The 57,671-nt window shown below is 34.8% G+C and carries 55 protein-coding genes (2 of these 55 cut by a window edge); 35 read left to right on the top strand and 20 right to left on the bottom strand.

All coding sequences use genetic code 11. The features are described 5' to 3' along the window. From ACIQ2J_RS04885 to ACIQ2J_RS04865, 5 genes are all read right to left on the bottom strand, one after another. On the bottom strand, positions 1-125 hold the beginning of the coding sequence (locus tag ACIQ2J_RS04885; RefSeq protein ID WP_396167253.1) for an ATP-dependent Clp protease proteolytic subunit. 436 nt of this gene lie to the left of the window's left edge; 125 of the gene's 561 nt are visible here — the first part of the coding sequence; it begins with the start codon at positions 123-125; its stop codon lies beyond the left edge, outside the window. Between the two features lie 92 nt (positions 126-217). Then, the gene (tpiA, locus tag ACIQ2J_RS04880) at positions 218-970 is read right to left on the bottom strand and encodes a triose-phosphate isomerase (protein ID WP_396167252.1); all 753 of its coding nucleotides are present in this window, start codon (positions 968-970) and stop codon (positions 218-220) included. Between the two features lie 2 nt (positions 971-972). Continuing rightward, on the bottom strand, positions 973-1,473 hold the full coding sequence (locus ACIQ2J_RS04875; protein WP_396167251.1) for a TlpA family protein disulfide reductase: 501 nt from the start codon (positions 1,471-1,473) through the stop codon (positions 973-975). Positions 1,474-1,726: 253 nt separating this feature from the next. Continuing rightward, on the bottom strand, positions 1,727-2,830 hold the full coding sequence (locus ACIQ2J_RS04870; RefSeq protein WP_396167250.1) for a MauE/DoxX family redox-associated membrane protein: 1,104 nt from the start codon (positions 2,828-2,830) through the stop codon (positions 1,727-1,729). Between the two features lie 56 nt (positions 2,831-2,886). Continuing rightward, complete coding sequence (locus ACIQ2J_RS04865; protein ID WP_396167249.1) at positions 2,887-3,429, bottom strand: DUF1599 domain-containing protein; 543 nt, start codon at positions 3,427-3,429, stop codon at positions 2,887-2,889. A gap of 279 nt (positions 3,430-3,708) precedes the next feature. Between ACIQ2J_RS04865 and folP the strand changes: the two genes are divergently transcribed. Together folP and ACIQ2J_RS04855 are read left to right on the top strand one after the other, a co-directional pair. Continuing rightward, the gene (gene folP, locus ACIQ2J_RS04860) at positions 3,709-4,533 is read left to right on the top strand and encodes a dihydropteroate synthase (RefSeq protein WP_396167248.1); all 825 of its coding nucleotides are present in this window, start codon (positions 3,709-3,711) and stop codon (positions 4,531-4,533) included. A gap of 1 nt (position 4,534) precedes the next feature. Continuing rightward, a complete protein-coding gene (locus tag ACIQ2J_RS04855) occupies positions 4,535-5,164 on the top strand; it encodes a hypothetical protein (RefSeq protein ID WP_396167247.1) in 630 nt (209 codons plus the stop codon). A gap of 91 nt (positions 5,165-5,255) precedes the next feature. Here the strand turns inward: ACIQ2J_RS04855 and rlmH are convergent, their stop codons facing one another. Then, positions 5,256-5,729 (bottom strand): 23S rRNA (pseudouridine(1915)-N(3))-methyltransferase RlmH, encoded by a 474-nt coding sequence (rlmH, locus tag ACIQ2J_RS04850; protein WP_396167246.1) that lies wholly within the window; start codon positions 5,727-5,729, stop codon positions 5,256-5,258. Positions 5,730-5,839: 110 nt separating this feature from the next. Between rlmH and ACIQ2J_RS04845 the strand changes: the two genes are divergently transcribed. Continuing rightward, complete coding sequence (locus ACIQ2J_RS04845) at positions 5,840-6,862, top strand: quinone-dependent dihydroorotate dehydrogenase (RefSeq protein WP_396167306.1); 1,023 nt, start codon at positions 5,840-5,842, stop codon at positions 6,860-6,862. Here the strand turns inward: ACIQ2J_RS04845 and ACIQ2J_RS04840 are convergent. Further along, positions 6,845-7,555: a DUF3307 domain-containing protein gene (locus tag ACIQ2J_RS04840; protein ID WP_396167245.1), complete on the bottom strand. Its 711-nt coding sequence runs from the start codon at positions 7,553-7,555 to the stop codon at positions 6,845-6,847. The genes ACIQ2J_RS04845 and ACIQ2J_RS04840 overlap by 18 nt on opposite strands. Further along, the gene (locus ACIQ2J_RS04835; protein ID WP_396167244.1) at positions 7,552-8,163 is read right to left on the bottom strand and encodes a SatD family protein; all 612 of its coding nucleotides are present in this window, start codon (positions 8,161-8,163) and stop codon (positions 7,552-7,554) included. The genes ACIQ2J_RS04840 and ACIQ2J_RS04835 overlap by 4 nt, the downstream gene beginning before the upstream one ends. Positions 8,164-8,384: 221 nt before the next feature. On the opposite strand from ACIQ2J_RS04835, the gene ACIQ2J_RS04830 reads away from it, so the two are divergent. Beyond that, positions 8,385-9,248, top strand: a complete 864-nt coding sequence (locus tag ACIQ2J_RS04830) for a hydroxymethylglutaryl-CoA lyase (RefSeq protein ID WP_396167243.1) — start codon at positions 8,385-8,387, stop codon at positions 9,246-9,248. 256 nt (positions 9,249-9,504) lie between these two features. Here the strand turns inward: ACIQ2J_RS04830 and ACIQ2J_RS04825 are convergent, their stop codons facing one another. Then, positions 9,505-11,994: a cation-translocating P-type ATPase gene (locus ACIQ2J_RS04825; protein WP_396167242.1), complete on the bottom strand. Its 2,490-nt coding sequence runs from the start codon at positions 11,992-11,994 to the stop codon at positions 9,505-9,507. 169 nt (positions 11,995-12,163) lie between these two features. On the opposite strand from ACIQ2J_RS04825, the gene guaB reads away from it, so the two are divergent. Beyond that, positions 12,164-13,636, top strand: a complete 1,473-nt coding sequence (gene guaB, locus ACIQ2J_RS04820; RefSeq protein WP_396167241.1) for an IMP dehydrogenase — start codon at positions 12,164-12,166, stop codon at positions 13,634-13,636. Positions 13,637-13,737: 101 nt separating this feature from the next. Here the strand turns inward: guaB and purB are convergent, their stop codons facing one another. Further along, on the bottom strand, positions 13,738-15,081 hold the full coding sequence (gene purB, locus ACIQ2J_RS04815; protein WP_396167240.1) for an adenylosuccinate lyase: 1,344 nt from the start codon (positions 15,079-15,081) through the stop codon (positions 13,738-13,740). 74 nt (positions 15,082-15,155) lie between these two features. After that, positions 15,156-15,845: an SIR2 family NAD-dependent protein deacylase gene (locus ACIQ2J_RS04810; protein WP_396167239.1), complete on the bottom strand. Its 690-nt coding sequence runs from the start codon at positions 15,843-15,845 to the stop codon at positions 15,156-15,158. 61 nt (positions 15,846-15,906) lie between these two features. On the opposite strand from ACIQ2J_RS04810, the gene ACIQ2J_RS04805 reads away from it, so the two are divergent. Both ACIQ2J_RS04805 and ACIQ2J_RS04800 read left to right on the top strand, forming a co-directional pair. Then, on the top strand, positions 15,907-16,569 hold the full coding sequence (locus tag ACIQ2J_RS04805) for a TrmH family RNA methyltransferase (protein ID WP_396167305.1): 663 nt from the start codon (positions 15,907-15,909) through the stop codon (positions 16,567-16,569). Between the two features lie 11 nt (positions 16,570-16,580). Then, the gene (locus tag ACIQ2J_RS04800) at positions 16,581-17,528 is read left to right on the top strand and encodes a GSCFA domain-containing protein (RefSeq protein WP_396167238.1); all 948 of its coding nucleotides are present in this window, start codon (positions 16,581-16,583) and stop codon (positions 17,526-17,528) included. Between the two features lie 11 nt (positions 17,529-17,539). On the opposite strand, the gene ACIQ2J_RS04795 is transcribed toward ACIQ2J_RS04800, so the two are convergent. Then, positions 17,540-17,848 (bottom strand): rhodanese-like domain-containing protein, encoded by a 309-nt coding sequence (locus ACIQ2J_RS04795; RefSeq protein WP_396167237.1) that lies wholly within the window; start codon positions 17,846-17,848, stop codon positions 17,540-17,542. 143 nt (positions 17,849-17,991) lie between these two features. Here ACIQ2J_RS04795 and ACIQ2J_RS04790 point away from each other — a divergent pair, with 143 nt between their 5' ends. The 23 genes from ACIQ2J_RS04790 to ACIQ2J_RS04680 all read left to right on the top strand — a co-directional run bounded on the left by ACIQ2J_RS04790 (position 17,992) and on the right by ACIQ2J_RS04680 (position 41,778). Next, positions 17,992-18,561 (top strand): TetR/AcrR family transcriptional regulator, encoded by a 570-nt coding sequence (locus ACIQ2J_RS04790; protein ID WP_396167236.1) that lies wholly within the window; start codon positions 17,992-17,994, stop codon positions 18,559-18,561. A 216-nt stretch (positions 18,562-18,777) separates the two neighbouring features. Further along, the gene (paaE, locus tag ACIQ2J_RS04785) at positions 18,778-19,851 is read left to right on the top strand and encodes a 1,2-phenylacetyl-CoA epoxidase subunit PaaE (RefSeq protein WP_396167235.1); all 1,074 of its coding nucleotides are present in this window, start codon (positions 18,778-18,780) and stop codon (positions 19,849-19,851) included. A gap of 350 nt (positions 19,852-20,201) precedes the next feature. Then, complete coding sequence (gene paaA, locus ACIQ2J_RS04780; RefSeq protein ID WP_396167234.1) at positions 20,202-21,158, top strand: 1,2-phenylacetyl-CoA epoxidase subunit PaaA; 957 nt, start codon at positions 20,202-20,204, stop codon at positions 21,156-21,158. A gap of 69 nt (positions 21,159-21,227) precedes the next feature. Next, complete coding sequence (gene paaB, locus ACIQ2J_RS04775; protein WP_396167233.1) at positions 21,228-21,509, top strand: 1,2-phenylacetyl-CoA epoxidase subunit PaaB; 282 nt, start codon at positions 21,228-21,230, stop codon at positions 21,507-21,509. A gap of 110 nt (positions 21,510-21,619) precedes the next feature. Then, positions 21,620-21,982: a four helix bundle protein gene (locus ACIQ2J_RS04770; protein ID WP_396167232.1), complete on the top strand. Its 363-nt coding sequence runs from the start codon at positions 21,620-21,622 to the stop codon at positions 21,980-21,982. 28 nt (positions 21,983-22,010) lie between these two features. After that, the gene (paaC, locus tag ACIQ2J_RS04765; protein ID WP_396167231.1) at positions 22,011-22,763 is read left to right on the top strand and encodes a 1,2-phenylacetyl-CoA epoxidase subunit PaaC; all 753 of its coding nucleotides are present in this window, start codon (positions 22,011-22,013) and stop codon (positions 22,761-22,763) included. 109 nt (positions 22,764-22,872) lie between these two features. Beyond that, positions 22,873-23,373, top strand: coding sequence for a 1,2-phenylacetyl-CoA epoxidase subunit PaaD (gene paaD, locus ACIQ2J_RS04760; protein ID WP_396167230.1), 501 nt, complete (start codon positions 22,873-22,875; stop codon positions 23,371-23,373). Positions 23,374-23,479: 106 nt separating this feature from the next. Further along, positions 23,480-24,265, top strand: a complete 786-nt coding sequence (locus ACIQ2J_RS04755) for an enoyl-CoA hydratase-related protein (RefSeq protein WP_396167229.1) — start codon at positions 23,480-23,482, stop codon at positions 24,263-24,265. Between the two features lie 6 nt (positions 24,266-24,271). Continuing rightward, positions 24,272-25,321, top strand: a complete 1,050-nt coding sequence (locus ACIQ2J_RS04750; protein ID WP_396167227.1) for a YhcG family protein — start codon at positions 24,272-24,274, stop codon at positions 25,319-25,321. Position 25,322: 1 nt separating this feature from the next. Next, on the top strand, positions 25,323-26,480 hold the full coding sequence (locus ACIQ2J_RS04745; protein ID WP_396167304.1) for a 3-hydroxyacyl-CoA dehydrogenase NAD-binding domain-containing protein: 1,158 nt from the start codon (positions 25,323-25,325) through the stop codon (positions 26,478-26,480). 56 nt (positions 26,481-26,536) lie between these two features. Beyond that, positions 26,537-26,941 carry a PaaI family thioesterase gene (locus ACIQ2J_RS04740; RefSeq protein ID WP_396167225.1) on the top strand — a complete coding sequence of 135 codons (405 nt, stop codon included), beginning with the start codon at positions 26,537-26,539 and terminating at the stop codon, positions 26,939-26,941. Positions 26,942-27,133: 192 nt separating this feature from the next. Continuing rightward, complete coding sequence (locus tag ACIQ2J_RS04735) at positions 27,134-29,143, top strand: hybrid sensor histidine kinase/response regulator (RefSeq protein WP_396167223.1); 2,010 nt, start codon at positions 27,134-27,136, stop codon at positions 29,141-29,143. A gap of 252 nt (positions 29,144-29,395) precedes the next feature. Further along, a complete protein-coding gene (gene pcaF, locus ACIQ2J_RS04730; RefSeq protein WP_396167221.1) occupies positions 29,396-30,598 on the top strand; it encodes a 3-oxoadipyl-CoA thiolase in 1,203 nt (400 codons plus the stop codon). 56 nt (positions 30,599-30,654) lie between these two features. Continuing rightward, a complete protein-coding gene (locus ACIQ2J_RS04725; protein ID WP_396167220.1) occupies positions 30,655-31,044 on the top strand; it encodes a DUF1016 N-terminal domain-containing protein in 390 nt (129 codons plus the stop codon). A gap of 340 nt (positions 31,045-31,384) precedes the next feature. After that, positions 31,385-33,880, top strand: coding sequence for a phenylacetic acid degradation bifunctional protein PaaZ (gene paaZ / locus ACIQ2J_RS04720; RefSeq protein ID WP_396167219.1), 2,496 nt, complete (start codon positions 31,385-31,387; stop codon positions 33,878-33,880). A 155-nt stretch (positions 33,881-34,035) separates the two neighbouring features. After that, a complete protein-coding gene (locus ACIQ2J_RS04715) occupies positions 34,036-35,025 on the top strand; it encodes a virulence RhuM family protein (protein WP_396167218.1) in 990 nt (329 codons plus the stop codon). Continuing rightward, the gene (locus tag ACIQ2J_RS04710) at positions 35,022-35,774 is read left to right on the top strand and encodes an enoyl-CoA hydratase/isomerase family protein (protein ID WP_396167217.1); all 753 of its coding nucleotides are present in this window, start codon (positions 35,022-35,024) and stop codon (positions 35,772-35,774) included. The genes ACIQ2J_RS04715 and ACIQ2J_RS04710 overlap by 4 nt, the downstream gene beginning before the upstream one ends. 71 nt (positions 35,775-35,845) lie before the next feature. Next, positions 35,846-36,442 (top strand): transferase hexapeptide repeat family protein, encoded by a 597-nt coding sequence (locus tag ACIQ2J_RS04705; protein ID WP_396167216.1) that lies wholly within the window; start codon positions 35,846-35,848, stop codon positions 36,440-36,442. A gap of 61 nt (positions 36,443-36,503) precedes the next feature. Further along, complete coding sequence (locus ACIQ2J_RS04700; RefSeq protein ID WP_396167215.1) at positions 36,504-37,796, top strand: dihydrolipoamide acetyltransferase family protein; 1,293 nt, start codon at positions 36,504-36,506, stop codon at positions 37,794-37,796. 17 nt (positions 37,797-37,813) lie between these two features. Further along, entirely contained in the window at positions 37,814-38,881 is a 1,068-nt protein-coding gene (locus ACIQ2J_RS04695; protein ID WP_396167214.1) for a branched-chain amino acid aminotransferase, read from the top strand. 92 nt (positions 38,882-38,973) lie between these two features. After that, a complete protein-coding gene (locus ACIQ2J_RS04690) occupies positions 38,974-41,052 on the top strand; it encodes a thiamine pyrophosphate-dependent enzyme (RefSeq protein WP_396167213.1) in 2,079 nt (692 codons plus the stop codon). 265 nt (positions 41,053-41,317) lie between these two features. Then, positions 41,318-41,563 carry a hypothetical protein gene (locus ACIQ2J_RS04685; RefSeq protein ID WP_396167212.1) on the top strand — a complete coding sequence of 82 codons (246 nt, stop codon included), beginning with the start codon at positions 41,318-41,320 and terminating at the stop codon, positions 41,561-41,563. Further along, positions 41,563-41,778, top strand: a complete 216-nt coding sequence (locus ACIQ2J_RS04680) for a type II toxin-antitoxin system RelE/ParE family toxin (RefSeq protein ID WP_396167211.1) — start codon at positions 41,563-41,565, stop codon at positions 41,776-41,778. Before ACIQ2J_RS04685 ends, ACIQ2J_RS04680 begins: the two co-directional genes overlap by 1 nt. Before the next feature lie 355 nt (positions 41,779-42,133). Here the strand turns inward: ACIQ2J_RS04680 and ACIQ2J_RS04675 are convergent, their stop codons facing one another. From ACIQ2J_RS04675 to ACIQ2J_RS04665, 3 genes are read right to left on the bottom strand one after another with little or no spacing between them, the layout of a single operon-like run. After that, complete coding sequence (locus ACIQ2J_RS04675) at positions 42,134-42,394, bottom strand: hypothetical protein (RefSeq protein ID WP_396167209.1); 261 nt, start codon at positions 42,392-42,394, stop codon at positions 42,134-42,136. An 8-nt stretch (positions 42,395-42,402) separates the two neighbouring features. Next, positions 42,403-45,888 (bottom strand): T9SS type A sorting domain-containing protein, encoded by a 3,486-nt coding sequence (locus ACIQ2J_RS04670; protein WP_396167208.1) that lies wholly within the window; start codon positions 45,886-45,888, stop codon positions 42,403-42,405. Between the two features lie 9 nt (positions 45,889-45,897). Then, positions 45,898-46,143 carry a hypothetical protein gene (locus tag ACIQ2J_RS04665; protein WP_396167207.1) on the bottom strand — a complete coding sequence of 82 codons (246 nt, stop codon included), beginning with the start codon at positions 46,141-46,143 and terminating at the stop codon, positions 45,898-45,900. Positions 46,144-46,262: 119 nt separating this feature from the next. On the opposite strand from ACIQ2J_RS04665, the gene ACIQ2J_RS04660 reads away from it, so the two are divergent. Further along, positions 46,263-46,490 carry a hypothetical protein gene (locus ACIQ2J_RS04660; RefSeq protein ID WP_396167206.1) on the top strand — a complete coding sequence of 76 codons (228 nt, stop codon included), beginning with the start codon at positions 46,263-46,265 and terminating at the stop codon, positions 46,488-46,490. A gap of 429 nt (positions 46,491-46,919) precedes the next feature. On the opposite strand, the gene ACIQ2J_RS04655 is transcribed toward ACIQ2J_RS04660, so the two are convergent. The 3 genes from ACIQ2J_RS04655 to ACIQ2J_RS04645 form a co-directional block, all read right to left on the bottom strand. Further along, positions 46,920-47,450 (bottom strand): DUF4136 domain-containing protein, encoded by a 531-nt coding sequence (locus tag ACIQ2J_RS04655; RefSeq protein WP_396167205.1) that lies wholly within the window; start codon positions 47,448-47,450, stop codon positions 46,920-46,922. Positions 47,451-47,549: 99 nt separating this feature from the next. Continuing rightward, entirely contained in the window at positions 47,550-49,526 is a 1,977-nt protein-coding gene (locus tag ACIQ2J_RS04650) for a urocanate hydratase (RefSeq protein ID WP_396167204.1), read from the bottom strand. Between the two features lie 45 nt (positions 49,527-49,571). Next, entirely contained in the window at positions 49,572-49,751 is a 180-nt protein-coding gene (locus tag ACIQ2J_RS04645) for a DUF5522 domain-containing protein (RefSeq protein ID WP_396167203.1), read from the bottom strand. A 450-nt stretch (positions 49,752-50,201) separates the two neighbouring features. Between ACIQ2J_RS04645 and ACIQ2J_RS04640 the strand changes: the two genes are divergently transcribed. From ACIQ2J_RS04640 to hemL, 3 genes are read left to right on the top strand one after another with little or no spacing between them, the layout of a single operon-like run. Continuing rightward, the gene (locus ACIQ2J_RS04640; protein WP_396167202.1) at positions 50,202-51,104 is read left to right on the top strand and encodes a 1-aminocyclopropane-1-carboxylate deaminase/D-cysteine desulfhydrase; all 903 of its coding nucleotides are present in this window, start codon (positions 50,202-50,204) and stop codon (positions 51,102-51,104) included. After that, positions 51,097-51,996, top strand: a complete 900-nt coding sequence (locus ACIQ2J_RS04635; protein WP_396167201.1) for a glucosaminidase domain-containing protein — start codon at positions 51,097-51,099, stop codon at positions 51,994-51,996. Before ACIQ2J_RS04640 ends, ACIQ2J_RS04635 begins: the two co-directional genes overlap by 8 nt. A 26-nt stretch (positions 51,997-52,022) precedes the next feature. Further along, entirely contained in the window at positions 52,023-53,309 is a 1,287-nt protein-coding gene (gene hemL / locus ACIQ2J_RS04630; RefSeq protein ID WP_396167200.1) for a glutamate-1-semialdehyde 2,1-aminomutase, read from the top strand. 35 nt (positions 53,310-53,344) lie between these two features. Here the strand turns inward: hemL and murF are convergent, their stop codons facing one another. Both murF and gldJ read right to left on the bottom strand, forming a co-directional pair. Then, positions 53,345-54,628, bottom strand: coding sequence for a UDP-N-acetylmuramoyl-tripeptide--D-alanyl-D-alanine ligase (murF, locus tag ACIQ2J_RS04625; RefSeq protein ID WP_396167199.1), 1,284 nt, complete (start codon positions 54,626-54,628; stop codon positions 53,345-53,347). Between the two features lie 66 nt (positions 54,629-54,694). Beyond that, a complete protein-coding gene (gldJ, locus tag ACIQ2J_RS04620) occupies positions 54,695-56,416 on the bottom strand; it encodes a gliding motility lipoprotein GldJ (RefSeq protein WP_396167198.1) in 1,722 nt (573 codons plus the stop codon). Between the two features lie 196 nt (positions 56,417-56,612). Between gldJ and porU the strand changes: the two genes are divergently transcribed. Continuing rightward, a protein-coding gene (porU, locus tag ACIQ2J_RS04615) for a type IX secretion system sortase PorU (RefSeq protein ID WP_396167197.1) crosses the window boundary here: on the top strand, positions 56,613-57,671 show its 5' portion. Its footprint extends 2,775 nt past the window's final position; only the first 1,059 of its 3,834 coding nucleotides appear in the window; it begins with the start codon at positions 56,613-56,615; the stop codon falls past the right edge of the window.

Below are 57,671 nucleotides of genomic sequence, written 5' to 3'. Positions count from 1 at the left end.
ATAAAGAAATAAAGTTCTGTGGGATTGTGTTGCTGAATAACATCCGAAGTAAATTGAATAAACTTAGATACTTTTATTGGGTCAATTGCATCAAAAAAATTAAGGTATATAGTTTTGTTTTCCATCCGGAATAGTTTTTAGAATTTAAATTCCTATAAATATAAAAAAATTCCCCAACTGTTTTCACAATTGAGGAATAAGAATATTTTTTTTGTTTTTAAATTGCGTTTACAATTGCCACAAAATCATCGGCTTTCAAGGCAGCACCACCAATTAATCCACCGTCAACATCTGGTTTTCCAAAAATTTCTTTGGCATTGTCTGGTTTTACACTTCCACCATAAAGAATAGAAACGTCTTCGGCAATAGCACTTCCGTAAGTATGTCGCACAGTTTCTCTTATAAATGCGTGCATTTCTTGTGCTTGTTCTGGGCTAGCAGTTTCTCCTGTGCCAATTGCCCAAACGGGTTCGTAAGCAAGGATAATATCTTCCCAAGCGTCTTTCTCTAAATGGAATAAACCATCACGCAATTGGTTTTCAACCACATTAAAATGTTGGTTATTTTGACGGTCTTTCAACTCTTCTCCAAAGCAAAAAATCACGGTCATGTCATGTTTTAAAGCAGTATCTACTTTGTTAGCAATCATTGCATCCGTTTCATGAAAAATTGCCCGACGTTCCGAATGTCCAAGAATTACAGTGTTTACTCCAACACTTTTTAACATATCTGCAGATATTTCTCCAGTATAGGCTCCGTTTTCTGCTTGGTGCATGTTTTGTGCAGCAACGCTGATATTTGTAAATTCCAAATGATCTACAGCAGATGCTAGGTTAACAAATGTAGGGGCAACTACAATTTGAACTTCTTTATCCAACGGTAATTTTTCAATTAATTCGTTCAATAAATCTTCCGTTTCTTCACTGTTTTTATTCATTTTCCAGTTCCCAGCAACAATCTTTGTTCTCATTTTTATAAAGTTTTTAGAGTAGTATTTATTTTATCAAAATCGGTTTCGATGGCACGATAAATCGCAATCGATCCATTTTTATTTATAACCATATATCTCGGAATCCAATCTAAATCAATTGATTTTCCAAATGCGCCTTTCATTCCATCCACATCATTCACCCAATAGTGATCGCCTTTTATTTGGTGTTTTTCAATACCATCTTGCCATTTGTCAAATGTTTTATCCATAGAAATAAACACATAAGCCACATCAGGATTATTGGCTTGCAATTCTTTTACTTTAGGCATTGCGCCAACACAATCTCCGCACCACGAAGCCCAAACTTCTACCACCACGGTTTTGCCTTTGTATTTTTTTAAAACCTCTTTAAAAGTAACTTCTTTATTGTCGGAATCTGTTAATGTTCCTTTAAGAGCATCTTTAGAAAATTCTTTTTTTTGTGCATTGCTGCAAGAAATAGAAGCCATAGTTATAACGAATAATAAGAATATTTTTTTCATGATTATTTTTTAAACAAAGTTAGATTTAATTATTTTTTGGTTTGTGAAAACGGTCAATCCATTTTATTAATAATACTGAATTTACTACCACCGCCAAAATTCCTATTGTTGGATATAATGGTAAATCCAGTATTTTCAAATTGCTTTTGGTAATTATTAAAAAGATGCCAATCTTAATAAATACAATACAAATGATTATATTGTAAATTGCTTTGGCTTTTCCTTTAACTACTATTTTAAATCGATTAATCAATTATTTCTTTAAATCTGCAAATGATTTATGAAGATACACATTTAAATCGGCACCGTTAAATTTATCATCCGATATTCCCCAATAGTATTTAATCTCGTTTCCATTCCAAAGGTATTTTACTCCAGGAGTGTCTTTTCCTTTTCCTAAAATATTCCAAAAAGGGATAACTTCAATAATGGTATATGGATAGGTTGCACCTGCTTCTTTAAAGAAATCCGGAATCAAATCGGCTTCTTCATTCATGAAAATGACAGAAAGTGGAGGCAGGGTAGCGTCTTTTTTTCTCATTTCGGTTAATTCTTTTGCTGCAGTACGGCAATGATCGCAACCTGGAACAAAATAACAAAGTATCTTTTTGCCTTTATCAATGCTTGGAAAAAACTTGGCATTCCCCGATTTTACTTTCTTAGGTTCCTTTATATTTTCAACTTCTATCTTCTTGATGGTATCTTTTTTTGTTTCAGCAATAGTATTTTCTGTTTTAATTGTATCTACTGAAACAACAGCCTCCGAAATAGTGTCTTGTGGCATTTCCACCATTGGAGAAACTGTAAAATTCGTTGCTGGTGGCTGAATTGGTGCCAACATATAAATTCCTAAAATAGTTGCGAAAAGAACCGTTGTTAAAATCCAGAAGTTTCCGTTATTGGAAACTTTTGGCAGCAATTTGTATAAATAAACAAGCATTCCAATTGCAACAATATTTTTAATAATAGCCTCAATTGGAGTCATTGGCAATAATTCGCCAAAGCAACCGCAATTACCTGAATTTCCACCGCTTAAAAAAGTTACATATGTTAAATGTCCTATAAATACAGATAACATTGCAATGGTAACCGGAATTAAAAATTTTCGTAACCAATTATTTTGCAACAGCAATAATCCCAAAGCGAGTTCAATTCCGATAAGGGTTCGTGAAAAATAAGGTGCAAAACCTTCCGAAAATCCAATGGTATAAAGTTGTTTTACTTCAAATGTTGAAATAGCAAAATAAGGAGAATCCAATAAATGTCCCTTAGAAAGTTTTGCCAATGCCGAAAGAATGAAAAGTGTCGAAACAATAATTCGGAGACTCCAAGCGATGTAGGTTTTTTTAGTTGCCATAAAATAGGTTTTTACAAAGATAAAAAGGCTTTCAATAGTAAGTTGTTAATGAATTGTTATTGTCCGAATTTCATCAAAATCAAAGCAAAAACAGAATAATTAATCATATCCTGATAGTTGGCATCAATGCCTTCCGAAACTATTGTTTTTCCTTGGTTGTCTTCAATTTGTTTCACGCGAAGTAATTTTTGCAAAATCAAATCCGTCAACGAACTTACTCGCATTTCGCGCCAAGCCTCGCCATAATCGTGGTTTTTATCTTCCATCAATTGCTTGGTTACCGCAACTTTCACATCGTATAATTCTACTGCTTTTTCAACGCCTAAATCGGGTTGTTCTACAACGCCCAATTCCAGTTGAATTAACGCCATTATGCAGTAATTGATGATGCCAATGAATTCTCCAGTTTCGTCTTCATCAACTTTTCGAATATCATTTTGTTGCAAACTTCTTATGCGTTGCGCTTTGATGAAAATTTGATCTGTTAAAGAAGGTAAACGTAAAATGCGCCAAGCACTTCCATAATCGGTCATTTTTTTTACAAATAAATCCCGGCAAATGCCAATAACTTTATCGTATTCTTGTGAAGTATTCTTCATTAATGGTATCTTTGTATGAAATATTTTATTTATTACAATGCGACATAAAAGTCTGGCATCAAAAGTAAATAATATTTATCGGATTGAAGAATGATGTTTAACGATTTTTTATTAAACCTCATAGAATCATAGATTTGATTGTAAATAAAAGGTTTGATTAGAAAATCTTTGATTTCATAGTTCAAAAACTAGGAATTCTATTGCCGAGCAAAGCGACTTAAAATGAAATAAACTAATGCTTCTATGTGGTTTAATTTAATTTTACGAAAATAACTAAAGATGACCATAAACTGCAACGGAAAACTTATCGATTTAACTTCACCAAAAGTAATGGGAATACTTAATGTAACGCCCAATTCTTTTTTTGATGGAGGAAAACATGCCAACGAAAAGGCGATTTTAATTCAAGTTGAAAAAATGCTTTTGGAAGGAGCAACATTTATTGATATTGGTGGATATTCGAGTAAACCCAGTGCCGAATTTGTTTCAGAAGAGGAAGAATTACAACGATTAGTTCCAGTAATTAAGGATGTTGTTAAAGAGTTTCCAGAAATTATTCTTTCAGTAGATACTTTCCGAAGTAAAGTTGCACAAGAATCTGTTGAAAATGGGGCGTCGATCATTAACGATATTTCTGCTGGAAATTTAGATGCCAAAATGCTGGAAACCGTTGCCAAATTGCGAGTGCCATACATCATGATGCACATGAAAGGAACGCCACAAACGATGCAATCTTTAGCGCAATATGAAAACATTGTAAAAGAAATGTTGTTTTATTTTTCTCAAAAAATAGCACAAGCCAGAAGTTTAGGAATTAACGATTTAATTCTAGATCCAGGTTTTGGGTTTGCAAAAACGTTAGAACAAAATTTTGAAGTTTTAAGCAAATTAGAGTTGTTTCAAATGACAGAATTACCTTTGTTAGTTGGAATTTCTAGAAAATCCATGATATACAAAACTTTAGAAACCACCGCAGAATTTGCCTTAAACGGAACTACTTCCTTAAACACCATTTCTTTGCTTAAAGGAGCCAAAATCTTACGCGTTCACGATGTGAAAGAAGCAGTAGAATGTGTGAAATTACACCAACAATTAAACAAATAAAATGAAAAAATATTTAGCATTAATAATTGCTTTTGCCTTATTTTCTTGTGAAGGCAATAAAGATATTCTTCTTCCAAAAGCCGATAAAACTATAGTTGCCGACGTGCAAGAACATTCGCCAATCTATATTTTTTTCAAAGTGGAAGATAAAGACACTATTGCCGAAGTAAATAGAAAGAATTCCATAGTTTCCACCAATTGGATTTTCAATATCGACAAGCGTTTGCCTTTGCGTTTGGTAATTCCGGAATTGATAAAATTACAAGCAAAAAAAGACAAAAGCATGCACAAAAATGAAGCCGCTGAAAACTTTTTTTCGTATGCAAATGATGTGAAAAAAACCATGGCTTTTTTACCGTTTACGAAAGTGAAGTATACTCTTGGCAAACCTTTGATTAATAGTATTTATTTTGGTAAAAATGATTTGTTAAAATTTAATTCACAATTGCTTAAAAAAGATGAATTACAGGGATATATAAATAATTTGATGATTGAGCATGAATCGGAAATCTTCGTTTCTTTTGATAAAAATTTAAGTTATGATGAGTATATTAAAAATAAAATATTTATGAATAGCATTAAAATAACTAAAAAAGGTATTTTAATTTCTAATTTAGAATATATTTTTTAACGTACTTCCAACTTCCAACTTCCAACTTCCAACTTCCAACTTCCAACTTCTAACTTCCAACTTCGTACCTCGTACTTCTAACTTCGTACCTCTATTGATGATGGTACGGCTCGTTCTTTAAAATCGTAAACCCGCGATACAACTGCTCAATCACAAAAAGCCGAACCATTTGATGCGAAAAAGTCATTGCCGAAAGCGATATTTTTCCTTGTGCTTTTTTGTAGACTTCATCGCTAAATCCATAAGGGCCGCCAATTACAAAAACTAGCGTTTTGATTCCTGCGTTCATTTTCTTTTGCAAATAGTCTGAAAATGCTACACTCGAAAAAGTGCTTCCGTTTTCGTCTAATAAAATCAATTGGTCGGTTGGAGAAAGTTTGGCTAAAATCAATTCGCCTTCCTTTTCTTTTTGTTGCGCTTCCGATAAATTCTTTACATTTTTAATATCTGGAATTACTTCCAAATCAAATTTTATATAAAACGACAACCGTTTTGTATAATCATCAATCAAAGTTTGCAGCGATTTATTGTCGGTTTTGCCAATGGCCAGAAGACGTATGTTCATTTGAATTGCAAATTAAAGCGCAAATCTACAAATTGATTTCTATTTTATTCCAACTTCCAACTTCCAACTCCAAACAATTTTCTATTTTTGCAGCACACAACTACAACACTATGTACAAATTACTAATTCGTCCGTTACTTTTTCTATTTGATCCAGAAGAAGTACATTATTTCACCTTTTCTTTAATTCGATTATTATCTAAAATCCCAGGAGTTCCCTCCCTTTTTAGAGCCCTATATTTAGTTAATGACAAACGATTGGAAACGGAAGTTTTCGGATTAAAATTCAAAAATCCAGTCGGACTCGCTGCGGGTTTTGATAAAGATGCCAAGTTGTACAGCGAACTTTCTAATTTTGGTTTCGGATTTATAGAAATCGGAACATTAACTCCAGTAGGTCAAGAAGGAAATCCGAAAAAACGATTGTTTCGTTTGAAAGAAGATTCAGCAATCATCAACCGAATGGGATTTAATAACGGAGGCGTTCAAGAAGCCGTAACACGTTTAAAGAAAAACAAGAACGTTTTAATAGGCGGAAACATTGGGAAAAATAAACTTACTCCAAACGAAAACGCGACACAAGATTATGAAATTTGCTTTGAAGCGCTTTTTGATTATGTTGATTATTTTGTGGTAAATGTAAGTTCGCCAAATACTCCAAATCTTCGCGAACTTCAAGAAAAAGAGCCTTTAAAAAAGCTGTTACAAACTTTAGAAAACAATAAACTACAAACAACAAACCATAAACCTATATTATTAAAAATCGCTCCCGATTTAACCGATTCCCAACTTTTGGACATTATCGACATTGTCAACGAAACTAAAATTGCAGGTGTAATTGCTACTAACACTACATTGTCTAGAGAAGGTTTGAAGTCCGAAAATAAAGCTGAAACAGGCGGATTATCGGGTAAACCACTAACCAATCGTTCTACTGAAGTTATTCGTTTTCTGTCGGAAAAAAGTAATAAATCGTTTCCTATTATTGGAGTTGGTGGAATTCATTCTGCCCAAGATGCCATCGATAAATTGGATGCTGGAGCCAGTTTAATTCAATTATATACTGGGTTTATTTATGAAGGGCCAAAATTAGTTAAGGAAATTAATAAGGAAATTCTAAGAAGAAAATCCTAAGCACATTTGCGTCAAAAGTCCGATTAATAAAGCAATTCCGAAACTCAGTAAAGTCCCGATTAAAACATATTCGGTTAGTTTTCGGTCTTTTGCTTCTTTCAAGTCCCCAAATCTAAAAATAGATTTTGCTGCCAATAAAAATCCAATTGCTTCAAAATGGCCTGTTAAAATAAAACAGAACACAAAAAGGCGTTCCAAAATCCCAATGTAATTTCCGGCATTTTGAAGCGAATCATCTTTAGTTTTATTCTCTGGAGTCCAAATAGAAATGATGTTTTTGATGATTATAGAAGTTGGTTTCGTCAATAAAATAATCCCTGTAAATACTATCCAAAAGGAATTATTAAAAGCGGTATTATCTATTGGAGTGTTATTGTAAATTAATGTAATCGCAACAATAACAATTAAATGCAAAATCTGATCTACAGAAAACCAAGTGCGTTTTGTTTTTTGAGTTTGAAAATGCAATTTCAAAAAATCAATAAAACCATGCGTAACTGCCAATGCCAATGCGTACCAACCAAATGCTATTTCTCCTACCAATACCCAAGCTAAAATGAAATGCAAAAAGGTGTGTAAGTACAAGTAAACACTTCGATGCTTTTTCTTTTCTTTATCGAGAACCCAAGAGGTGGGTTGCAATAAAAAATCGCCAAATAAGTGCGCTAAAAGAAGTTTTACAAAGACAATCATGCTTCAAGTGTTTGGACTTTTTTTCTAAAATAATTTTCTAATTGCTGTACTAATTCATAGTTGGAACGTTTCTGTCTTCGGCTCACAGCGGCTTGATTTATGCCAAGTTTTACTCCAATTTCTTCTTGTGAAAGCGTAGGATTTTGAATGGCAACCAAAACAAATTCAGCAGATTGCTGTAGCCAATTATCCATAAAAGACAAACTTAATTTCAACATCAAATTTACCTCTTCGTCAAACGCTTCATTGCCCGAATTAACTGCTAAATTAAGCTTTTGCTTTTTTAAAGTTTCAAATAATTCTCCCGAGCGAATAAAGGCGCTCCCATTACTTTCTGTAATTTTTCTAGCCTTATATGTTTTATCTCCAAAACCCAAACTGATGCGAACATCTAAGTGGATCGATCTAAAGAACGCTTTTATCTGAAACGCTATTAAAAAGGCATCTTCCGGGTTTTTAATTTCCATCTGAAATTCATCTCCACGATAGATCTCCCAATCGTTTGGAGACTTTCCAAAAGGCTGGAATAACGTCTTTAAATCGTCCATCCATTTTTTAGAAACTACCTTTCTCGAGTTAATAATATCTGCTGTAAGTATCACAATCATAGATCAAAAGTACTAATTATTTTGAATAAAACAAAAAGTATTACCAAAAAGTGTAATATTTCAAATTATTACCGAAATACGTAATATTTTTAATTATTACCAAAATGTGTAATATTTTACATTATTACCAAAAAGTGTAATAATCTCCAAATAAATATATTTTAGCACTTCTGTAAAAATCGATTTCGTAAAATCGATTTCTTTAGTATCTTTGACAACAGATGAACAAAATCAAAATCATAGAATGTCCACGTGATGCCATGCAAGGCATCAAACCTTTCATTCCCACCGAGCGGAAGGTAGATTACATTCAATCCTTGCTTCGGGTAGGGTTTGATACTATTGATTTTGGAAGTTTTGTGTCACCCAAAGCCATTCCTCAAATGGTAGATACTGCCGAGGTTTTAGCACAGTTAGACTTATCCCAAACGACCAGTAAATTATTGGCAATTATCGCCAATACACAAGGTGCAACGATGGCTTCCGTTCACAAAGAAATTCAGTATTTAGGGTTTCCTTTCTCGATTTCCGAGAATTTTCAAATGCGAAATACCCATAAAACTATTGCCGAAAGTTTAATCACGTTACAAGAGATTTTAGAAATTGCCGACAAGACCAATAAAGAAGTCGTGACTTATATTTCTATGGGCTTCGGAAACCCTTATGGCGACCCATGGAATGTCGATGTAGTAGGCGAGTGGACCGAAAAATTAGCCACTATGGGCGTGAAAATTTTATCTCTTTCCGACACCATCGGAAGTTCTACGCCAGAGGTAATTAGTTATTTGTTTTCCAATTTAATTCCGAAATACCCAAACATCGAATTCGGTGCCCATTTGCACACCACTCCCGATAAATGGTTTGAAAAAATCGATGCCGCATACCAAGCCGGTTGCCGTCGTTATGATGGCGCTATCCAAGGTTTTGGTGGTTGTCCGATGGCAAAAGACGACTTAACCGGCAACATGCCCACCGAAAAAATGTTGTCTTATTTCACTCAACACAAGGCCGATACCAACACCAGTCCAATGAGTTTTGAAAGCGCTTACAACGTTGCTTCTCGTTTATTTGGAGAGTTTCATTAGAAGCCAATCCAGCTATCCATTCCAAGATTTTATCAAGAATTCTTTTTTTGTAAGCACTAAAAAGAGCTTCCGTTGGTCGCTTTTTTAGCGCAACAAAAAATAGAATTCTTCAATAAAATGCTTTCCATTTCTATCTGGGCTATAGGGGCAGTGCTCCGTTCTCAGTGTTCAGTAATCGATATTCCGCATTCATTAATTCGTGTAATTTCAATCCACATTAATTTGTGCAAATTCGTGTAATTCGTGTCAAAAAAAATTAATGTCTTTTAAAAATCTTATAAATTTCAATCCATAGTACCGATACAAACGCTACTAAAACGCTCAACCCAATTTGACTATAATCTACTTTTTCAAATAAGAAGAATTTAGAGAAAACAGGAACAAATAATAATAATGAAGTAATGAGAATTGTAATTCCAATAATCAGCAACACTAGATTGTTTTTATAGCGAATTGTTGTAAATATCGAATAGTAAAACGAACGATTTTCTAAGGTTAGAAATATATTGGAAGCAATTAAAGTCAAGAAAATTGTAGTTCTAGTTCCGTTTTCTGTACATCCTTCTGCTAAGCAATATTGGTACACAAAAAGCAATCCTAAAGTAATTACTAAACCTTGAATGATACTCATCGTAATTTCTTTCAAATTGAAAAAAGTAGTCGTTAATTGTCTCGGTTTCTCCAACATTAAATTGCGTTCCATAGGTTCATTTTCATAAATTATAGAACAAGTCGGACCCATAATAATTTCCAAAAATATAATGTGAACCGGAGTAAAAATATTCGGATACATCCATCCCAAAGCCAATGGAATAAACACAATCAAGATAATCGGAATATGAATTGAAATAATGTATTGAATGGCTTTTTTCAAATTCAAATATATTTTTCTTCCCATGGCAATGGCATCAATCATCTTGGCAAAATCATCGTCTATCAAGATTAAATTGGCGGCCTGTTTGGCAATTTCAGTCCCTTTTTCACCCATGGCAATTCCAATATGCGCCGATTTTAAAGCGGGCCCATCGTTCACACCATCGCCAGTCATGGCAACAATTTGGTTGTTATCTTTTAAGGCTTGAATGATTTTTAGTTTGGCCTCGGGAAACATCCTTGTGAAAATTGCTGTTTCCATAACCTTTTGTTTTAAAGTTGCTGCGTCCATTTCCATCAGTTCGTCACCATTTAATACTTTATCTGTATCTTTAAAACCTATTTGTTTAGCAATGGTCGTGGTCGTGGCAGCGTTATCTCCAGTGACAATTTTCACTTTAATTCCGGCTTTATAAAAGGCCTCAAAAACCTTCTGAATATTTTCTTTTGGCGGATCGTAAAATGCTACTAATCCTTTAAAAGCAAATTGAAACTCTTGTTGCGTTTTCGGGTAATTCGTTCCAGAAAACTCGGCAACTCCAACGCCAAGAACTCTATATCCTTCGGCAGCCATAGTATTCATGGCATCTATAACGGTATTCTTTTCGGTTTCCGATAAATTACAAACTTCCAAAATGGCTTCAGGTGCCCCTTTAGTCGCAATTATTTTACCTTTTGCACTTTCAAAAACATGCGTCATCATAGGTGGTTTTCCGCCTAAAGGATATTCGTGAACCAATTTATAATTTGGTCTTTCGTCTACGCTTTCCAGATTTGCGTAAGCATCATGAATGGCAAGTTCCATAGCATCAAACGGAATAGGTTCGCTAGACCACATGGCGTAACTCAGCAATTCTTCGGCTTCTGGATTTAGTTTTTCTTTAGTATCAATAATTATTTTAGAATCAAAAAGATACAATTGTGCCAAACTCATTTTGTTTTCGGTAATGGTTCCCGTTTTATCGGTGCAAATTACGGTGGCACTTCCAAGAGTTTCTACCGTTTTAGTTTGTTTGGTAATGACCCCCATTTTCATTAACCGCCAAGAACCAAGTGCCATAAAAGAGGCAAACGCCACCGGAATTTCTTCTGGAATAACGCTCATTGCAATGGTTAAGGCCTTGAGTAAACTATCCAAAATAAGTTTGGAGCGGTAAAATTGCATTCCCCAAACGCTACCAAAAATAACTAATCCGATGATAGACATTTTCTTTACAAAATTGTTAATCTGAATTTGTAAAGGTGTTTTGTCTTCTATTATTTCTTCTAAACTAGCGCCTATTTTTCCAAGACTAGTTTGGTTTCCAATGGCAGTTACTTTACAAATTGCCAATCCTGTTGCTACTATAGTCCCTTGAAAAACTTGTTTGTTTTCGGAATTTTCATCTTTAAATACCGATAGCGATTCGCCTGTTAAAACAGCTTCATTAACCGAAAAATCATTCGATTGTACAATGATTGCATCGGCAGGAATAAAGTGACCTTCTTCTATCTGAATACTATCGCCCAGCACAATTTCTTCACTTGGAATTGCAATTAAAATGCCATTTCGAAACACTTTACTGTTGGGTTGGGATAATTTTTTTAAGGCATCAATCGCATTACGACTTCTAGATTCTTGAAATAAGGATATTGCAGAAACTAAAACAATTGCAACCGTCATAAAGATTCCATCGCCATAATCGCCAGAAATATAATAAATACTTGCGGCAGCAACCAATAGTAAGAACATCGGTTCCTTCACCATTTCTATTAAGGAAATAAGAAAATGATTTTTTTGTTGGTGTTCTAAAGAGTTAGTTCCGCCTTTGTTTCTAGATGAAATTACTTCTTCATTAGAGAGTCCTGTAGGTTTTTTATTAATATCTAACATAAAAAAGGAATGAGGTTAACTAAGGTAGTGATTTTAATTCAATTCTTACCCTTTTTAAGTCATTATTAAAGAGTAGTTTTGATGCTTTAGAAAAAACTTCCAACTTCCATCTTCTAACTTCCAACTTTTTACTATATTTGCTCGCAATTTAACTACAACTACAAATTGCATGAAAGCACACACTTCTAAAATCGTTGGCGAAGGTCTTACTTACGACGATGTTCTGCTCATCCCAAATTATTCTGAAGTTTTACCACGCGAAGTGAGTACCCAATCGAAGTTTTCTAGAAACATTACGTTAAACGTTCCTATTGTTTCTGCAGCTATGGATACCGTTACCGAAAGTTCGATGGCAATTGCTATGGCACAAGAAGGCGGAATTGGTGTTTTGCATAAAAACATGACTATTGAGCAACAAGCAGCCAAAGTTAGAAAAGTAAAACGTGCCGAAGCCGGAATGATTATTGACCCTGTTACATTGCCTTTAACAGCAACTGTTGGGGACGCCAAACAAGCTATGAAAGAATTTGGAATTGGTGGAATTCCTGTGGTAGATGAAAATGGAATCCTTAAAGGGATTGCAACCAACCGCGATTTACGATTTGAAAAAATAAACTCCCGTTCTATTGTTGAAGTCATGACTTCTAAAAATTTAGTGACTGCTGCTTTAGGAACTACTTTGCAAGAGGCTGAGGGAATTTTGCAACAAAATAAAATTGAAAAACTTCCAGTAGTAGATGCCAATTATAAATTAGTTGGACTAATTACTTTTAGAGATATTACAAAATTGGCTCAGAAACCAAATGCCAATAAAGATAAATTCGGACGTTTGCGTGTAGCTGCCGCCTTAGGAGTAACTGCCGATGTTCTGGAAAGAGCCACTGCTTTAGTTAATGCTGGTGTAGATGCTGTGATTATTGATACTGCTCACGGACATACGCAAGGTGTGGTGACAGTTTTGAAACAAGTAAAAGAAAAATTTCCTGAATTGGATGTAGTAGTTGGAAATATTGCTACACCAGAAGCGGCTTTATATTTGGTTGCCAATGGTGCTGATGCAGTGAAAGTTGGAATTGGACCAGGATCCATTTGTACTACGAGAGTAGTTGCCGGTGTTGGATTTCCGCAATTTTCTGCTGTATTGGAAGTTGCAGCAGCCTTAAAAGGAACCGGAGTTCCCGTTATTGCCGATGGTGGAATTCGTTACACAGGGGATATTCCGAAAGCGATTGCTGCAGGAGCCGATTGCGTCATGTTAGGATCGTTATTAGCCGGAACCAAAGAATCTCCCGGAGAAACTATTATTTTTGAAGGAAGAAAATTTAAGTCCTACCGCGGAATGGGTTCTATTGAAGCCATGGAAGATGGATCGAAAGACCGTTATTTTCAAGATGTGGAAGACGATATTAAGAAATTAGTTCCCGAAGGAATTGTAGGTCGTGTTCCTTACAAAGGAGAGCTAAACGAAAGTATGCAACAATTTGTTGGTGGCCTCCGTGCCGGAATGGGATATTGCGGTGCTAAAGACGTTCCAACTCTTCAAGAAACAGGTCGTTTTGTGAGAATTACTGCAAGTGGAATTGGAGAAAGTCATCCGCATAATGTGACGATTACGAAAGAAGCTCCGAATTATTCGAGATAATTCTTATTTAACCGCAAGGTGCACAAAGAAAAAACGCAAGGTTCGCAAATTATATCTTTGCGAACTTTGCGTAAAACCATTGCGTTCTTTGCGGTTAAATTTTAAATCCCTAAATAATTACTTGGGCTAATTTGCATCAATTCCACTTTAATCTCATCAGAAATTTTTAAGGTTTGAATAAAATTTTGAATGGCTTCTTTATTGATAACCGTGTTGGTTCTTGTCAAATCTTTCAAGGCTTCATACGGATTTGGATAACCTTCACGTCGTAATATAGTTTGAATCGCTTCGGCAACCACGGCCCAATTTTTCTCTAAATCTTCGGCGAATTTTGGTTCGTTCAAAACCAATTTATTCAATCCTTTTAAGGTGGCTTCAAATGCGATTAAGGTATGTCCCATTGGAACTCCGATGTTTCGTAAAACGGTACTATCCGTTAAATCACGTTGTAATCTTGAAAGCGGTAATTTTGCCGAAAGGTGTTCAAAAATAGCATTGGCAATTCCTAAATTTCCTTCCGAATTTTCAAAATCAATTGGGTTTACTTTATGTGGCATGGCAGAAGAACCAATTTCGCCTGCTTTGATTTTTTGTTTGAAATAATCCATCGAAACATAAGTCCAAATATCGCGATCCAAATCCATTACAATGGTATTGATTCGTTTTAATGCATCAAAAAAGGCAGCAAAATGATCGTAATGTTCTATTTGAGTAGTTGGGAAAGAATGGTGTAATCCTAAAGTAGATTCTACAAAATCGGTTCCAAATTTCTTCCAATCGGTTGTTGGATATGCCACATGATGGGCATTGTAGTTTCCAGTAGCACCACCAAATTTTGCCGCAAACGGAATGTTAAACAACAAACGCATTTGTTCTTCCAAACGTTCTACAAAAACCAAAATTTCCTTTCCTAATCGGGTAGGAGAAGCCGGTTGTCCGTGGGTTCTAGCAAGCATCGGAATATTCTTCCACTCAATGGCTAATTCTTTTAATTTGGCAATTACCGAAATCAAACCGGGTAAATATACTTTTTCAAAAGCCTCTTTGGTAGAAAGCGGAATGGCTGTATTATTGATGTCCTGAGAAGTCAACCCAAAGTGGATGAATTCTTTATATTGGTCTAACCCTAAGGCTTCAAATTTAGTTTTGATAAAATATTCCACCGCCTTCACATCGTGGTTGGTGGTTTTTTCGGTTTCTTTTATCCAAAGAGCATCTTCGGTAGAAAAGGTAGTGTAAATTTTGCGTAAATCTTCAAAAATAGATTTGTTTACACCTTTAAGTTGTGTTAGATTGGCTTCGCAAAGCGCAATAAAATATTCTACTTCTACTAAAACTCTATATTTAATTAGTGCTTCTTCTGAAAAGAACTGCGATAAGGAAACGGTTTTGCTTCTATATCTTCCGTCAATAGGAGAAATAGCGTTTAATTCGGTTAGTTGCATGTTGTTGTGTTGTTATTTGAAGACGCAAAAGTAAGCAATAGTGTTCAGTGTTCAGTGCTCAGCATTCATTTTTTTTACATTAAATTCAGTAATCGGTCTTTTAATATTGGTACTCCTTCACTGGCTTTTAAGGATATTATTTCAACTTTATTTCTTACATTTTGCATCGTTCCAGGATTTGGATCTATATAATAAATAGGAATGTTTGGCGGAGTATATTCCACCAATCCTGCCGCTGGATATACTTGCAAAGACGTTCCGATTACTGCAAAATAATCGGCTTGTTGGGTTAATACTAATGCTTCTTCTAGTGCTGGAACATCTTCTCCAAACCAAACTATATGTGGTCGAAGTTGGAATCCATTAGGATCCAAATCACCAGAAATTAAATCGGTTTTCCAATCTAAAATGTAGTTTTTGTCTTTCACGCTTCGAACTTTAAATAATTCGCCATGCAGGTGTAAAACATTGGTGCTACCTGCTTGTTCGTGTAAATTATCTACGTTTTGAGTGATGATATGCACCTCAAAATAGTGTTCTAATTCGGCTAGAATTTGGTGGCCAATATTGGGTTGCACCGTATGCAATTGTTTCCTACGTTGGTTGTAAAAATCCAAAACCAATTCTCGATTTTTACGCCAACCTTCGGGCGTTGCAACATCCATTACGTTATGACCTTCCCAAAGTCCATCGCTTTCGCGAAAGGTTTTGATGCCACTTTCTGCAGAAATTCCGGCTCCTGTTAATACTACTAATTTTTTCATTTCTTTAATTTGGAACTAAAGCTACACAATTTTACTATTTTTGCCAAAAATAATTCCTCAAATGGTCGATTTAGAATACCTCGCTTTTTTAGAAAATATCCTTACCGATAATCGAAAGGAACGATTCCAGCAAGTTTTGGCAAAACGAACCAATCATTTTACCATTTGCATGGAAGATATTTTCCAGTTGCACAATACCAGTGCGGTGATGCGGAGTTGTGAGGTTTTTGGTATCCAACAACTCAATGTAATTGAAGAACGCTACACTAAATCTATCGATAAAGAAATTGCGATGGGTGCCCAAAAATGGGTAGACGTCAATCGATTTGATAGTATTTCGGGCTGTATTTCAGAATTGAAAAGTAAAGGTTATCAGATTATTGCTACCACACCACACGAAAACGATTGTGAGTTGGATGATTTTGATATTACAAAACCAAGCGCCCTTTTCTTCGGAACCGAAAGGGATGGATTGTCTGCAGAAGTACTTCAAAATGCCGATGGTTTCCTTAAAATTCCAATGGCTGGATTTACCGAGAGTTTGAATATATCGGTTTCTGCTGCGATTATTATTCAGAATTTAATGAGCCGTTTGCATAAATCGGACATCCATTGGCAATTATCTGAAAATGAAATCCTAGAAAAAAGATTGCAATGGGCTAAGAATACCATTAAGGACATTAAGCGAATTGAAGCACGGTACAATGCAGAACACAATATTTAAGCAAAAGAAATATGAATTTCACTACTAAAATTCCAATCGCAAAATTCAATACACCAATAGATTATTCGTCTAAAATTGTTTCTTTGGGTTCTTGTTTTGCAGAAAACATAGGAGAAAAATTCGATTTTTTTAAATTCCAAAACACCACTAATCCCTTCGGAATTGTTTTCAATCCGGCTTCTATTGAAAAGATTATTGATAGAGCCGTCCACCTAAATTATTTCACCGAATCCGACCTTTTTTTTCATAACGAATTATGGCATTGTTATGAAGTGCATTCCGATTTAAATTCCGATAATAAAGAAGATTTTTTATTGAATTTGAATCAAATTCTTAAAGAAACGAACCAGCAATTAACGGATGCCACTCATATAATTATAACCTACGGAACCTCTTGGATTTATAAATTTAAATCTTCCAATGAAGTTGTTGCCAATTGCCATAAAGTACCCCAAAATCAATTTGATAAAGAAATTTTATCTGTTGAAGAAATAGAAAAATGCCTCCAAAATACTTTAGATGTAATTCAAAAAGTAAATCCAAATTGCAACGTGATTTTTACCATTTCCCCAGTGCGTCACCTTAAAGATGGCTTTGTAGAAAACCAACGAAGCAAGGCGCATTTAATAACTGCTTTGCACACTTCCATCTTCCATCTCCCAACTTCCATGTATTTCCCTTCATTCGAAATTATGATGGATGAACTTCGTGATTATCGTTTTTATGCCCAAGATATGTTACATCCTAATCAAGTTGCTATTGATTACATCTGGGAACGCTTTTGCGAAAGCACTATTGCCGAAGTAGCATATCCAATTATGCAAGAAGTAGCAAGTGTCCAAAAAGGAATGGCCCATCGTCCATTTCATCCACAGTCGATAAGCCATACTAAATTTCTTCAAAATCTTTCTGAAAAAGCAGCACAACTTATGGTGCAATTTCCATTTATGAATTTCTAAATAAAAAGCGTTTACAATTTATTTTGCAAACTACTCCATCCACCACCATTCATGGCATCCACACCATTACTTTTTAAAATAGATGTTGCCTGAGCACTACGCATACCACTTGCACAACAAGCAATAACTGGTTTATTCCATTTTTTTATTTCCGAGATTTTGTCCGATAGAACGTTCAACGGAATATTTTTCGATCCTTTTATATGACCTCCTTGAAATTCACCCGGAGTCCTTACATCTACAATTACGGCATCTTTAGCCATAAATTCGGCTACATTTTCTTGTTTTCCGCTTAAACCCAACATGCTTAATAATCCCATATTATTATTTTTTAAATTTTTAAATTCTTTACTTCTATAATGCAAACTGCAAAAACAATCTGAGGCCAAAATTAAATTATTTTGAACTACAATTTTGTAACAAAGGTTACGTAAACCAAAATATTCTTTATATTTGAAATCGTATGAAGATTACCGATAGAAAAACCGAAATCATAAATATCTCCGCCAAACTTTTCAAAGAGAAAGGCTATAGCGCTGTAACCATGCGCGACATCGCTCAAGCAATGGATATTAAAGCTGCAAGTTTGTACAACCACATCAAATCCAAACAGGAAATTCTGGTTTTAATTATTATCGAAATAGCCGAAGAATTTACTAATACCATGAATGAGGTGGTCCATTCAAACGAATCCTCCATCAAAAAAATTGAGCGAATTATTCAATTGCATATTGACATTACACTTAGAGATTCTCATGCGCTTGCTTGTTTAAATAACGATTGGATGCATCTTACCTATTCCGATTTAGAGTATTTTATAAAAATGCGAAACGACTATGAAGACAATTTTAGAATTATCGTTAAAAAAGGAATCCAAGACGGAGAAATTCAAAACCACAATCAAGATGTAATTATTTTCTCCATACTTTCTACCTTGCGAACCATGTATATTTGGTATAAAAAAACCAATCAACTTAGTGAAAAAACCCTTAGAAACAATATGACCAAAGTGCTTTTAAACGGAATAGTTTGATAAACGATTAACCTTAATAATGTAAAGATTTCTTTGCGAGAAAACCCAAAAAACTTAATGAACCTTAATTCCTTAATGGTTTAAAAAAAATAAACTTTTAATTTTAAGTAAATAAATGGATAATTAAAAAAATACAACGTTTTCGTAACATATCAAAAAATTCAGTAAATTTGCATTGTAAACTAACAGTTGTTAGTTTGATTAAAAATAATTTTTATGTCCAAATTTCATAGCATACAAGTTGCGGATATTTACAAAGAAACCAAGGATTGTTCGGTTATCACTTTCGATATCCCCGAAAATTTAAAATCCGATTTCTCCTACAATTCTGGGCAGCACCTTACCTTAAGAACCACCATAAATGGCCAAGAAGTTAGACGTTCTTATTCTTTATGTTCAAGTCCAATAGAAAATAAATGGCAAGTTGCCGTTAAAAAAATAAACGGCGGATTGTTCTCTTCTTTTGTAAACGATGCTTTAAAATCAGGCGATTTTCTAGACGTAATGCCTCCAAATGGCGAATTTAATGTAGCAATAAATCCAAATAAAGCAAAAAATTATATCGTTTTTGCAGCGGGAAGTGGTATTACACCAATACTTTCCATTATAAAAACCCATTTAGCATCCGAGCCAAACAGCACATTTAAACTGTTTTATCTTAACCGTACCGTAAAATCAATTATCTTTAAAGAAGAAATTGAACAATTAAAAAATATCTATTTCAACCGATTCGAAATTTTCCATTTTTTAACCAAAGAACATAGAAGTATCGAATTATTAAACGGTCGGTTCACCAAAGAAAAATTACAAGTTTTAGCCAAAAATATCATCGATATTCCTACAACCGACGAATGTTTCATTTGCGGTCCAGAACAAATGATTTTCTTAATCCGCGACGAACTAATTGCCGAAGGTTTAGATAAAAATAAAATCCATTACGAGCTGTTTACATCAGGAATTACCGATGAAGACAAAGCCAGAATGTCAAAAATAATAGAAAAAAAAGTAGAAGGAACCGATGTGACAATAATCGACGGAGGAAAAGAATTCCATTTCGTCATGGACGACGATTTTGACAACATTCTAGACGGTGCATTAGCCGCCGGAGCCGATTTACCCTTCGCCTGCAAAGGTGGTGTTTGCAGTACCTGCAAGTGTAAAGTCATTTCAGGAACCGTCGAAATGAAAATCAATTATGCACTCGACGAAAACGAAGTCGCAAAAGGTTTGGTGTTAAGCTGTCAAGCCGTGCCAACATCAGAAAAAGTAGTAGTCGATTTTGGAGTTTAGATTTAGTAGGATAATGAGCGAATCTTTAACGCATTTTAGTAAACCATTTTCCCGCTTTCGCCTTTATCTTGCTCCGTAAACTACGCAAGGATATCGGCTCAATCGGGGCTAAAGAGTAAACATATAGCAAGAAAATAAAAGTAGAAACAACAATAAAAAACCTTTGCGCCTTTGCGAGCAAAAAGAAAGTAAGAAAGTGAAAAAAGTTAATGAATCTTAATACCTTAATAGTTTAAAAACAAATTGATTTTAACTGTAATCAAAGAAAAAAGTAAATAAAATTATTTCATATTTAAAGATTCAAGCCAAGAACTTGAAACATTAAACTTGAAACCTGAAACAAAAAAAATATGTCAGAACACGAAGTAAAGAACCTAGAAGCAATTTTCGACGCAAGAATAGCTCGTGACGAAAAAATTGAACCAAAAGATTGGATGCCCGAAAAATACCGTCAAACACACATCCGTCAAATTTCCCAACACGCACATTCCGAAATAGTAGGAATGTTACCAGAAGGAAATTGGATTACACGTGCGCCATCTTTAAAAAGAAAAGTAGCCTTATTGGCAAAAATTCAAGACGAAGCTGGGCATGGTTTGTACTTGTATTCTGCTTGCGAAACTTTGGGTGTATCTCGCGAAGAATTATACGACCAACTCCATTCAGGAAAAGCAAAATATTCTAGTATTTTCAATTATCCAACACTCACTTGGGCAGATATGGGAGCAATTGGTTGGCTTGTTGACGGCGCGGCAATTATCAACCAAGTGCCATTAACTACAACTTCATTCGGACCTTATGCTCGTGCTATGGTGCGTGTTTGTAAGGAAGAAAGTTTTCACCAACGACAAGGTTTTCAAATCATGATGACCTTAGCCGAAGGGACTCCTGAACAAAAAGAAATGGCACAAGATGCCTTAAACAGATGGTGGTTTCCAGCATTAATGATGCTTGGACCAACCGATGCAGCATCCGTTCACACAGAGCAATCCATGAAATGGAAATTGAAACGTAAAACTAATGATGATTTGCGTCAGCAATTTGTAGATCAAACCGTTCCACAAGCTCATATGATTGGGCTAACAATTCCAGATCCAACTTTAAAATTCAATGAAGAAACCAAACATTACGAATTTGGAGAATTAGATTGGGATGAATTTTGGCAAGTAGTAAAAGGACACGGACCATGCAATAAAGAGCGAATCACAGCTCGTAAAAATGCTTGGAATAACGGAAAATGGGTTCGTGATGCAGCCATGGCTTACGCCGAAAAACAAGATAATAGAGAAGTAAAACAAGCAATATAAAATAGTTCCCAGTTTCAGTTTTCAGTTTTCAGACTGCTAACTGCGACTGCGACTGAAAACTATAAGAAAATGAAGAATTGGCCACTTTGGGAAGTATTTATTAGAAGTAAAAACGGATTAGAACACCGCCACTGCGGAAGTTTACATGCAAGTGATGCTACAATGGCTTTAGAAAATGCTCGTGATGTTTACACACGTAGGATGGAAGGCGTTAGCATTTGGGTAGTTCCATCAGCACAAATCACAGCATCAAATCCAGAAGATAGTGCAGCACTTTTTGATCCTGCAAAAGACAAAGCCTATCGTCATCCTACTTTTTATGAACTTCCAGATGAATTAAAACACATGTAATTAGACATAAGTCACTTTGTTTTTAATTATTAGTCGAAAGTCTTTAGTCAATAAGATACTAACTAATAATGCAAACAACTAAAGATTAACAACTAATTTATTATTAGCTTATGACTATTGTTAAATTTGAAGATATTATTGCTTGGCAAAAAGCTCAAGATTTGTGTGTTGAAATCTATTTAGTCTTTCAAAATTCAAATGATTTTGGATTCAAAAACCAAATTCAAAGGGCTTCATTATCAATTTCTAATAATATTGCAGAAGGCTTTGACAGAATGAGTGATAAAGAATTTATTAGGTTTCTATACATAGCCTTAGGCTCCTGTAGTGAAGTGAAATCAATGTTATACCTTTCAAACAAATTAAATTATTTAACACAAGAGCAATCAGAAAAATTAATTAATAAATCAAATGAAGTAGGAAAAATTATTAGAGGATTAATAAAATCAATATCACTAACGACTAATAATTAATGACTATCAACTAATTGACTAACAACTTATGACTAAACATTTAATTCAATACATCTACGGTATAGCCGATAACGCATTAATTCTCGGGCAACGTCTTGGTGAGTTATGCGGTCATGGTCCAAGTTTAGAAACAGATATTGCAATGACTAATATTTCTCTAGATTTATTTGGGCAAGTACGAAGTTATTACCAATATGCAGCCAAATTACAAGGAGGTGATGCTACAGAAGACACCATCGCATTTCTAAGAAAAGAAAGAGAATACAAAAACGTTTTGTTGGTAGAACAACCCAATACCGATTTTGCCTATTCTATAACCAAACAATTTCTATTTGATATTTTCCATCTAGCATTATTAGAAGAATTGCAAAACAGCAAAGACGAAATGTTGGCAGCAATTGCTAAAAAAAGCATCAAAGAAGTTTTATACCACACCCGATTTTCTTCCGATTGGATTAAAAGATTAGGTGATGGAACCGAAGAAAGTCACAACCGAATCCAAAACGCAATTAACGATTTGTGGATTTTCACCGACGAGTTATTCCACCAAACCGATGCCGATAAAGCTATGGTTGCAGAAGGAATCGGAGTTGACACCACACTTTTAAAAATAAATTACTACAAAAAAGTAAGCGAAATTTTAGAAGAAGCAACTTTGCAAACACCAACAATTGAATTTTTCCAAAAAGGAGGAAAACAAGGAATTCATAGTGAGCACATGGGTTACATACTAACCGAATTACAATTCATGCAACGAACTTACCCAAACATGACTTGGTAATTTTTTATTCAGTAAATTTTTAAATAAAAAATAAAAATCCGTGAAAATCAGCTAAATCTGTATCATCCGCGATCCAAAATAAGTAAGCAAAGCGCACATATTAAAACAAATGAAAGAACCATTACCAAATATCGACCCAAAACTATTTGAAATTCTAGATACGGTTTCCGATCCAGAAATTCCAGTTTTGTCTATAATGGAAATGGGAGTAGTGCGTTCTGCAAAAACAATAAACGATATTGTTGAGGTTCAAATAACACCAACCTATAGCGGTTGCCCAGCAATGGATGTCATTGGAGACGACATTAAAGCAGCATTTAAAAAAGAAGGCTACGTAGCCAAAATTGAATTAATCCTTTCACCCGCATGGACCACCGATTGGATTACTCCAAAAGGCAGAACAGCATTAGAAAAATACGGAATTGCATCCCCTTTATCAGAATCAGCCGATAAAGAAGCACTTCTTGGAAATAAAAAATTAGTTAAATGTCCACAATGTGGTTCGTTAAATACTAAATTAGTTAGTCAATTCGGTTCAACAGCATGCAAAGCATTATTTAAATGTGAGGATTGTTTAGAGCCATTTGATTATTTCAAATGTTTAAAATAACCTGCAAGGTTTCCAAAACCTTGTAGGTTTTATAAAATAATAAATATAGCAAATTGGCAAAAGTAGTCTTTGCGACTCTACGACTTTGCGAGAAATAAAATAAGGTATGAGCAATAATTCCATTGAGTTAAAAATTGAAAACAAGGTTGCGTGGATTTCACTCAACAGACCCGAAGTATTTAATAGTTTCAATCGTGAAATGGCATTGCTATTGCAAAAAACATTAGACGATTGCAATACGGATACTAATGTGCGTGCCATCGTAATCACTGGAAACGGAAAAGCTTTCTGTGCTGGACAAGATTTGAAAGAAGTCACTGATCCAGAACTAAATCCAGGTTTCAGAAAAATTCTAGAAGAACATTACAACCCAATAATCCAAAAAATAAGAACCATTGAAAAACCTATTGTTGCAGCCGTTAATGGCGTTGCTGCAGGAGCAGGGGCTAACATTGCTTTGGCTTGTGATATTGTGGTAGCAAATGAACATGCAAGTTTCATCCAAGCATTCAGTAAAATCGGATTAATACCAGATAGTGCAGGAACCTTCTTTCTGCCAAGATTAATCGGATTCCAAAAAGCATCAGCATTAATGATGTTAGGAGATAAAGTTACAGCAACAGAAGCATTGACTTTAGGAATGATATACAAATTATACCCGACTGCAATTTTTGAAGAAGAAGTAAAAATTCTTGTTGAAAATTTAGCGAAAATGCCAACTAAAGCATTAGGTTTAACCAAAAGATTGTTAAACCAATCTATGAACAATAATCTAGAACAACAATTAGCATTAGAAAGCGATTTGCAAATAGAAGCAAGCTCAACTAACGATTACAACGAAGGCGTAACCGCATTTGTAGAAAAAAGAAAACCAGAGTTTAAAGGGAATTAAATTTAAATGAACGATTTAAGTAATAGAATAGTTTCGCTTATAATTGACGCTAGAAGTAAAGTTGCTTCTTTTGCTAATTCGGCTATGGTTATAACTTACTTTGAAATTGGCAAAATGATTGTTGAGGAATTGCAAAATGGGGAGAAAAGAGCAGAATACGGTGCAAACCTTTTAAAAATTGTTTCAAATGATTTAACAAGCAAAAATTTAAAAGGATTTTCTGTGCCTAATTTGGAACGCATGCGTAATTTTTATGCAATGTATTCGATTTCTTCAAATGATTTGAGGAATTCAAAAGTTTTTCTAAATTCCTCAAACCACTTGAGGATTTCTGAAAACAATGATTTGGTTGTTAGAATTTTGTCAATAAGTTGGTCACACTACATGTTTTTGATGAGAATTGAGGATGAAAAAGAAAGACAATTCTACGAAGTGGAATCATTTTTAAATCATTGGAAATTAAAAGATTTAGAAAGACAATTTAATTCGGGATTATTCGAAAGAATAAGTTTAAGTAAGAACAAAGAGGAAGTTTTGCAAATTATTAAAAATGGGCAAGTTGTAGAAAATTTCAACGATATTTTAAAAGAACCTTTGATTTTGGAATTTTTAGGGTTAGAAGAAAAGGAATGTTATTCTGAAACGGATCTTGAAACTGCAATAATTAATCATATTGAAAAATTCATGTTGGAACTAGGGAAAGGATTTTTCTTTGGAGGAAGACAAGTTCGGTTTACATTTGAAGAAGAGCATTTTAGAGTTGACCTTGTTTTTTATAATAGATTATTGCAATGCTTCGTTTTAATAGATTTAAAAATCGGAAAATTAACCCATCAAGATTTAGGACAAATGCAAATGTATGTCAATTATTACGATAGATTTGTTAAGTCTGAAACAGAAAACCCAACAATAGGAGTTATACTTTGTAAAGACAAAAAGCAAGCATTAGTAGAAATAACTTTACCTGAAAATAACTCCCAAATTTATGCCTCAAAATATCAAACTATTTTGCCAAGTAAAGAAGATTTTCAACATATTTTAAATGATTATGAATAACATGAATATTTCAATAATAGGTTCCGGAACCATGGGAAGTGGCATTGCGCAAGTAGCCGCAACTGCTGGTTGTACAGTAAAATTATTCGATTTAAATCAAGAAGCATTAGCCAAAAGCAAAATTGCGTTGGAAACTACTTTGACCAAATTAGTAGAAAAAGAAAAAATAGATTCCATCGAAAAATCTCGAATCCTAAATAATATTTCTTACATCTACACTATAAAAGATTTATCCGATTCCGATTTGGTTATTGAGGCAATTGTTGAAAATTTAGAAGTCAAGCGAAAACTTTTTTCTGAATTAGAAAATTACGTCTCGCCAGAAACCATTTTAGCTTCCAATACTTCCTCTTTATCCATTGCTTCCATTGCCGCCTCTTGCCAAAAACCAGAACGCGTCATTGGAATTCACTTTTTTAATCCAGCCCCATTAATGCAATTGGTGGAAGTAATTCCAGCAGTACAAACAAGTGCCGAGGTTTTAGAAAAAACCATAAAAACTATTACCGATTGGAAAAAAACGGTAGCAGTTGCTAAAGACACACCAGGATTTATTGTAAATCGTGTGGCACGACCTTTTTACAGCGAAAGTTTACGCATTTATGAAGAAGGTGTAGCCGATTTTGCAACCATCGATTGGGCTCTAAAAACTATCGGAGGTTTCCGAATGGGACCCTTTGAATTAATGGATTTCATAGGAAACGACGTAAATTATACAGTCACTGAAACTGTTTTCACAGCATTTTATTTTGATCCAAAATTCAAACCTTCCTTCACCCAAAAAAGATTGGTAGAAGCCGGTTTTTTAGGAAGAAAATCAGGAAGAGGATTTTATTCCTATAATGTCATTGCTAGGAACGAAGCAAACCCAAAAGAAGATTCAGCGGTAGCAAAATATATATTCGATAGAGTAATCGTCATGCTCATCAACGAAGCAGCAGATACTTTCTTTTTAAATATAGCATCCGCCAAAGACATAGATAACGCCATGACCAAAGGAGTAAATTATCCAAAAGGATTACTCGCTTGGGCAGACGAACTCGGAATTCAATGGTGTGTCAATAAAATAGACGAATTATACAATGAATACCACGAAGATAGATATAGATGTAGTCCAATCTTAAGAAGAATGAATATAGAAAATAAATCTTTTTACTAAATAAACTTAGCGAACCTTGCGTAATACCTTGCGCTCTTTGCGGTTAAAACAAACAAATGGAAGGAACAAAAATACCTTATAAAATGCTCTCCCTTGACCCTTTCAGTCAATGGCTTGGCATAGAAATACTCGAATGCGAACTCGGAAATTGCAAAGTAGCAATGACCATCCGCAAAGAAATGCTCAACAGTATGGGGAAAGCGCATGGCGGAATCACCTACTCGTTGGCCGACACCGCATTTGGATTTTCAGTCAACACCAATGGCCGATTTGCCGTTTCTATTGAAACTTCCATCAACCATATTGAAGCACTTGAAGAAGGAGATTACATAGTAGCAGAAGCCAGTATAGAAAGTCTTAAAAACAAAGTTGGATTTTATATTATAGAAGTAAAAAAGGGAGATATGTTAGTAGCACTTTTCAAAGGAGTTGCCTATAGAACTTCTAAAGAATGGGAATAAAATTTAAAAAATAGAAGGTTAATTTAAATGAAAAGCAAAAAAATATTTTTCATACTCTTATTAATAAATAGTATATTAATTTTTGGACAGGATAAAAAGTCAAATAATCCTTCCAAGAAGTTAATAGTGGATATTTATTATTTAATAAGATCCGATAATTATTTAGAGGCAAATCAGAAAAATGATAGCCTCATGGCTATAGCAGTAAAGCAAAAAGACACAACATTAATTGCAGATTCTTATACTCTTAGCGGTATTATCTTCTCAGCAATTGGAAATTTCAGTGCTTCTGAGAATAAAATGAAACAGGCCTTGCAATTGTATAGCAAAACAAAGGATACTATAAATATTCTAACTACTAAGGCCAATTTATATAGATTAAAAAGATATAAAAACAGAAAATTAGTTCAAGATACGGTTATTAGTAATATAATAATCAAACTAAAAAACTTACATTCTCATAAATATTTTAAAATAAAAAAAGAGTATTTACAGTATTTATTTGAAGATGAAAAATTTCCCGAATTGGTTAAAAATGCCAATGAATGGCTTCAAGATTTTACTAATTTTAAATTTAATGATAATGAAGAAGAGTATAAAAAAGATTATATAAATAATGTGAAACCTGCATGTTTAGCATTAATGGCCTATGGCCTAATTGAAACCCAAAAATTTCAAGATGGAAATAAAATATTAAACCAATCACAAATTAAGAATTATCTCTACAGAAAAAGTAATGTTGATCAATTAGCACAAGACAAAGAAATTAGTGCATTTTGTTTTTACAAAACAAAATATTTCTTAAGTCAACAAACAAAATCTGATTCTTTAAAATATTATTTAAATAATTACAATAAATACAACAACCTATTTTATACTAATTTTCAGGATAAGTTCAGAACCACAACTACCAATTTTGTAGAAAATCAAAATAAAATAAAATTACTTTCTATTGAAAATCAAAAGAATAAAGACATAGCCGAAAAATCAAAGGTAATTTCCATTATTACTTTATTTTGTGTTTTTATCTTAATAATTTTAATTCTAATTTTATATAGAACCTTTGTCTTTAGAAAAAGAACCAACATAATTTTAGAAAACAAAAACAAAGAATTACTATCAATTGATAAAGAAAGAAATCGCTTCTTCTCTGTAGTAACACACGAATTGCGAACGCCAATTTATAGCATTAAAGGCCTTACGCATTTGTTATTAGAAGAATCTAAAAGTGATGACAACAAAGTAAAAGGATATCTAAAATCATTAAATTCATTAGGAGAACTCTTGTACTCATTAACCAATAACTTACTGTTATATGCAAAATTTAATTTAGGAGAGAGTAATGTAAGGCGAAATGAAATTACTTTGAGACAATTTATCAATAAAACTATTCAATCCATCGCTTTCGAAAATGAAATTATAATTGAAATAGATCAAGATGTTTGGGATTATGTAATTGTGGATAAAATTAAATTAAGTCAAATACTAATTAATTTAGTCAGTAACGCAATTAAATTTTCAAATAAAGAACCTATTAATTTAACAATTAAAAATATTTTTCAAGACGAAAACATCTGCCAATTAAAATTTAGCGTAAAAGATTCAGGCAAAGGAATTTCAATCGAAAAACAGAAAGCAATTTTTGAACCCTTTAATAAAAATGAAGATAACACATTAGATGTTGCAGGAACAGGGCTTGGGCTTTACATTGTAAAAAACATTCTAAAACTTTACGACTCTAAAATTCAAATACATTCTGAAATAGGTAAAGGCTCTGAATTTAGTTTCGAATTAATTTTAGAAAAATACCTAAAACCAGAAGAAGAAAAAGAATTCCCATTGGATGGATTAAAGATTTTAGTGGTAGACGACAATAAACTAAATTTAATGATTACAAAAAAAATAGTTGAAAGCGCCAATGCAATTTGTCAAACAACCAACAACGGTTTTGACGCCATTAATTTAACAAAAAACAACCAATTCGATTTGATTTTGATGGACGTGCACATGCCCAATATAGATGGGTTGGAAGCAACAAGACAAATTAGAAAATTCAATAAAAATATTCCAATAATTGCTTTAACAGCGGTAGATTTTGAAACCAACCATCAAACAATTTTAGAATCTGGAATGAATGATATAGTGTCAAAACCATTCACTAATAATTATTTATATGAACGAATAAGTTATTATTGCGAATGAAAAAAGCAAAGTATTTATCCGTAGTGAAGTCGATATTAGGAGCGAATGGCTCGGGCATTTTCAGTAATGGCAATTCCTGCTGCCTTTCCAAAGCTCGCCAAGATTGCTTCGTACCTCGCAATGACTGGCGAGGCTTTTCCCTTGCATCAGGGCTAAACAGTAAACGTATTGAATAGAAAATAAAATAATAAATAAATAATAGGTTCAAAGTTGTACCACCTACAACCCACAACCTACAACCCACAACCTAAAATGGAAGCATACATCATAGACGGAGTTCGAACTCCAATTGGAAGTTATCAAGGTACATTGTCAGCGGTTCGCGCCGATGATTTAGGAGCATTGGTAATCAAAACCGTAGTAGAAAATAATCCAAGCATTCCCAAAGACGCTTACGATGACGTAATTCTAGGCTGCGCCAACCAAGCCGGAGAAGATAACCGTAACGTAGCACGCATGTCGTTGCTACTTGCAGGATTGCCTTATACGGTTCCCGGAGAAACAGTAAACCGTTTGTGCAGTTCGGGATTGTCGGCAATTATTCATGCTAGTCGTGCTATTAAAGCAGGCGACGGACATGTTTTCATTGCAGGCGGAGTAGAAAACATGACCCGTGGCCCATTAGTAGTTTCCAAACCATCAACGGCTTATGGAACCGATAGCAAAATGTACGATTCTAGTTTTGGATGGCGTTTTACCAACCCCAAAATGCACGCCATGTTTGGCACCGATGCCATGGGAGAAACTGCCGAAAATTTAGTAGAAAAATACAACATTACACGCGAAGACCAAGATGCGTTTGCTTTGCACAGCCAACAAAAAGCAACCGCAGCACAAGCCTCAGGAAGACTAACCAAAGAAATAGTAACTGTGGAAATTCCACAACGAAAAGGAGATGCCATTCAATTTGCTAAAGATGAATTTGTAAAATCAAATTCATCCATGGAGGGTTTGTCCAAATTACGACCTGCCTTCAAAAAAGACGGAAGCGTAACGGCAGGAAATTCTTCAGGATTAAATGATGGTGCAGCCGCAACAATTATTGCCTCTGCAGAAGCAGTACAAAAATATAACTTGAAACCCTTGGCTCGAATAGTAAGTTCGGCAGTAGTTGGTGTAGAGCCAAGAATAATGGGAATAGGACCTGTGGAAGCCACTAAAAAAGCATTAGCAAAAGCAGGTTTAACCTTAGACCAAATAGACATTATCGAATTAAACGAAGCCTTTGCAGCACAAAGTATTGCTTGCATTCGCGAATTAGGATTGAAAGATAACGATCCAAGAATCAACCCAAATGGAGGAGCCATAGCAATAGGCCATCCACTGGGTGTTACTGGAGCAAGAATTATGTATTCCGCAGCATTAGAATTGCAATTAACCGGGAAACGATATGCATTAATCACCATGTGTATAGGAGTTGGTCAAGGGTATGCAGCAATTATTGAAAGAGTTTAACTCCTAACAGGATTTAAAAAAACCTATTAGGTTTGTAGTGTTATAATAATCTAACAATGAATTTAGAAAGTAACAAATATCAGAATCTAATTCACCAGATTGGCGAATTATTTCAGTCGGGAAGGCAAAGAGCCATTCAGTCTGTAAATACTGTTTTGGTACAAACCTATTGGGAAATAGGACATTATATTGTTGAATTTGAACAGCAAGGAAATGAACGTGCTGAGTATGGAACTCAATTATTTGAAAGGCTTTCTAAAGATTTGACATTGCAGTATGGTAAGGGATTCGGAAGATCTAACTTGCTTTATATGAGAAAATTATATCTTTCATTTCCAATAAGTGGGACACTGTCCCACTTATTGACCTGGAGTCATTATTATGAGATATTAAAAGCAAATACCAATTGTATCTTCCTAATAAAGAACAATTACAGGAACAACTAGAAAAGTTGATTTATGATTGATAACAAATACAAAAATGGAAACCTATCTAGCCCTGATGCAAGGGAAAAGCCTCGCCAGTCATTGCGAGGCACGAAGCAATCTTGGCGAGCTTTGGAAAGGCAGCAGGAAAATAGATTATAAATAAAGCCCAAGCCATTCGCTCATTATAACCAGAAAAAATCTGCGATAATCTGCGAAATCAGCGGGAAGAAAAACTGAAATAAATTTAAACAAAAATGGATTACAAATAAAGCCCAAGCCATTCGCTCATTATAACTAGAAAAAATCTGCGATAATCTGCGAAATCAGCGGGAATAAAATACTGATAAAATTCAGCTATATGAACAAAACACAACATTACGTACTTGGAAAATGGACTTCGGCAACTGGCGAAGGAAAAGCGTCTTATGATGCGGTAACAGGTGAATTCATTGCCGAAACCTCGGTGGAAGGATTGGATATTCCTGCTATTTTGCACTATGGAAGAACCAAAGGTGGCGAAAAAATTCGCAAAATGACCTTTCAAGAACGAGGTAATATGCTTAAAAGTTTGGCGATGTATTTGACCAAACGCAAAGAAACTTTTTATGAACTTAGTTACAGAACAGGTGCCACTCGTGTCGATTCTTGGATTGATATAGAGGGAGGTTTCGGGAATTTATACGCCAATGCGTCGTTGCGGAAATTGTTTCCAAACCAACCCTATCATGTAGAAGGCGACCCAATTGACTTGTCAAAAGGCGGTCGATTTATGGCGCACCATATTTTGGTTCCGAAAAAAGGAGTTGCGATTCATATCAATGCGTTCAATTTTCCAATATGGGGAATGCTTGAAAAATGTGCTGTAAACTGGATGGCCGGAATGCCAGCGGTAGTTTTACCAGCGCCTACAACGGCTTATTTAACCGAAGACGTGGTTAGAGAAATCATTGCGTCCAATATTTTGCCGGAAGGTGCTTTGCAATTAATTTGTGGTACTGCTAAAAATATTTTTGATACGGTGGAAAGCCAAGATGTAATTACGTTTACAGGTTCGGCTACCACCGGAAGATTGTTAAAATCGCATCCAAGAATTATCCAAGAATCGGTGCCATTTACTATGGAAGCCGACTCTTTAAACGCTTCCATTTTAGGAGAAGATGCTGTTCCTGGAACACCAGAATTTGATTTGTTCATCAACCAAGCCCGAAGCGAAATTACGGTTAAAGCTGGTCAGAAATGTACTGCTATTCGCCGAATGATTGTTCCAGAAAAATTAATAGATGAAGTGCAAACCGCACTTAGTAAAGCATTGGATAAAGTTGCTATTGGCGACCCACGATTGAAAGAAGTTCGAATGGGTGCTTTGGTAAACAAAGACCAAGTAAACGTTCTAAAAAGTAGAGTTGCCGAATTGTCTAAAACGGCCAAAATTGTTTATGGCGATTTAGAAAAAGTAACTCTAATTGGTGCCGATGCAAAAGGTGCTTTTGTAAACCCTGTTTTACTTCGGGAAGACCATCCTTTTACCAATTTAGCGGTGCATGAAACCGAAGCCTTTGGACCCGTTTCTACCCTAATGCCTTATAAAAATTTAGACGAAGCAATCGAATTAGCCCAAATGGGTAAAGGTTCGTTAGTGTCTTCTATAGTTACGAATTCTGACGAAATTGCTAAGGAATATGTAGTCAATGCTGCTTCCCATCACGGAAGAATTTTAGTGTTAAACAGAGAAAATGCCAAAGAGAGCACCGGTCACGGTTCGCCATTACCTTTGTTGGTTCATGGTGGTCCGGGTCGTGCTGGAGGTGGAGAAGAAATGGGCGGTGTTCGCGGTATCAAACATTATATGCAACGTTGCGCCATTCAAGGTTCGCCAACCACATTAACCGAAATCACGGGTATTTACCAACCGAATTCCAAATATAAAGAAATCACCCAACATCCGTTTCAATACCATTGGGAAGACATCCAACCCGGAATGTCATTGCGCACCCATAACAGAACGGTTACCGATACCGATATCATCAATTTTGCCAACATCACTTGGGATCATTTCTATGCGCATACTGATATTACTTCGCTTGATGGAAGTATTTTCAAGAAAAGAACGGCTCACGGTTACTTCATTTTGGCCGCTGCAGCAGGTTTGTTTGTGTATCCAAATAAAGGACCCGTTGCTGCCAATTATGGTTTGGAAGAATGTCGTTTCTTGCGTCCAATTTACCATAACGACACGGTTTATGTGCGCTTAACGTGCAAACAAAAAGTAGACAGAGATGTGGCTTCTGCTGAGCATCCAAGCGGCATCGTGAAATGGTTTGTTGAGGTTTTTGATACTGAAGACGAATTGGTTGCCGTGGCTACAATTTTGACAATGGTTCAGAAAAAACAAGAAGTTTTTGTGGAAATGACCGAAGATAAAATTCAAGAATGTTTGCATAAATTGACTGAAAATTCCAAGCCAAAATGGGGCATATTGACTCCACAGCATCTATTGGAACATTTGGAACATGGATACAAAATAATGTCTGGTGAAATTCAAGATTTCGAAATTGCAACTCCCGAAAAGATTTTAGATAAAGTGCACAATTCGTTATACAATTACGATAAATTTCCAATGGGAACCAATTTTCCAACAATGAAAAAAGGCGAGTTAGAAGATTTAATTCATCCTGATTTTGATACAGCAAAATCTAAATTTTTCGAAGCCAGAGAACACTATAAAGCATTTTTCAAAGAAAATCCAGAAGGCATATTAAAGAATTTGGTTTTCGGAGAAATGAATAAATACGCATCGTATCTTTTAGAACGAAAACATTTGAATCATCATTTTGAACAATTTGGAATAGTGTAGTTTTATTAGGAGCTAATCCCGCTTTACACTGCAATCTTTTCTTTTTTTAAAGAAAAAAAAGAAAAGGATTTCCGTTGCAATCGGGGCTAATCCACCAGTAATCGTAAGAGCTTAAAGTGAAATTCAGAGTTGTTTTGGAAACATAAGACTAAAAAATGGAGAACCAATTAAATAATTTTATTCTATACACAACACCATCAGGTGAAGTTCGTGTAGATGTTCTATTGGAAAATGAAACTGTTTGGCTTACACAAAAAGCGATGGCATTACTATTTGATTGTAGTGTCGATAATATTTCATTGCATTTAAAAAACATTGGCAAATCAGGAGAACTCGAACTAAAGTCAGTTACCGAGGAAATCTCGACAACTGCTTCTGACGGAAAAAAGTATCAAACAAAATTCTATAATCTCGATGCCATAATTTCAGTTGGCTATCGTGTAAATTCATCAAAAGCAACACAATTCAGAATTTGGGCAACACAAACATTAAAAGAATATATTGTTAAAGGTTTTGTTCTAGATGATAAGAGATTAAAGCAAGGACAAACCCTTTTTGGAAAAGATTATTTTAGAGAATTATTGCAAAGAGTTCGTTCTATTAGAACTAGCGAACGACGAATTTATCAACAAATAACCGATATTTTTGCTGAATGTAGTATCGATTATGATAAAAATTCAGAAATCACAAAATTGTTTTTTGCAACGGTTCAAAACAAATTTCATTATGCAATTACGGGAAACACTGCTGCTGAAATTATTTATAAAAAAGCCAATAATCAAAAAGAAAATATGGGATTAACCACTTGGAAAAATGCACCAGATGGTAGGGTTTTAAAGCAAGATGTAATTGTAGCAAAAAACTATTTGCAAGAAAAAGAAATAAAACAATTAGAAAGAACTGTTACTGGTTATTTCGATTATATAGAAGGATTAATTGAAAGACAAAATACCTTCACAATGGAGCAATTAGCAGAAAGTGTAACTAAATTTTTAACTTTCAATGATTATAAAATTCTAATAGGAAACGGAATAATTTCAAAATTATCTGCTGATAAAAAAGCCATTATTGAATATGAGATATTTAATAAAACACAAAAAATAATTTCAGATTTTGACAAAGAAATAAACAAATTAAAAAAATGAACGCATACGTAAAACAAAATATAGAGAATAACATCGCCACCATCGAGTTTTTTCATCCAGAACAAAACTCTTTGCCTAGTAGTATTTTGGCACAACTAGCCAATACCATTACCGAAGCGGGGAATAATCCCGAAGTGAAAGTCATCCTCCTAAAAAGCGGTGGTGAAAGAACGTTTTGCGCAGGAGCCAGTTTTCAAGAATTGATAGCAATTAACGATGCCGAAACTGGGAAAGTATTTTTCTCTGGATTTGCAAACGTTATCAACGCCATGCGAAAATGTCCGAAATTCATCTTAGGAAGAATTCAAGGAAAAACCGTTGGAGGCGGAGTAGGAATCGCCGCAGCAACCGATTATTGTATGGCTACCAAATTTGCAGCCATAAAATTATCGGAACTAAACGTCGGAATTGGACCATTTGTAGTTTCACCTGCTATCGAAAGAAAAATTGGAGTTTCTGCCGTGTCGCAAATTGCAATAGATGCCAACACATTTTATGAAGCAAATTGGGCAAAAGAAAAAGGTTTGTATGCCAATGTATATGAAAGCATCGAAGAATTGGATGAAGCAGTACAACAATTTGCGGAACATTTATGTACTTACAATCCAGAAGCCATGCTCGAAATGAAAAAAGTATTTTGGAGAGGCACCGAAGATTGGGATAATTTATTAGCCGAAAGAGCCGCTATCAGCGGAAGATTAGTGCTTTCTGATTTTACAAAAGAAATGTTGAAAAAATTTAAAGTTTAAAAAAGTTGTAGGTTGTAAGTTCTAGGTTTTAAAACCTACAACCTACAACCTACAACCTACAACCTAAAAAAATGGTATACGAATTCAAAGGGTTCATCCCTGTCATACACGAAAGTAGTTTCATCCATCCGCAAGCCGCGGTTACGGGTAATGTGATTATTGGAAAAAATGTATATGTTGGTCCTGGGGCTGCTATTCGTGGCGATTGGGGCGAAATCATCATTGAAGATGGTTGCAACGTACAAGAGAATTGCACCATTCACATGTTTCCTGGGAAGACAATGGTTTTAAAAGCCAGAGCACATATTGGTCACGGAGCGATTATTCACGGAGCCAATATTGGCGCCAATTCCCTTATCGGAATGAATGCCGTAATTATGGACGATGTAACTGTTGGCGATGAATGTATTGTTGGAGCGTTAAGTTTTATCAAAGCCGGAATGCAAATTCCAAACCGAAAAATGGTCGTTGGAAATCCAGCAACAATCATAAAAGACGTTTCTGACGACATGATCGATTGGAAAACCAAAGGAACCGCCTTGTACCAACAATTGCCGAAAGAATGTTATGAAACATTAAAAGCAGTCGAGCCATTGCGGGAAATTCCAGCGGATCGTCCAACGCAAGAAGCGTTTTACAAAACATTAGAAGAATTTAAGAAAAAGTAATCAGTGTTCAGTAATCAGTTAGCAACTGAACACTGAACACCGAACACTGAACACTATTTTTATGAGTATAATAGAATTCAAAATGCCCAAAATGGGTGAAAGTATTTCCGAAGCAACAATAATCAGTTGGTTGAAAAACGTTGGTGATTATGTGGAAGCCGAAGAAACTATTTTAGAAGTTGCTACCGATAAAGTCGATAGTGAAGTGCCTGCGCCAGTTTCTGGAATAATCACAGAAATCCGTTTTCATAAAGATGCTATCGTTGAAGTAGGAACTGTTTTGGCGTTGATCGAAGAAAAAGCAGGAAGCCAGAAGTTGGAAGTTGGAAGTAGAAAAACAGAAGAAGTTGCTAAATCGAATATTGTTGAGGTTCCACAAACTCGCAACTCGCAACTTGCAACTCGCAACTCTGACGCATTTATTTCTCCATTAATCATTTCCATTGCTCAAAAAGAAAATCTTTCTATTGAGGAATTACATACTATTCCAGGTTCGGGAGCAGAGGGGCGTTTGCAAAAAAGTGATGTTTTCAATTATTTGAAGGATAGAAAATACCCAATACAATCAAAACCTACAACCCAAAACCTACAACCTACAACTTCTTATCCGAAACCGAAAATCAATTTTGTAGAAGGCAAAGATCGAATTGTAGAAATGGATCGCATGCGCAAAATGATTGCGGATCACATGGTGTATTCCAAACAAACAGCGCCACACGTAACTTCGTATATTGAAGTGGATGTTACGAATTTGGTGAATTGGAGAAACGAAAATAAAGATAATTTTCAAGCGAAATATAACGAGAAACTTACGTTTACACCTGTTTTTGTTCAGGCTGTAGCGAAAGCAATTGTAGATTTTCCGTTGATTAATGTTTCTGTCGATGAGAAGAATATTATCGTACACAATGACATTCATATCGGAATGGCAACGGCTTTACCTAATGGAAATCTAATCGTTCCGGTGGTTCGAAATGCAAACAATAAAAATTTAGCAGCACTAGCAAAAGATGTTAATTATTTGGCAAATGCTTCTCGAAATAACAAATTAAAACCTGAAGAAATTCAAGGAAGTACTTTTACGATTTCCAATGTGGGAACCTTTGGAAGTTTGATGGGAACCCCAATTATCAACCAACCCGAAGTAGCCATTTTAGCACTCGGAATTATTAAGAAACGTCCCGAAGTGATTACTACTGAAATGGGCGACGAAATTGCCATTAGAAGCATGATGTACCTTTCTTTATCCTTTGACCACCGTGTAGTGGATGGATTTTTAGGAGGATCATTCTTAAGAAAAATAGGCGATTATTTAGAACAATTTAGCCCCCTAACCCCCGAAGGGGGAATTTAACCCAAAACTATTTTATTATGCAAGATATAATGACACCATCCATTAAAATAACTAGAGTTTCTGCGTCGAAAGTCAACGAAGTAGATTTAAATAACATTACTATGGGAACCAATTTCACCGATCACATGTTTATTTGTGATTATGAAAATGGCGCATGGAGTAACCCAAGGATAGAGCCTTTAGCCTTAATTCCTACCCATCCTGCAGCCATGGCGTTGCATTATGGGCAAGCGATTTTTGAAGGCATGAAAGCAACTTTAGGGAAAGACGGAACTGCTTTATTATTCCGTCCAGATGAAAATGCAAAACGATTTAATCATAGTGCGGATCGAATGGGAATGCCTTCGTTTCCAGAAGATTTGTTTGTGGAAGCCTTAAAGCAATTTACCGCTTTAGAAAAAAATTGGATTCCAACCAAAGAAGGAAGTGCGTTGTATTTACGCCCGTTTATGTATGCGGATGAAGCATTTATTGGAATGCGTGCCGCAACGAGTTTTAAATTCATTGTGATGGCATCTCCAGCGGGACCATTTTTTAATAGAAAAATCAAATTATACGCTGAGAAAAAATACGTTCGTGCCGTAAATGGTGGAACAGGTGAAGCAAAAGCAGCCGGAAACTATGCCGCAGCTATTCGCCCAACGGAATATGCAAAAGCAAAAGGTTACGACCAAGTATTGTGGTTGGATGCTCAAGATTTTGAATACATTCAAGAAGTGGGAACGATGAATATTTTCTTTAAAATAGATGGAAAATTCATAACGCCCGATTTAAGTGGTTCGATTTTATCCGGAATTACCCGAATGAGTGTGATTGATTTATTGCGAAGCAAAGGTTTTGAAGTTACTGAAAGACCGATTACGATTTCTGAAATTATGGAAGCCTCTAAAAACGGAATTTTGGAAGAAGCATTCGGAACCGGAACTGCTGTAGGAATTGCGATGATAGAAGAAATTGGAAATAATGATTTATTGATTCAATTTCCAGTTGAAAATCCAGTTTCTGTTATGGTAAACGATACGTTGAATGCTATAAAACTGCAAAACGAAGAAGATGCATTTGGTTGGATTGTAGAGGCAAAGTAAAAAAATTGAACCATTAAGGTATTAAGTTTCATTAAGTTTTTCCTTAATCTTTCTTAATACCTTAATGGTTCAAAAAAAAATAGTTCAAATAAATGTTAGACAAAAAAATATTAGAAAAAGCATTTTCAACAATGGCAACTGCTAAGGCAATGTCGAATTTGTATGAAGATAATTTTAAGATTGTTTCCAAGTACGTGCATGCCACTTCGCGTGGTCATGAAGCGATTCAAATTGCCATGGCGATGCAATTGTTACCGCAAGATTATGCGTTTCCATACTATCGGGATGATGCGATGTTGCTGGGAATTGGAATGCGACCGTATGATTTGATGTTGCAATTGATGGCCAAAAAAGACGATCCATTTTCGGGTGGACGAACCTATTATTGCCATCCGAGTTTGAAAGATGCCGATAAACCTAAAATTCCGCACCAATCTTCTGCAACAGGAATGCAAGCGATTCCTGCAACTGGAGCAGCAATGGGTTTTTGGTATAAAGAGAACCTCACCCCAGCCCTCTCCAAAGGAGAGGGAGAAGGATTTGCTATTCCCCCTTCGGGGGCTAGGGGGCTTGTAGTTTGCTCATTAGGCGATGCATCCGTAACCGAAGGAGAAATTGCAGAAGCCTTGCAAATGGCAGCCTTAAAACAACTTCCTATTTTGTATTTGGTACAAGATAACGGTTGGGATATTTCGGCTAATGCTGCCGAAACTCGTGCACAAAATGCGTTTGAATATGCTAAAGGATTTCACGGAATTGAAGCGATTTCTATTGATGGCGCTAATTTTACGGAGAGTTATTTAGCACTTCAAAAAGTGGTAAAAACCATTCGGGAAGAACGAAGACCGTTTTTGGTTCATGCCAAAGTTCCGTTGTTGAACCACCATACTTCGGGGGTTCGCATGGAATGGTATCGTGATGATTTGGAAGAAGCACAATCGCGGGATCCGTATCCAGTTTTGATGCAACAAATGTTGGATGCTGGTTTTAAACAAGAAGAAATAAATAAAATTGAATCGGAAGTTGCCACTTTGGTTCAAAAGGATTTTGATAGAGCACAATTGGCGGAAGATCCTTCTCCAGAAGATTTATTCACACATGATTTTGCTCCAACACCCATTACAGAAGAAGTTGGCGAACGAAATCCACCACGAGAAGACAAAGTAGTGATGGTTGATTGTGCACTTTTTGCTGTGGAAGAATTAATGAAAAAGCACCCCGAATGTTTGTTGTACGGACAAGACGTAGGCGGTCGATTGGGTGGCGTTTTTAGAGAAGCGGCTACTTTGGCACAAAAATTTGGCGACGAACGTGTTTTCAATACGCCCATTCAAGAAGCCTTTATTGTGGGTTCTACGGTTGGGATGTCGGCGGTTGGGTTGAAACCAATTGTTGAGGTACAATTTGCCGATTATATTTGGCCAGGATTGAACCAGTTGTTTACCGAAGTCAGTCGCTCGTGTTATTTATCTAACGGGAAATGGCCGGTGAGCATGATTTTGCGCGTACCGATTGGCGCTTACGGAAGTGGCGGGCCTTACCATTCGTCTTCTGTGGAAAGTGTTCTGACCAATATTCGTGGGATAAAAATTGCCTATCCAAGTAATGGTGCCGACTTAAAAGGACTTTTAAAAGCCGCATATTACGACCCAAATCCGGTGGTGATTTTGGAGCATAAAGGTTTGTATTGGAGTAAAGTGAAAGGTACCGATGCCGCAAGGGTTAACGAGCCGAGTGAAGATTATGTATTGCCATTCGGAAAAGCGAATATTGTTCAAGAAATATGGGAGCAAGAAACCGATGAAACTATAACCGTTATCACCTACGGAATGGGAGTGCATTGGGCATTAAATGCTTCGGCAACGATGAAAAACCAAGTGGAAATTATCGATTTGCGAACGTTGTATCCGCTGGATGAAGAAGCGATTTTTAAATCGGTTAAGAAAGCAAAAAAATGTTTGGTTGTAACCGAAGAACCAACTAATAATTCTTTCGCCAGAAGTTTGGCAGGATTAATTCAAGAAAAGTGTTTTAAACATTTGGATGCGCCAGTAATGGTGATTGGCTCCGAGAACATGCCAGCCATACCGCTTAACAGCGTTTTAGAGTTTACTATGATTCCGAATGTGGATAAGGTACGATTGAAAATGGAGGAACTTTTAAATTATTAGAAGCAATTTCCAGCTTTCCATTACAAGTTTTTGTGAACAATGCTTTTTTTGTAAGCCATAAAAAGAGCTTCCGTTGGTCGCTTTTTTATGGCAACAAAAAATAGCATTCTTTCACAAAAAGCTTTCCATTACAATCTGGGCTAGGGCAGTTGGTTTCAAAGGAACATTTTTTTCTAAAAATTCTTTAGAAAGGAGAAATCTTGCAAGATGAAATGTATAATTCAGATTTTTTTTTTAGTATCTTTACTTTATTAAAATTTTAAATATGAATTTAGAACAACATAAAACCAAAATCATTCAAAAAGTAAAAAACATTCAAGATGACAATCTTTTGGATCAAATGGATACTGTTTTAAATGGTGATTATGTTGTGGCTTACACAATTGACGATGAGCCTTTAACTAAAAATCAATACGTTAGTCACATAGAATCAATCTGTGAATCTATTGCAAAAGGTGCCAAAAATTTTACTACAGAAGAGGTTAAAAAACAAATTTTCTCTATAAAATAATGAATCTTGTTTGGTCGGTTGAAGCGAGTAATTCATTAGCAAGAATTTACTTTTACGTTCTTCAAGATAGCCCGAAAAATGCAGAAATGGTCATTAATAAAATCATCGAACTTGCAGAGGATTTAAAAGACGAACGTTTTGAATATTCTATGGATCCAATAATAAATAAACAAAAATTTCGTCATAAAAGTATTTGGAGTTATAAAATCATCTAGGAACGAAGTTTTGAGAATGTCATAATATTAGATATTTTCGATGCAAGACAAAATCCAGATAAGTTGAATAGTTATTAAGTTTCTAGGTAATTTTTATCTGTTAATGCCATTTTTTTACTTATCCCAGATAATGTGTAAATGCTTTTATGGCTGCGAGGTCAGGACCATCGCAGAGAATCACGGCACTATAGAACACTTCTGGGAGCTGGGGGATTTATAAATTCTAATAAAAGTTCTCTTAAAATTAATGCTTTTGGTATTTGTAAAGTAACTATGAAAGATTATTCTAATCCTCAAGAGTTACATCCCTATTTACAGTGAACTTAAAATCTTTTAGCATGTTTTTTTATTGTTATTAAAACTTAGCAGTTAACATTTCATTTAATAATATTCCACTTACAATACTTGTTAAAAGGGTCAATTGTTCAATATTGTTAACATGGGGAATAGATATTCCGCCTTCTTTATTGCAAGATAAAAATACTGGGGAAGGGATTATTTTCAATAAATCTTCATTGTACCAACCAATTTTATAATAACCAATTGGAAAAGAAATTTCAAAATAAACTTCTATTTGATAATTTTTACTATCGTATTCAATCTGAATTTTTTTCATGGTTTACATTATTCTTTGATTACTTTAAGAATTTGTTTTTTATCATCTGATTCAACTTTAACGTAATAATTTCCCGATGATAAATTTGACAAGTCAATACTAAATTCACTATTGTTTTGATTTTTCTCAAACAATATTTGACCTAAAGAATTGAAAACAGTTACTTTATTTACAACAGTATTACCTTTTATGGTTAAATAGTCTTTAACAGGATTAGGATATATTACAAACTCATCAGATTTAATATTATTTATTCCTAAATTATTGATAATAGTTAAGTTTGTTATAGGAGCATCTTGAATTGTTATAGTGTCACCAGCCTGATTGTTAGCGGCATCAGCATAAGTATTAATAGGCGTTAGAGTCAATGATGAACCTAGAGGCGATTTAGTTTGTACTATCACCTTAAATAATAACCCTTGACCATTTATAGCTGCATTAGCATATCTTGTTAAACCAACACTTACACCAGTTGAAGAATTATAGTTCATAATCAAGCAATCAGAACCTGTAATACCAAATATGGAGCTAGTATAATCTATTGCAGCAGTACTTAAATCAAATATAGTGTTATCAAAAATAAGATTAACTGATATACCATAAAGTGCATTTAAACCACCTGTATTATTTAAACTAACATTAAAAGTTACTGTTTGTGGCAATGTTGCTGCGTTAATTATAGTGGTATTGGGTGTAACAACAAGTGTACCACCTGCAAGTGTATTTTGTTGGACTTTTGGGCTAATGGTAAAAGGCTTAGTATTTGCGTGTCTGGCATGAACTTGACTCATATTAAAACCAATGGCTGCTTGGTCAGCATTGTTGATTACACCGTCACCATTTGAATCTGCAAATACTTTGTAAGCATCACCATTTTGGGTACTATGATTATAACCCCACAGTGTAGCTGGTTGAGCATACCATTGAATAGTTGCGTTTGGCCTTGCAGGACCAGTTGAATTATAAAAGTATCCAATAGGTAGTAAATCAGCTGTAGAAACGGAATTTGATTTATTCAAATCACCAGGCCATACATCTACTTGATATGTAAAAGTATAACAAATAGTACCTTGATTATTCAAACCACAAGTTACACCAGATGCGTTATAGGCACTAATATCATCTAAATAAAAACAAAAAACAGTTCCATTTGGAATTGTTATGTTTTTAGGTTTAAAACGTAATGTATAAAATAAACCATTACCACTGTAACCTGTAGCCGCACCTACTTTTGAAATCCCAAAATCTGGAACGCCACTCGTTACTGTTGGTGGAGTAGAAATTACACTGCCACCTGAACCTAAAAGAGTACCTGCAGTATAACTGTCATAATCTAAATATTGATTTACCGCAGCGTTACCTTTTAACTTCATGTATAAGCTATATAGGTTTGTAACATTTGACAATTGAACATCAACAGTTAAATTGGTGTCAAATAGACCAAATGTAGTATTAGTAGATGTTAGACTTATATTACCAATTGTAGGAATAGGGTTAATATTCACAATAATAGACGTACTTTGTTGACATCCATTACTATTTGTAAAACTTGCAGTATATGTAGTTGTTGCATTAGGATATACAATTGGATTTGAAATCGAAGAAGAACTTAGTGAAGTAGAAGGAGTCCATTGAATATTTGGGTTAGCACTTAAAGAACCATTTAGTTGTAATTGAACAGCATTACCATTATTTATAGAAATACTTGTTGCTATTGTTCCATCAGCAGAGATACTAACTGTTGGCACAGAAAGAATAACAATCTGAGAGGTAGCCAAAAAACTAGAGCATCCACCATTTGCTGGAATAGTATAAGTAACCGTGTAGTTACCCGAATTAGAAGTGCTGGGAGTTATAGCACCAGTTGTAGTATTTATTATTAAACCAGTTGTTGAGCTATATACACCAGCTAAACCATAAGGTCCAGTAGCTGTCAATGAAACCGGCTGTGCTGTTGTCAATGTTTTGCAAAAAGGACTGCCAATATAATTAATAGTTGCTGTAGATAAAGCAGTAATTATAATTTGAGTTGATGCAATAACAGCAGAACATCCACCACTTGCAGGAGTTGAATAAGAAACAGTATATGTTCCTGGGGTTGATGTACTAGGTGTGATTGCACCTGTTGTAGCGTTTATTAATAATCCAGTTGATGAACTGAAAGTACCACCTGAATAAGCACCAGTGCCATTTATTGTAACTGTTTGTGCTGAAACCAAAGATTTACAAAATGGACTACCTGAATAGTTAATTGTAACTGTTGGTAATGCTGTTATAGTTACTTGTGTTGTTGTAGTATATGCACAGCCACTACTTGTAGAAGTTGTATAAGTAATTGAATAAGTACCCGCTGTAGAGGTACTAGGTGTAATAGCACCCGTTGAAGTGTTTAAAGATAATCCAGTTGTTGAACTATAAGTACCGCCAATATATGTTCCAGTTCCAGTTAATGTAACAGGCTGTGGAGTTGTCAATGAACTACAAAAATATGGGCTACCCAAATAACTTATGCTTGCAGTTAAATTGGTATATACTTTTCTAACTAAATTATTTGTAACATCTGCAACATATAAATTACCTGTTGCGTCAATTGCAACTCCACTAGGAAAATTAAATGTGGCATTAGTTCCGTTACCATCGGCAGTTCCTACAACACCAATTCCCGCAAGCGTTGACACTAAGCCTGACGAAGTGATTGCTCTAATTTTGTTATTATTACCACCTGCTACATATACATTACCCGAAGTATCGACTGCAACATCTTGAGGGTTAGCAAACTGGGCTGCAGTCCCTGTTCCGTTAGCTGAACCAATAGTCCCACTGCCAGCAAGGGTAGTAACCACACCAGAAGAAGTAATTTTTCTTATTCTATGATTAAGTTGGTCAGCAACATACACATTACCTAAAGCATCAACCGTAATGCCTCTAGGACTATTAAACTGAGCTGAAGTGCCCGTTCCATCTAAATATCCTGTTTGTGAAGAACCAGCAAAATTGGCTGCCACACCTGACGGATTGATTTTCATAATTTGTGAACCATTTGAAGTAACATAAACATTTCCAGAAACATCAACTGCAATCCCCGTAGGATAAAAAATAGAAGCAAAAGTGGTTACTACACCTGATGGTGTAATTTTTCTTATCACGGAATTACTTGTATCTGCCACGTATACATTACCAAAATTATCTGCCTCAATAGCATACGGTGAATTAAACTGAGCTGAAGTTCCCGTGCCATCGGCATAACCTTGTGTAGAACCAGCAAGGGTTGTTACAACTCCTGGCGGGGTAATTTTTCTTATTTTATGGTTTAATCTATCAGCAACATATATATTACCTAAACCGTCAACGGCTATACTGTAAGGACTATAAAACTTTGCAGCAGTTCCCGTGCCATCGGCATAACCTTGTGTAGAACCTGCTAAAGTGGAAACACATTGAGCATTTAACGTAATAGCAAATAATATGCTTAATATTAAGATAATTTTTTTCATGATAAAGATTTATTTGAAATTTAAAATGGTATAAACATTATTAATTACCGTACCAGTAATAATTTTATTTTGTAATTCTAAAAGATTTACATTACAAATCAATGGAAGACCAGTAAATTGGTCATGTGGATTATAGTGAATATTATTTATTCTTACTTCTTTTATAGGAATTATATAATGGAATTTTACTTGAAAAATTTCATTGAAATGCAATTCAAAATTAATAGGCGTTAATAATTCATCTAATATATCCATAATGTAATTTTTTAACAAATGTATAAATTAAATCTTAAAAACAGTCATATTTGACTTGAAATATACGTTCCTGTTTTTATGGCTACTTACTTATAATTTTCGTGTTTTAATTATGAGTAATGAGAAAAACAGAAATACCCGAATCGGTTAAGATTATCGGAATTAATATAAAGTTGATTATTAAAGAAAAAAATCTTAAAGTAAGACATGTTGCTCATGATTCAGATTTAGATATTGAGGCATTAAGACGTTATATGCTTGGCAAACAAATTATGGGAATTGATAAACTTGTTCGTATTAGCATAGCCTTAAATGTAGAAATATCTCAACTTTTTCGAAATATATAAGGGCTAATAAATAAAAATAATCATCGCTAAATTTGATTAGAATTCAAACTTTAAGCAAATACCAATAGCAGCACTTGAACACCTTTATGTAATTTGTATTAAAGTTACCTCTGTCTTATCTTTAAATAAGTTAACATTTTTAGGAGATTCCTACGGAATGACAACTTTGTGCTGAATTGTTTAGTAATTTTGCATATATTCAATACCATTACTAGGTAGCCCTGATGCTGGAATTGTTTGAGCTCTTGGCGTTTTTTTCTTTAAAAAATGCCAAAGCGAGTTCCAGCAGCAGGAATGACATTTACTAAAATGCCCAAACCTTTCGCTTCAAAAAAAACAAAAAACCGCAACATTACTGCTACGGTTTGAGAGATTATTTGGCTTTGTATTTACAATAGTGTAAACTGCCAACTGAAAACGGAACACTGCCTATTTTTTAACTGGTGGATATTGTGATAATATTCTATCTACAAATTCTTTAATACGCGCGTCTTTTTGTTCGGTATCTTTGGTTAGATAACCGCTTCCTTCGCCTTGCCACACTAGTTCTTTGGTTTTAGCATCGACTAAATCAATGTATAAAGTGCCTTCGGGAGTGACGTAAGTGGAGTTGTATCCCATACCCATATAAGGGCTCCATCCCCAACCAAATCCCCAACCAAAACCGGCATTGTTGTAGATGTCTACTCGTTGGTTTTCTTTGGTGAAAATGCTAATTAGTAAATCGGGAGTTTCGCTTTTGGTGAATCCTTTGGTTGCTAGAGCATCGTCTATAGAATGCAAAATTCGCTTCTTGTCTAAGTCAGAAATTTCTACTTTGTCGATGGCACTTTTTAAGTAGGCATAGGTTTTGTAACTTGAAAAATTAGCCTTTTTGTCGTAATCGGCATTTACTCTAACCGAATTGCACGATGCCAAAACGAAGAGCAGAAGTACGGGGATAAATTTTAGTTTTTTCATAGCTTTATAATTTTTTGTTTAATAAGTTTAAAGTTGTTTAAAATTGTTGGACTTGTTGTGAGTTTTTTTTTAAACCCTTAAACCTAAAACAATTTTAAACTAAAATAAATTATCATCTACTAAATTAGGGATGGTAATTTTTAATAAAGGTTGCGTGGCCATGGCTCTTTTTATTGCAAAAATTGCTCCTTCGTTTCGCGCCCAACTTCTTCTTGAAATTCCGTTGTTTACATCCCAGAACAGCATCGATTCCAAACGTTTAGATGATTCTTTAGAACCATCAAGAACCATACCAAAACCACCATTAATTACTTCGCCCCAACCAACGCCGCCACCATTGTGAATAGACACCCAAGTTGCTCCTCGGAAGCTATCGCCAATGACATTTTGTATTGCCATATCGGCAGTAAAACGGGAGCCATCATAAATATTGGAAGTTTCTCTGTAAGGAGAATCGGTTCCAGAAACATCGTGGTGATCGCGCCCTAAAATAATGTAGCCAATTTCGCCACGCGCTATAGCTTGGTTAAAGGCTTCGGCTATTTTAACACGTCCTTCGGCATCGGCATAAAGAATTCTTGCTTGCGACCCTACTACTAATTTATTTTCTTGGGCACCTTTAATCCATTGGATATTATCGGCCATTTGTTGCTGGATTTCTTCGGGTGAATTCTGCATCATTTCTTCTAGAACATCACAAGCAATTTTGTCGGTTTTGGCTAAATCTTCTGGATTACCAGAAGCGCAAACCCAACGGAAGGGACCAAATCCATAATCAAAACACATAGGTCCCATGATGTCTTGAACGTAACTATTGTATTTAAAATCGATGTGGTTTTCGGCAAAAACATCAGCGCCTGCACGGGATGCTTCTAATAAAAAAGCATTTCCATAGTCGAAAAAATAGGTTCCTTTTTCCGTATGTTTATTAATTGCAGCGGCATGACGGCGAAGTGTTTTTTGGACTTCTTCTTTGAATTTATCCGGATTATTGGCCATCAATTCATTCGATTCTTCAAAGCTGTATCCAATAGGGTAGTACCCTCCAGCCCATGGATTGTGCAGTGATGTTTGATCGGAACCTAAATCGATATGCAGGTTTTCTTGGTCGAAACGCTCCCAAATATCTACTACATTTCCTAGGTAAGCGATGGAAACTACTTCTTTATTTTCTAGTGCTTTTTTTACTCGAGGCACTAAGTCTTCAATATGTTCTACCACTTCATTTATCCATCCTTGCGAATGGCGAATGTGGGTTATTTTCGGATTTACTTCGGCACAAACCGTTACACAGCCTGCAATATTTCCTGCTTTTGGTTGTGCTCCCGACATTCCGCCAAGTCCTGAGGTTACAAATAGACCTCCAGTTGGGGATTTTTTTATTTTTCGGAAACCATTCAAAACCGTTATGGTGGTGCCGTGAACAATTCCTTGCGGACCAATATACATATAACTTCCAGCTGTCATTTGTCCGTATTGCGAAACACCTAAGGCATTCATTTTTTCCCAATCGTCGGGTTTGGAATAATTTGGAATAACCATTCCGTTGGTGACAACTACTCTTGGCGCCTCTTTGTGGGAGGGAAATAACCCCATCGGGTGTCCAGAATACATGGCCAAAGTTTGTTCTTCGGTCATTTCTGCCAAGTATTTCATGGTCAAGCGGTATTGCGCCCAATTTTGAAATACGGCACCATTTCCGCCATAGGTAATCAATTCGTGTGGATGTTGTGCTACGGCATGATCCAAATTATTTTGAATCATCAGCATGATGGCTTTCGCTTGTTCGCATTTTCCGGGATATTCCTGAATTGGTCGGGCGTATATTTTGTAATCTGGTCGAAAACGGTACATATAAATACGACCATACGTTTCTAATTCCGCTTTAAATTCGGGAAGTAGTGTTGCATGATGTTCTGCTTCAAAATAACGTAAGGCATTCTTTAGCGCTAATTTTTTTTCTTCGGATGAAAGAATTTCCTTGCGTTTAGGCGCGTGATTTATTTCGATTTCATAAGGTTTTACATTCGGTAGTACCGATGGAATCCCTTGTAGTATTTGTTCTTGAAAAGTCATTATAAGTTTATAGTTTGTTGTTTATGGTTTGTTGTTTAGTAACAATTACTTTTTTTTAATAGTTCCCGTTTTTTTATCAAAACCATACGGGCAATGGCGGCAGCCACTTCGGCAACAGTGTCCTCGTTTTAAATGGTATTTTTCGGTGAAACAGCGGTAACCTTCGGGAGTGATGTAATAATCTTCGCCTTCAATTAATTTATTTTCCTTTTTATCTTCAAACATAACTACAAATTTAGCAACTTTGTACTATATGATAGTAGTAGTTTTTAAATATTTAACGCCAAAAGGTTTTCGAGGGTTAACTTTGTATCCTTTTGTTTTAATTTCTAATGCGAAGGATAGAAACGATAAGGTCTTTCTTAATCATGAAAAAATCCATATTAGGCAACAATTGGAGTTGTTGGTGTTTCCTTTTTATGTTTGGTATATTTTAGAATTTATGTTTCGATGGATTCAATTTAAAAATCGAAAAAAAGCATATTTTGCTATTTCATTTGAGAGAGAAGCTTATTCAAATGAAAAAGACCTTAACTATTTAAAGGAAAGGTCTTTTTGGAAATTTTTAATTTATAGATAGGTTTTCCAGTATTTAAAAAGCGAAAATATGGAAAGATATTTGTTCAATAAATTTAAGATAGGCTTTAAGATTGTTAACTTTGTATAAAAAACAAATTGGAAGTTTTAACTCAAGAAATTAAAATTAGTAATTCTACCGTGAAAGTGTTTATTCGACGGGAAGATTTAATCCATCCGTTTGTTTCTGGAAATAAATTCCGAAAACTCAAATATAATTTATTGCAAGCAACTAAAGAGAATCAAAAAACTCTTTTGACTTTTGGTGGAGCGTATTCCAATCATATTGCAGCTACTGCTTATGCAGGAAAAGAAAATGGATTCCAAACAATAGGAATTATAAGAGGTGATGAGTTGGCTTCCAAAATTGAAGAAAATCCAACATTGAAATTTGCTCAAGGATGTGGTATGAAATTTGAGTTTGTTTCAAGAGATGAATATCGATTAAAGGACACGGCTGATTTTATAGCTAATTTAAAAGAAAAATACGGTTCGTTTTATTTAGTTCCGGAAGGAGGAACGAATACCTATGCCATTTCGGGCTGTGAGGAGATTCTTACAAAAGAAGATGCTGTTTATGATTACATCTGTTGTGCTGTTGGAACGGGAGGAACTATTGCGGGAATAAATAATAGTGCCTCGGAAACTCAAAAAGTTTTAGGATTTCCTTCCTTAAAAGGCGACTTTTTACAAAAAGATATTTGTAATTTTGCAACAAAGGATAATTTCAAATTAATTTCTAATTATCACTTTGGAGGTTACGGAAAACTCAACGAGGAGTTAATCGCATTTATTAATTCATTTTATAAAGAAAATAAAATTCCTTTAGACCCAATTTATACTGGAAAGATGGTTTTTGGCGTTATAGACTTAATAAAGAATAATTATTTTCCAGAAAATTCTAAAATTCTGTTAATACATACAGGAGGAATTCAAGGGGTAGCAGGAATGAATTTGAAATTGAAGAATAAAAAATTACAAACAATACAATTTAATGATTAAGAAAATAGTTTTTGGATGCAGCATTATTTTGGCTACCGCTTGTGGTACTAGTCATCCTGCAGTTGCGTACTCTAAAAGTTCTAAAAAACCTGTTGTTAGAACGATAAAAAAACATACGCCATCAAGTCTAGAAAATAAAACGCAAGGATCTAAAAGTACTGGATCTACTGCTTCAGAAACAACGAAGTCGAATAATTCTACCGAGATTTTAGCGGCTACCACTAGAGTAAAAGTCACCACGGCTTTGGTTTTGGAATATATTGATAAATACAAAGAAATCGCCAAGCAAGACATGTTGCAATATGGAATTCCTGCAAGTATTACTTTAGGGCAAGGAATTTTGGAATCTGGAGCAGGAACAGGTCCTTTGAGCATTCAGGCCAACAATCATTTTGGGATTAAATGTCATAAAGAATGGACTGGTCCAAGTATTAAGTACGATGATGATGCTGCACAAGAATGTTTCCGACAATACACCGAACCTAAAGAATCGTATAGAGATCATTCTTTGTTTTTAACCTCTAGAGAACGGTATTCCAGTTTGTTTAAGTTAGATAAAGGTGATTATAAACTGTGGGCTAAAGGATTAAAAGATGCAGGTTATGCTACAGATGCAGCGTATTCTACTAAATTAATAAGTTTGATTGAACGTTACCAATTGCAAAAATTGGATGCCGAAGTTCTAGGAAGAGAATATATAGCGACTTCTTTAAATTCTATCGATAAAACCACTATCGCCAGTGTTACAAATTCCGATTTACATCAAGTAATTAAAGGGGATACCTTGTATTCTATTTCTAAAAGATATAATATTTCAATTGAGGATATAAAACGTAAGAATAATATTCCAGATACTGGAATAGCTATTGGTCAAAATTTAATTGTGAAATAGTATTTCACAGCAATACAATATAATTAATGCAATATCAAAGAAGTAGTCAGTTATTTGCTGAAGCAGAAAAAGTAATTCCTGGTGGTGTAAACTCTCCTGTACGAGCATTTAAAGGAGTAGGAGGTACACCAATTTTCGTTAAAAGCGCTAAAGGTGCTTATCTTTATGACGAAGATGGCAATAAACTAATAGATTATATAAATTCTTGGGGTCCTATGATTTTAGGACACGCGTACCAACCAGTTATTGATGCCATTATCGAAAGAGCAAAACTTGGTACTTCTTTCGGGATGCCAACCGAACTAGAAACCCAAATTGCAGAATTAGCAGTTTCCCTGGTTCCAAATATTGATAAAATTCGATTTGTAAATTCTGGTACTGAGGCTTGTATGAGTGCCATTCGTTTAGCGCGCGGATTTACAAAACGAGATAAAATAATAAAATTTGCAGGTTGTTACCACGGCCATTCCGATTCTTTTTTAATACAAGCGGGTAGTGGTGCGAGTACTTTTGGAACTCCAAATAGTCCCGGAGTTACTCAAGGGACTGCTAAAGATACTTTGCTTGCTAATTATAATGATTTAGAAAGCGTCCGAGTATTATTTGAAGCAAATAAAAATGAAATTGCTGCTTTAATTGTAGAGCCAGTTGCTGGAAATATGGGATGTATTCCGCCACAACCTGGGTTCTTAGAAGGGTTGCGACAGATTTGTTCCGACAATTATACATTATTACTTTTTGATGAAGTAATGACCGGATTTCGTTTGGCCAAAGGTGGTGTTCAAGAATTGTACAACATTAAGGCAGATATCGTTTGCTTCGGAAAAGTTATAGGTGGTGGATTACCTGTTGGTGCCTTTGCAGCAAGAGAAGAAATAATGAATCACTTAGCGCCTTTAGGTCCGGTATATCAAGCGGGAACGCTTTCTGGTAATCCTTTGGCAATGGCTGCTGGTTTATCGATGTTGCAATCTATAAACAGTGATGCAGAACTTTTTCAAAGACTAGCCGATAAAACTGCTTATTTAGAAACCGGAATTGCTAAAGTGCTTACGCAAAATGGAATTGAATTTACTGTTAATAGAGTGGGTTCTATGATTTCGGTTCATTTTGATAAAAATCCAGTAATCGATTTTCTAACTGCCAAGAATGGCGATAATGAAACTTTCAAAAAGTTCTTCCACGGTTTGTTAAACGAAGGGGTTTATATAGCACCTTCTGCTTACGAGACTTGGTTTATAACCGATGCTTTAACCTATGAAGATTTAGATTTCACTATTAATGCAGTAGATAAAGTCTCTAAAACATTTTAAACATAAATGAAAAATGCTCCGAATTGGGGCATTTTTTATATATATTCTAAGGTTCGTTCCAAAGCCATACCTCGAGAACCCTTTATTAATAAGGTTTTGTTCTGAAAAGGATTTTCTTTTAGAAATTCTGTAAAGGAGTCAAAGTCTTTGTAAAAATGAAAATTTGGATTTTCTATTTTGTTACTATAAAAGTCATTTCCAATAAAATAACATTCTGCATTGGAGTTTGATTTTAAATAAGTAATGATGGATTTATGTTCTGCTAGGCTTTCCTCACCAAGTTCAAACATATCTCCAATAACAATTGCTTTGTTGGTTTTATCCAACTGTAAAAAATTCTCCAAGGCTACTAGCATACTGCTTGGGTTTGCATTATAAGCGTCCAGGATGATTCCATTAGAGTTTTTGATGAGTAATTGCGATCGATTATTTTCAGGAATATAACTTTCAATTGCTACTTTAATATCTAAATCGGGCACTTCAAAATAAGTTCCTACAGTAATCGCTGCACTAATATTGTTGGCATTGTACAAGCCTATTAATTGTGAATGCACTTCTAATCCATGAAATTGCAATTGCACCAACGGATTGGCAACTACATTTTCAATAACAACGTTTGCTAATTTAGTAGTTTGACTAAAAGTAATTCGTTGAATTTCGTTTGTTCTATCAACTTGAATTGGATCGTCTAGATTTACAAATACTTTCTTGTTGTTGGATTTTAAATAATGGTACATTTCACTTTTGCCTTGAATTACACCCTGCACTCCGCCAAAACCTTCAAGATGGGCTTTCCCAAAATTAGTTATATAACCATAATTGGGTTGGGCAATATCGCAAAGGAATTCTATTTCTTTTAAATGGTTGGCACCCATTTCTACTATTCCAATTTGGGTGTCTGATGTGAAAGATAGTAAAGTAAGCGGAACACCAATGTGGTTATTCAAATTTCCAATCGTTGCTGTAGTTCGGTATTTTTTTGATAAAACTACCAAAATTAATTCTTTGGTTGTTGTTTTTCCATTGCTTCCAGTTAATGCAATGATAGGAATTTTTAAAAATTCCCTATGAAACTTTGCTAATTCTTGTAAAGTAGTCAAGCAGTTTACAACAAGAATAGTCCTGGAGTCTATGTAGTAGTCCTTATTGTCAATCAATACATAAGATGCACCTTTTTCTATAGCTTCTTTTGCAAAAGTATTAGCATCAAATCGTTCTCCTTTTAAGGCAACAAAAAAAGAGTTGTTTTGAATTTTTCTTGTATCTATTACTACTGAAGAACAACCAAGGAATAGTTTGTGAATTTCGTTTGTTGTCATTTTTAAAATACTTTAAAAAACAAAAAGCCCTAATAAAAGGGCTTTTGCTATATTAGATTAAAAAAATTATCTTTTTTTATTTCTTGCAGATTTTTTGAAATCTGATTTTGGTCCTACTCTTGACATAGCACATCTAAATCCGATATAGTCTGTTGCCATATCTTGTGGGAAATATCTTCTTTGGGCTGGGTCTAACCAATAAGCTCTGTCTCTCCAAGAACCACCTTTGTAAACTCTAGATATATCATCTACTAAAGTTGTTCTTTTGCTAGAGTGGTCATATTTACGAATCATGTTTCCAATACTATCTGTAGATACATTGTGAATTGGTGAATCGTACATTCTTTGGTTGTCTTTTAGTTTTCCATCTCCTTCTTCAGAGCCACTACCTAATTTGAAATTTCTTGAAGATTGTTTATCACCATCTCTATAATCTACTTCAAAACTTTTATCAAAATTTTGTCTTAGGTAAGTTTCTTTATCATCTACAGGTACTTGAGCGATTTGTCCAGCAAAGTTTCTAGCAATAAGTTTACCGTTTCTCATAGTATCAAATTTTTGAGTTTCTTGAGTCACTAATTCAACTTTTCCATCTTCGCCTAATTTGTTTTTAAAATACTCATTTCCTCTAAAGTAGTTAAAGTCATTCGCTTCATCATCAACTATTGGACGATAAACATCTGCTACCCATTCGGCAACATTTCCAGCCATGTCGTACAGTCCAAAATCATTTGGAGGGTATGATTTTACTTTGTTTGTGATATCAGCATTGTCATCAGACCATCCTGCAATTCCACCATAATCTCCTTTACCTTGTTTAAAGTTGGCTAATTGATCTCCTTTAATTTGTCTTTTACTTGTACGAGTATAACTTCCAGACCAAGGGTATTTTTTCTGTCCTTTATATGTATTGTATTCTCTTTGACCTACATCTGATGCAGCAGCATATTCCCATTCTGCTTCAGTTGGTAAACGATATTCTGGCAATATTATTCCAGAAGTTCTTTGAGCATAAACGTTTTTAGCTTCTTTATTTGTTCCGTCAGCACCTTTAGTTCCCCCTTTACCTGCTGCTTTGGAGTTTCTTGGTCCTTTTAAAACAATTTTATCATCTCCGCCAAAAGTTTTGGTAGGAGCAGCTAAGTAGGTAGTAGTGCTAAAAGTTGCTTCTGATTTTACATCTACTACTTTAGCATCTTTTTTCAAAAAGCCTTCTCTTTCTAAAACAGATTCGTTTACACGATCCGTTCTCCATTTACTAAATTCAGTTGCTTGAATCCAATTCACACCAACTACAGGATATTCTGCATAAGCAGGATGTCTTAAATAATGTTCGGTCATGGTTTCATTATACCCTAAACGGTTTCTCCATACTAAAGTATCAGGAGAAGCACCTTCATAGATGTTTTTGTAATTGTCTTCCTCGGGAGGAAAAACTCTTTTTAACCAATCTAAGTATTCCATGTACATTAGGTTAGTTACTTCTGTTTCGTCCATATAAAAGGACATGACATGTTGTTGGTTTGGCGTGTTGTTCCAATCGTGCATAGGGTCGTCTTGAACTTTACCCATTGTAAAGGTTCCGCCTTCAACTAATACTAATCCTGGTCCAGTCTCTTGCTTCTTAAACTTAGAAGCATACTGAAATCCGCCTTTTTTGTCATTAATTTTCCAGCCTGTACCTTTAGATCCAGCATTAGAACTAGATTTTTTGCTACAACTTGTAAAACTTAATGTGATTACTACTGCTAGTAATACTCTAATTGCCATAAACTTGTTTACTTTCATACTTAAGGAGGTAATAAATTTCGAGCCGCAATATAAGAATTAACCTTGAAATTGCAACACCTTTTTAAAAAAATAGATAAAATTATTTTCAATACAAATATATAACGTTATCTCATATTTTTTATTGTATAAACTAATTATTAATTTTATTTTTACAAATTGTAATATTTACATCAAATTCACGTTTCTCTATTTAATGAAAAAGATTGTTACTTGTTTTATAGTTTTATTATGTGGCTTTGTTAATGCGCAACAAAGTGCCACTATTACTTTAGATTGGGTTGCTAAAACTATCTATTCTATTGGTGATATTAAATTAAACGTTCCTCAATTTTCTTCTGATAGTTATAATTTTGATTTGCAAAATAAATCTATACAATTTATAAAAAAAATTCCTACGGATTTTTTTGTTAATGAATCCTCTTTGCAAATTAATAATATAGAATTTGAATCTATTTCAACTGCACAGTTAGGAGATTTGTCTCAGTCCTCAATAAACAACACTATTAATGCTTCTGTTAAGACTTCTATTTCTAGAGACCAGTATTTTGGTTATTTATCTTTTTCGCCTATAATCAAAGATGATTCTGGTTTTAAGAGAGTGAAATCTTTGACTTATTCTTTCACAAGAGAAACTAATTCTTTTAAAATCGCTACTAACAATTCTATTACAACAATTTCTAATTCGGTTTTAGCTACAGGTACTTGGAAACGTATTTACATACAAAAATCTGGAGTTTATAGAATATCTAAAAGTTTTTTATCCGATTTAGGGTTTAATGTAAACGCTATAAATCCACAAAAAATTCAAATTTATGGATTAGGAGGAAGAATGGTGCCATTAGCAAATAGCAGCACATTTCCTTATGATTTAACAGAAAATGCTGTTCAAGTTGTTGGAGAATCGGATGGCATTTTTAATGACGACGATTATATATTATTTTATGGGGAAGGAATGGATAATTGGAGTTCGGAAAACAAAACCAATTTGAATTTATATGCAGATAAGTCCTATTATTATATCACGATTGGTGCTACCAATGGAAAAAGAATTAATACCATTACACAACCTGCAGGAACTCCAACATTAAATATAACAACTTTTGACGATTATCAATTTCATGAAGTTGATCTAACTAATATTGGAAAGTTGGGTAGAACCTGGTTTGGTGAGGATTTTAGTTTAAAAAACGAACAAACTTTTGATTTTTCTTTCCCAAATATTGATACCACAGTGCCAGTCAGTATTGCATTG

The organism is Flavobacterium sp., from assembly GCF_044357305.1.
Classification (GTDB): Bacteria; Bacteroidota; Bacteroidia; order Flavobacteriales; family Flavobacteriaceae; genus Flavobacterium.
This window is presented reverse-complemented; position numbering and strand designations above follow the sequence as displayed.

What these genes read in the sequence shown, in the direction of transcription:
- ACIQ2J_RS04740 (WP_396167225.1), top strand. Translation starts at nt 26,537, where the DNA reads ATGGAAGGAACAAAAATACCTTATAAAATGCTCTCCCTTGACCCTTTC.
- ACIQ2J_RS04735 (WP_396167223.1), top strand. Translation starts at nt 27,134, where the DNA reads ATGGCTATAGCAGTAAAGCAAAAAGACACAACATTAATTGCAGATTCT.
- ACIQ2J_RS04750 (WP_396167227.1), top strand. Translation starts at nt 24,272, where the DNA reads ATGAACGATTTAAGTAATAGAATAGTTTCGCTTATAATTGACGCTAGA.
- ACIQ2J_RS04670 (WP_396167208.1), bottom strand. Translation starts at nt 45,888, where the DNA reads ATGAAAAAAATTATCTTAATATTAAGCATATTATTTGCTATTACGTTA.
- ACIQ2J_RS04695 (WP_396167214.1), top strand. Translation starts at nt 37,814, where the DNA reads ATGCAAGATATAATGACACCATCCATTAAAATAACTAGAGTTTCTGCG.
- ACIQ2J_RS04725 (WP_396167220.1), top strand. Translation starts at nt 30,655, where the DNA reads ATGAATTTAGAAAGTAACAAATATCAGAATCTAATTCACCAGATTGGC.
- ACIQ2J_RS04715 (WP_396167218.1), top strand. Translation starts at nt 34,036, where the DNA reads ATGGAGAACCAATTAAATAATTTTATTCTATACACAACACCATCAGGT.
- ACIQ2J_RS04700 (WP_396167215.1), top strand. Translation starts at nt 36,504, where the DNA reads ATGAGTATAATAGAATTCAAAATGCCCAAAATGGGTGAAAGTATTTCC.
- ACIQ2J_RS04655 (WP_396167205.1), bottom strand. Translation starts at nt 47,450, where the DNA reads ATGAAAAAACTAAAATTTATCCCCGTACTTCTGCTCTTCGTTTTGGCA.
- paaD (WP_396167230.1), top strand. Translation starts at nt 22,873, where the DNA reads ATGAAAGAACCATTACCAAATATCGACCCAAAACTATTTGAAATTCTA.
- ACIQ2J_RS04840 (WP_396167245.1), bottom strand. Translation starts at nt 7,555, where the DNA reads ATGATTGTCTTTGTAAAACTTCTTTTAGCGCACTTATTTGGCGATTTT.
- pcaF (WP_396167221.1), top strand. Translation starts at nt 29,396, where the DNA reads ATGGAAGCATACATCATAGACGGAGTTCGAACTCCAATTGGAAGTTAT.
- hemL (WP_396167200.1), top strand. Translation starts at nt 52,023, where the DNA reads ATGCAATATCAAAGAAGTAGTCAGTTATTTGCTGAAGCAGAAAAAGTA.
- ACIQ2J_RS04660 (WP_396167206.1), top strand. Translation starts at nt 46,263, where the DNA reads ATGAGAAAAACAGAAATACCCGAATCGGTTAAGATTATCGGAATTAAT.
- purB (WP_396167240.1), bottom strand. Translation starts at nt 15,081, where the DNA reads ATGCAACTAACCGAATTAAACGCTATTTCTCCTATTGACGGAAGATAT.
- rlmH (WP_396167246.1), bottom strand. Translation starts at nt 5,729, where the DNA reads ATGAACATACGTCTTCTGGCCATTGGCAAAACCGACAATAAATCGCTG.
- ACIQ2J_RS04705 (WP_396167216.1), top strand. Translation starts at nt 35,846, where the DNA reads ATGGTATACGAATTCAAAGGGTTCATCCCTGTCATACACGAAAGTAGT.
- ACIQ2J_RS04845 (WP_396167306.1), top strand. Translation starts at nt 5,840, where the DNA reads ATGTACAAATTACTAATTCGTCCGTTACTTTTTCTATTTGATCCAGAA.
- tpiA (WP_396167252.1), bottom strand. Translation starts at nt 970, where the DNA reads ATGAGAACAAAGATTGTTGCTGGGAACTGGAAAATGAATAAAAACAGT.
- ACIQ2J_RS04710 (WP_396167217.1), top strand. Translation starts at nt 35,022, where the DNA reads ATGAACGCATACGTAAAACAAAATATAGAGAATAACATCGCCACCATC.
- ACIQ2J_RS04800 (WP_396167238.1), top strand. Translation starts at nt 16,581, where the DNA reads ATGAATTTCACTACTAAAATTCCAATCGCAAAATTCAATACACCAATA.
- ACIQ2J_RS04865 (WP_396167249.1), bottom strand. Translation starts at nt 3,429, where the DNA reads ATGAAGAATACTTCACAAGAATACGATAAAGTTATTGGCATTTGCCGG.
- ACIQ2J_RS04635 (WP_396167201.1), top strand. Translation starts at nt 51,097, where the DNA reads ATGATTAAGAAAATAGTTTTTGGATGCAGCATTATTTTGGCTACCGCT.
- paaZ (WP_396167219.1), top strand. Translation starts at nt 31,385, where the DNA reads ATGAACAAAACACAACATTACGTACTTGGAAAATGGACTTCGGCAACT.
- ACIQ2J_RS04830 (WP_396167243.1), top strand. Translation starts at nt 8,385, where the DNA reads ATGAACAAAATCAAAATCATAGAATGTCCACGTGATGCCATGCAAGGC.
- ACIQ2J_RS04825 (WP_396167242.1), bottom strand. Translation starts at nt 11,994, where the DNA reads ATGTTAGATATTAATAAAAAACCTACAGGACTCTCTAATGAAGAAGTA.
- ACIQ2J_RS04790 (WP_396167236.1), top strand. Translation starts at nt 17,992, where the DNA reads ATGAAGATTACCGATAGAAAAACCGAAATCATAAATATCTCCGCCAAA.
- ACIQ2J_RS04675 (WP_396167209.1), bottom strand. Translation starts at nt 42,394, where the DNA reads ATGAAAAAAATTCAGATTGAATACGATAGTAAAAATTATCAAATAGAA.
- ACIQ2J_RS04745 (WP_396167304.1), top strand. Translation starts at nt 25,323, where the DNA reads ATGAATATTTCAATAATAGGTTCCGGAACCATGGGAAGTGGCATTGCG.
- ACIQ2J_RS04645 (WP_396167203.1), bottom strand. Translation starts at nt 49,751, where the DNA reads ATGTTTGAAGATAAAAAGGAAAATAAATTAATTGAAGGCGAAGATTAT.
- ACIQ2J_RS04665 (WP_396167207.1), bottom strand. Translation starts at nt 46,143, where the DNA reads ATGGATATATTAGATGAATTATTAACGCCTATTAATTTTGAATTGCAT.
- ACIQ2J_RS04870 (WP_396167250.1), bottom strand. Translation starts at nt 2,830, where the DNA reads ATGGCAACTAAAAAAACCTACATCGCTTGGAGTCTCCGAATTATTGTT.
- ACIQ2J_RS04650 (WP_396167204.1), bottom strand. Translation starts at nt 49,526, where the DNA reads ATGACTTTTCAAGAACAAATACTACAAGGGATTCCATCGGTACTACCG.
- ACIQ2J_RS04835 (WP_396167244.1), bottom strand. Translation starts at nt 8,163, where the DNA reads ATGATTGTGATACTTACAGCAGATATTATTAACTCGAGAAAGGTAGTT.
- ACIQ2J_RS04755 (WP_396167229.1), top strand. Translation starts at nt 23,480, where the DNA reads ATGAGCAATAATTCCATTGAGTTAAAAATTGAAAACAAGGTTGCGTGG.
- ACIQ2J_RS04875 (WP_396167251.1), bottom strand. Translation starts at nt 1,473, where the DNA reads ATGAAAAAAATATTCTTATTATTCGTTATAACTATGGCTTCTATTTCT.
- guaB (WP_396167241.1), top strand. Translation starts at nt 12,164, where the DNA reads ATGAAAGCACACACTTCTAAAATCGTTGGCGAAGGTCTTACTTACGAC.
- murF (WP_396167199.1), bottom strand. Translation starts at nt 54,628, where the DNA reads ATGACAACAAACGAAATTCACAAACTATTCCTTGGTTGTTCTTCAGTA.
- paaA (WP_396167234.1), top strand. Translation starts at nt 20,202, where the DNA reads ATGTCAGAACACGAAGTAAAGAACCTAGAAGCAATTTTCGACGCAAGA.
- ACIQ2J_RS04690 (WP_396167213.1), top strand. Translation starts at nt 38,974, where the DNA reads ATGTTAGACAAAAAAATATTAGAAAAAGCATTTTCAACAATGGCAACT.
- ACIQ2J_RS04795 (WP_396167237.1), bottom strand. Translation starts at nt 17,848, where the DNA reads ATGGGATTATTAAGCATGTTGGGTTTAAGCGGAAAACAAGAAAATGTA.
- paaB (WP_396167233.1), top strand. Translation starts at nt 21,228, where the DNA reads ATGAAGAATTGGCCACTTTGGGAAGTATTTATTAGAAGTAAAAACGGA.
- ACIQ2J_RS04680 (WP_396167211.1), top strand. Translation starts at nt 41,563, where the DNA reads ATGAATCTTGTTTGGTCGGTTGAAGCGAGTAATTCATTAGCAAGAATT.
- folP (WP_396167248.1), top strand. Translation starts at nt 3,709, where the DNA reads ATGACCATAAACTGCAACGGAAAACTTATCGATTTAACTTCACCAAAA.
- ACIQ2J_RS04810 (WP_396167239.1), bottom strand. Translation starts at nt 15,845, where the DNA reads ATGAAAAAATTAGTAGTATTAACAGGAGCCGGAATTTCTGCAGAAAGT.
- paaC (WP_396167231.1), top strand. Translation starts at nt 22,011, where the DNA reads ATGACTAAACATTTAATTCAATACATCTACGGTATAGCCGATAACGCA.
- ACIQ2J_RS04805 (WP_396167305.1), top strand. Translation starts at nt 15,907, where the DNA reads ATGGTCGATTTAGAATACCTCGCTTTTTTAGAAAATATCCTTACCGAT.
- paaE (WP_396167235.1), top strand. Translation starts at nt 18,778, where the DNA reads ATGTCCAAATTTCATAGCATACAAGTTGCGGATATTTACAAAGAAACC.
- gldJ (WP_396167198.1), bottom strand. Translation starts at nt 56,416, where the DNA reads ATGAAAGTAAACAAGTTTATGGCAATTAGAGTATTACTAGCAGTAGTA.
- ACIQ2J_RS04685 (WP_396167212.1), top strand. Translation starts at nt 41,318, where the DNA reads ATGAATTTAGAACAACATAAAACCAAAATCATTCAAAAAGTAAAAAAC.
- ACIQ2J_RS04770 (WP_396167232.1), top strand. Translation starts at nt 21,620, where the DNA reads ATGACTATTGTTAAATTTGAAGATATTATTGCTTGGCAAAAAGCTCAA.
- ACIQ2J_RS04855 (WP_396167247.1), top strand. Translation starts at nt 4,535, where the DNA reads ATGAAAAAATATTTAGCATTAATAATTGCTTTTGCCTTATTTTCTTGT.